The 53,832-nt window shown below is 68.6% G+C and carries 69 protein-coding genes (1 of these 69 only partly in view); 49 read left to right on the top strand and 20 right to left on the bottom strand.

Annotation, left to right across the window (positions count from 1 at the left end; all coding sequences use genetic code 11):
* Nucleotides 1–1,252: the 3' portion of a pilus assembly protein TadG-related protein gene (locus tag MFF64_RS19855; protein ID WP_099907711.1), read on the top strand. The gene continues 212 nt to the left of window position 1, outside the view; the window shows 1,252 of its 1,464 coding nt (coding positions 213–1,464); its start codon lies beyond the left edge, outside the window; its stop codon occupies nt 1,250–1,252.
* A gap of 188 nt (nt 1,253–1,440) precedes the next feature.
* Here the strand turns inward: MFF64_RS19855 and thrS are convergent, their stop codons facing one another.
* From thrS to MFF64_RS19840, 3 genes are all read right to left on the bottom strand, one after another.
* Nucleotides 1,441–3,453, bottom strand: coding sequence for a threonine--tRNA ligase (thrS, locus tag MFF64_RS19850; protein ID WP_238192155.1), 2,013 nt, complete (start codon nt 3,451–3,453; stop codon nt 1,441–1,443).
* Nucleotides 3,454–3,614: 161 nt separating this feature from the next.
* On the bottom strand, nt 3,615–3,932 hold the full coding sequence (yidD, locus tag MFF64_RS19845) for a membrane protein insertion efficiency factor YidD (protein WP_099907475.1): 318 nt from the start codon (nt 3,930–3,932) through the stop codon (nt 3,615–3,617).
* Nucleotides 3,929–4,387: an iron-sulfur cluster assembly scaffold protein gene (locus MFF64_RS19840; RefSeq protein WP_099907477.1), complete on the bottom strand. Its 459-nt coding sequence runs from the start codon at nt 4,385–4,387 to the stop codon at nt 3,929–3,931. The genes yidD and MFF64_RS19840 overlap by 4 nt, the downstream gene beginning before the upstream one ends.
* 266 nt (nt 4,388–4,653) lie before the next feature.
* Here MFF64_RS19840 and folE point away from each other — a divergent pair, with 266 nt between their 5' ends.
* From folE to MFF64_RS19825, 3 genes are all read left to right on the top strand, one after another.
* Nucleotides 4,654–5,313 carry a GTP cyclohydrolase I FolE gene (gene folE, locus MFF64_RS19835; protein ID WP_099907479.1) on the top strand — a complete coding sequence of 220 codons (660 nt, stop codon included), beginning with the start codon at nt 4,654–4,656 and terminating at the stop codon, nt 5,311–5,313.
* Nucleotides 5,310–5,732 carry a phosphoribosyl-AMP cyclohydrolase gene (gene hisI / locus MFF64_RS19830; RefSeq protein ID WP_099907481.1) on the top strand — a complete coding sequence of 141 codons (423 nt, stop codon included), beginning with the start codon at nt 5,310–5,312 and terminating at the stop codon, nt 5,730–5,732. The genes folE and hisI overlap by 4 nt, the downstream gene beginning before the upstream one ends.
* A 145-nt stretch (nt 5,733–5,877) precedes the next feature.
* Nucleotides 5,878–7,401, top strand: coding sequence for an acetate--CoA ligase (locus tag MFF64_RS19825; protein ID WP_099907483.1), 1,524 nt, complete (start codon nt 5,878–5,880; stop codon nt 7,399–7,401).
* A gap of 144 nt (nt 7,402–7,545) precedes the next feature.
* Here the strand turns inward: MFF64_RS19825 and glgX are convergent, their stop codons facing one another.
* Both glgX and dusA read right to left on the bottom strand, forming a co-directional pair.
* Entirely contained in the window at nt 7,546–9,654 is a 2,109-nt protein-coding gene (gene glgX, locus MFF64_RS19820; protein WP_099907489.1) for a glycogen debranching protein GlgX, read from the bottom strand.
* A 90-nt stretch (nt 9,655–9,744) separates the two neighbouring features.
* Nucleotides 9,745–10,779 (bottom strand): tRNA dihydrouridine(20/20a) synthase DusA, encoded by a 1,035-nt coding sequence (dusA, locus tag MFF64_RS19815; RefSeq protein ID WP_099907485.1) that lies wholly within the window; start codon nt 10,777–10,779, stop codon nt 9,745–9,747.
* Between the two features lie 130 nt (nt 10,780–10,909).
* On the opposite strand from dusA, the gene MFF64_RS19810 reads away from it, so the two are divergent.
* The gene (locus tag MFF64_RS19810) at nt 10,910–11,998 is read left to right on the top strand and encodes a tyrosine-type recombinase/integrase (protein ID WP_238192151.1); all 1,089 of its coding nucleotides are present in this window, start codon (nt 10,910–10,912) and stop codon (nt 11,996–11,998) included.
* On the opposite strand, the gene MFF64_RS19805 is transcribed toward MFF64_RS19810, so the two are convergent.
* The 12 genes from MFF64_RS19805 to MFF64_RS19750 form a co-directional block, all read right to left on the bottom strand.
* A complete protein-coding gene (locus tag MFF64_RS19805; RefSeq protein WP_238192150.1) occupies nt 11,983–12,243 on the bottom strand; it encodes a pyocin activator PrtN family protein in 261 nt (86 codons plus the stop codon). The genes MFF64_RS19810 and MFF64_RS19805 overlap by 16 nt on opposite strands.
* A gap of 56 nt (nt 12,244–12,299) precedes the next feature.
* Nucleotides 12,300–13,028: a DnaJ-like cysteine-rich domain-containing protein gene (locus MFF64_RS19800; protein ID WP_238192147.1), complete on the bottom strand. Its 729-nt coding sequence runs from the start codon at nt 13,026–13,028 to the stop codon at nt 12,300–12,302.
* An 8-nt stretch (nt 13,029–13,036) separates the two neighbouring features.
* On the bottom strand, nt 13,037–13,483 hold the full coding sequence (locus MFF64_RS19795) for a hypothetical protein (RefSeq protein ID WP_238192145.1): 447 nt from the start codon (nt 13,481–13,483) through the stop codon (nt 13,037–13,039).
* A gap of 236 nt (nt 13,484–13,719) precedes the next feature.
* On the bottom strand, nt 13,720–14,406 hold the full coding sequence (locus tag MFF64_RS19790) for a hypothetical protein (protein ID WP_238192143.1): 687 nt from the start codon (nt 14,404–14,406) through the stop codon (nt 13,720–13,722).
* 55 nt (nt 14,407–14,461) lie between these two features.
* Nucleotides 14,462–14,872 (bottom strand): HNH endonuclease signature motif containing protein, encoded by a 411-nt coding sequence (locus tag MFF64_RS19785; RefSeq protein ID WP_238192141.1) that lies wholly within the window; start codon nt 14,870–14,872, stop codon nt 14,462–14,464.
* Nucleotides 14,872–15,390 (bottom strand): hypothetical protein, encoded by a 519-nt coding sequence (locus tag MFF64_RS19780; RefSeq protein WP_238192139.1) that lies wholly within the window; start codon nt 15,388–15,390, stop codon nt 14,872–14,874. The genes MFF64_RS19785 and MFF64_RS19780 overlap by 1 nt, the downstream gene beginning before the upstream one ends.
* 2 nt (nt 15,391–15,392) lie before the next feature.
* The gene (locus MFF64_RS19775; RefSeq protein WP_238192137.1) at nt 15,393–16,103 is read right to left on the bottom strand and encodes a trna delta -isopentenylpyrophosphate transferase; all 711 of its coding nucleotides are present in this window, start codon (nt 16,101–16,103) and stop codon (nt 15,393–15,395) included.
* Nucleotides 16,103–16,858 carry a hypothetical protein gene (locus tag MFF64_RS19770; RefSeq protein WP_207767907.1) on the bottom strand — a complete coding sequence of 252 codons (756 nt, stop codon included), beginning with the start codon at nt 16,856–16,858 and terminating at the stop codon, nt 16,103–16,105. Before MFF64_RS19770 ends, MFF64_RS19775 begins: the two co-directional genes overlap by 1 nt.
* On the bottom strand, nt 16,855–17,157 hold the full coding sequence (locus MFF64_RS19765; protein WP_238192135.1) for a hypothetical protein: 303 nt from the start codon (nt 17,155–17,157) through the stop codon (nt 16,855–16,857). The genes MFF64_RS19770 and MFF64_RS19765 overlap by 4 nt, the downstream gene beginning before the upstream one ends.
* Entirely contained in the window at nt 17,157–17,360 is a 204-nt protein-coding gene (locus tag MFF64_RS19760; RefSeq protein WP_238192133.1) for a hypothetical protein, read from the bottom strand. Before MFF64_RS19760 ends, MFF64_RS19765 begins: the two co-directional genes overlap by 1 nt.
* The gene (locus MFF64_RS19755; RefSeq protein WP_238192130.1) at nt 17,360–17,668 is read right to left on the bottom strand and encodes a hypothetical protein; all 309 of its coding nucleotides are present in this window, start codon (nt 17,666–17,668) and stop codon (nt 17,360–17,362) included. The genes MFF64_RS19760 and MFF64_RS19755 overlap by 1 nt, the downstream gene beginning before the upstream one ends.
* A gap of 446 nt (nt 17,669–18,114) precedes the next feature.
* Nucleotides 18,115–18,882 (bottom strand): S24/S26 family peptidase, encoded by a 768-nt coding sequence (locus tag MFF64_RS19750; RefSeq protein WP_238192129.1) that lies wholly within the window; start codon nt 18,880–18,882, stop codon nt 18,115–18,117.
* 105 nt (nt 18,883–18,987) lie between these two features.
* On the opposite strand from MFF64_RS19750, the gene MFF64_RS19745 reads away from it, so the two are divergent.
* Nucleotides 18,988–19,263, top strand: coding sequence for a hypothetical protein (locus MFF64_RS19745; protein WP_238192127.1), 276 nt, complete (start codon nt 18,988–18,990; stop codon nt 19,261–19,263).
* A gap of 162 nt (nt 19,264–19,425) precedes the next feature.
* On the opposite strand, the gene MFF64_RS19740 is transcribed toward MFF64_RS19745, so the two are convergent.
* Both MFF64_RS19740 and MFF64_RS19735 read right to left on the bottom strand, forming a co-directional pair.
* A complete protein-coding gene (locus tag MFF64_RS19740; protein ID WP_238192125.1) occupies nt 19,426–19,920 on the bottom strand; it encodes a hypothetical protein in 495 nt (164 codons plus the stop codon).
* Between the two features lie 257 nt (nt 19,921–20,177).
* A complete protein-coding gene (locus MFF64_RS19735) occupies nt 20,178–20,549 on the bottom strand; it encodes a hypothetical protein (RefSeq protein WP_238192123.1) in 372 nt (123 codons plus the stop codon).
* Between the two features lie 170 nt (nt 20,550–20,719).
* Here MFF64_RS19735 and MFF64_RS19730 point away from each other — a divergent pair, with 170 nt between their 5' ends.
* The 29 genes from MFF64_RS19730 to MFF64_RS19595 all read left to right on the top strand — a co-directional run bounded on the left by MFF64_RS19730 (nt 20,720) and on the right by MFF64_RS19595 (nt 41,928).
* The gene (locus tag MFF64_RS19730; protein ID WP_238192121.1) at nt 20,720–21,088 is read left to right on the top strand and encodes a hypothetical protein; all 369 of its coding nucleotides are present in this window, start codon (nt 20,720–20,722) and stop codon (nt 21,086–21,088) included.
* Nucleotides 21,085–21,444 carry a LexA family protein gene (locus MFF64_RS19725; protein ID WP_238192119.1) on the top strand — a complete coding sequence of 120 codons (360 nt, stop codon included), beginning with the start codon at nt 21,085–21,087 and terminating at the stop codon, nt 21,442–21,444. The genes MFF64_RS19730 and MFF64_RS19725 overlap by 4 nt, the downstream gene beginning before the upstream one ends.
* Entirely contained in the window at nt 21,441–21,710 is a 270-nt protein-coding gene (locus MFF64_RS19720; RefSeq protein WP_238192117.1) for a hypothetical protein, read from the top strand. Before MFF64_RS19725 ends, MFF64_RS19720 begins: the two co-directional genes overlap by 4 nt.
* A 5-nt stretch (nt 21,711–21,715) precedes the next feature.
* Nucleotides 21,716–21,979, top strand: coding sequence for a hypothetical protein (locus MFF64_RS19715; RefSeq protein WP_238192116.1), 264 nt, complete (start codon nt 21,716–21,718; stop codon nt 21,977–21,979).
* The gene (locus tag MFF64_RS19710) at nt 21,976–22,818 is read left to right on the top strand and encodes a hypothetical protein (RefSeq protein ID WP_238192114.1); all 843 of its coding nucleotides are present in this window, start codon (nt 21,976–21,978) and stop codon (nt 22,816–22,818) included. Before MFF64_RS19715 ends, MFF64_RS19710 begins: the two co-directional genes overlap by 4 nt.
* Before the next feature lie 10 nt (nt 22,819–22,828).
* Complete coding sequence (locus MFF64_RS19705) at nt 22,829–23,353, top strand: hypothetical protein (RefSeq protein WP_238192112.1); 525 nt, start codon at nt 22,829–22,831, stop codon at nt 23,351–23,353.
* Between the two features lie 73 nt (nt 23,354–23,426).
* The gene (locus MFF64_RS19700; protein WP_099901165.1) at nt 23,427–23,870 is read left to right on the top strand and encodes a Ros/MucR family transcriptional regulator; all 444 of its coding nucleotides are present in this window, start codon (nt 23,427–23,429) and stop codon (nt 23,868–23,870) included.
* A gap of 53 nt (nt 23,871–23,923) precedes the next feature.
* Complete coding sequence (locus MFF64_RS19695) at nt 23,924–24,673, top strand: hypothetical protein (protein ID WP_238192110.1); 750 nt, start codon at nt 23,924–23,926, stop codon at nt 24,671–24,673.
* A 209-nt stretch (nt 24,674–24,882) separates the two neighbouring features.
* On the top strand, nt 24,883–25,146 hold the full coding sequence (locus MFF64_RS19690) for a hypothetical protein (RefSeq protein ID WP_238192109.1): 264 nt from the start codon (nt 24,883–24,885) through the stop codon (nt 25,144–25,146).
* A complete protein-coding gene (locus tag MFF64_RS19685; protein WP_238192105.1) occupies nt 25,143–26,384 on the top strand; it encodes a hypothetical protein in 1,242 nt (413 codons plus the stop codon). Before MFF64_RS19690 ends, MFF64_RS19685 begins: the two co-directional genes overlap by 4 nt.
* On the top strand, nt 26,381–27,940 hold the full coding sequence (locus MFF64_RS19680) for a DUF1073 domain-containing protein (RefSeq protein WP_238192103.1): 1,560 nt from the start codon (nt 26,381–26,383) through the stop codon (nt 27,938–27,940). The genes MFF64_RS19685 and MFF64_RS19680 overlap by 4 nt, the downstream gene beginning before the upstream one ends.
* Nucleotides 27,941–27,946: 6 nt before the next feature.
* On the top strand, nt 27,947–28,534 hold the full coding sequence (locus MFF64_RS19675; protein ID WP_238192101.1) for a hypothetical protein: 588 nt from the start codon (nt 27,947–27,949) through the stop codon (nt 28,532–28,534).
* A gap of 135 nt (nt 28,535–28,669) precedes the next feature.
* A complete protein-coding gene (locus MFF64_RS19670) occupies nt 28,670–28,945 on the top strand; it encodes a hypothetical protein (RefSeq protein WP_238192099.1) in 276 nt (91 codons plus the stop codon).
* A 254-nt stretch (nt 28,946–29,199) separates the two neighbouring features.
* A complete protein-coding gene (locus MFF64_RS19665; RefSeq protein ID WP_238192097.1) occupies nt 29,200–29,367 on the top strand; it encodes a hypothetical protein in 168 nt (55 codons plus the stop codon).
* A 70-nt stretch (nt 29,368–29,437) separates the two neighbouring features.
* Entirely contained in the window at nt 29,438–30,253 is an 816-nt protein-coding gene (locus tag MFF64_RS19660; protein ID WP_238192095.1) for a phage head morphogenesis protein, read from the top strand.
* A gap of 17 nt (nt 30,254–30,270) precedes the next feature.
* Entirely contained in the window at nt 30,271–31,683 is a 1,413-nt protein-coding gene (locus MFF64_RS19655) for a DUF2213 domain-containing protein (protein ID WP_238192093.1), read from the top strand.
* A 13-nt stretch (nt 31,684–31,696) separates the two neighbouring features.
* On the top strand, nt 31,697–32,215 hold the full coding sequence (locus MFF64_RS19650) for a structural cement protein Gp24 (RefSeq protein WP_099900629.1): 519 nt from the start codon (nt 31,697–31,699) through the stop codon (nt 32,213–32,215).
* A 12-nt stretch (nt 32,216–32,227) separates the two neighbouring features.
* Nucleotides 32,228–33,271: a major capsid family protein gene (locus tag MFF64_RS19645; protein WP_238192091.1), complete on the top strand. Its 1,044-nt coding sequence runs from the start codon at nt 32,228–32,230 to the stop codon at nt 33,269–33,271.
* A gap of 2 nt (nt 33,272–33,273) precedes the next feature.
* Nucleotides 33,274–33,732 carry a hypothetical protein gene (locus MFF64_RS19640; protein WP_238192089.1) on the top strand — a complete coding sequence of 153 codons (459 nt, stop codon included), beginning with the start codon at nt 33,274–33,276 and terminating at the stop codon, nt 33,730–33,732.
* 8 nt (nt 33,733–33,740) lie between these two features.
* Nucleotides 33,741–34,382, top strand: coding sequence for a hypothetical protein (locus tag MFF64_RS19635; protein ID WP_238192087.1), 642 nt, complete (start codon nt 33,741–33,743; stop codon nt 34,380–34,382).
* 2 nt (nt 34,383–34,384) lie between these two features.
* A complete protein-coding gene (locus tag MFF64_RS19630) occupies nt 34,385–34,822 on the top strand; it encodes a DUF4054 domain-containing protein (RefSeq protein ID WP_238192085.1) in 438 nt (145 codons plus the stop codon).
* A gap of 1 nt (nt 34,823) precedes the next feature.
* Entirely contained in the window at nt 34,824–35,267 is a 444-nt protein-coding gene (locus tag MFF64_RS19625) for a hypothetical protein (protein WP_238192083.1), read from the top strand.
* A 2-nt stretch (nt 35,268–35,269) separates the two neighbouring features.
* Nucleotides 35,270–35,674: a hypothetical protein gene (locus tag MFF64_RS19620; RefSeq protein ID WP_238192081.1), complete on the top strand. Its 405-nt coding sequence runs from the start codon at nt 35,270–35,272 to the stop codon at nt 35,672–35,674.
* Nucleotides 35,671–36,396 carry a phage neck terminator protein gene (locus tag MFF64_RS19615; RefSeq protein ID WP_238192079.1) on the top strand — a complete coding sequence of 242 codons (726 nt, stop codon included), beginning with the start codon at nt 35,671–35,673 and terminating at the stop codon, nt 36,394–36,396. The genes MFF64_RS19620 and MFF64_RS19615 overlap by 4 nt, the downstream gene beginning before the upstream one ends.
* Nucleotides 36,397–36,405: 9 nt before the next feature.
* A complete protein-coding gene (locus MFF64_RS19610; RefSeq protein ID WP_238192077.1) occupies nt 36,406–38,379 on the top strand; it encodes a DUF3383 family protein in 1,974 nt (657 codons plus the stop codon).
* A 26-nt stretch (nt 38,380–38,405) separates the two neighbouring features.
* Entirely contained in the window at nt 38,406–38,834 is a 429-nt protein-coding gene (locus MFF64_RS19605) for a phage tail fiber protein (RefSeq protein WP_099900573.1), read from the top strand.
* Nucleotides 38,835–38,844: 10 nt separating this feature from the next.
* A complete protein-coding gene (locus tag MFF64_RS19600; protein WP_238192073.1) occupies nt 38,845–39,327 on the top strand; it encodes a hypothetical protein in 483 nt (160 codons plus the stop codon).
* A gap of 8 nt (nt 39,328–39,335) precedes the next feature.
* The gene (locus MFF64_RS37860) at nt 39,336–39,461 is read left to right on the top strand and encodes a hypothetical protein (RefSeq protein ID WP_273557161.1); all 126 of its coding nucleotides are present in this window, start codon (nt 39,336–39,338) and stop codon (nt 39,459–39,461) included.
* Between the two features lie 7 nt (nt 39,462–39,468).
* Nucleotides 39,469–41,928, top strand: coding sequence for a phage tail tape measure protein (locus tag MFF64_RS19595; RefSeq protein ID WP_238192071.1), 2,460 nt, complete (start codon nt 39,469–39,471; stop codon nt 41,926–41,928).
* Nucleotides 41,929–41,937: 9 nt separating this feature from the next.
* On the opposite strand, the gene MFF64_RS19590 is transcribed toward MFF64_RS19595, so the two are convergent.
* Complete coding sequence (locus MFF64_RS19590; RefSeq protein ID WP_238192070.1) at nt 41,938–42,327, bottom strand: hypothetical protein; 390 nt, start codon at nt 42,325–42,327, stop codon at nt 41,938–41,940.
* A gap of 104 nt (nt 42,328–42,431) precedes the next feature.
* Between MFF64_RS19590 and MFF64_RS19585 the strand changes: the two genes are divergently transcribed.
* From MFF64_RS19585 to MFF64_RS19520, 14 genes are all read left to right on the top strand, one after another.
* The gene (locus MFF64_RS19585) at nt 42,432–43,235 is read left to right on the top strand and encodes a phosphoenolpyruvate carboxylase (RefSeq protein WP_238192067.1); all 804 of its coding nucleotides are present in this window, start codon (nt 42,432–42,434) and stop codon (nt 43,233–43,235) included.
* Entirely contained in the window at nt 43,236–43,541 is a 306-nt protein-coding gene (locus MFF64_RS19580; protein ID WP_238192065.1) for a phage baseplate plug family protein, read from the top strand.
* Nucleotides 43,538–44,404: a baseplate hub protein gene (locus MFF64_RS19575; RefSeq protein WP_238192063.1), complete on the top strand. Its 867-nt coding sequence runs from the start codon at nt 43,538–43,540 to the stop codon at nt 44,402–44,404. The genes MFF64_RS19580 and MFF64_RS19575 overlap by 4 nt, the downstream gene beginning before the upstream one ends.
* Nucleotides 44,405–44,430: 26 nt before the next feature.
* Nucleotides 44,431–45,078, top strand: a complete 648-nt coding sequence (locus tag MFF64_RS19570; RefSeq protein WP_238192061.1) for a hypothetical protein — start codon at nt 44,431–44,433, stop codon at nt 45,076–45,078.
* The gene (locus MFF64_RS19565) at nt 45,078–45,428 is read left to right on the top strand and encodes a contractile injection system sheath initiator (RefSeq protein ID WP_099900853.1); all 351 of its coding nucleotides are present in this window, start codon (nt 45,078–45,080) and stop codon (nt 45,426–45,428) included. The genes MFF64_RS19570 and MFF64_RS19565 overlap by 1 nt, the downstream gene beginning before the upstream one ends.
* A 9-nt stretch (nt 45,429–45,437) precedes the next feature.
* On the top strand, nt 45,438–46,874 hold the full coding sequence (locus tag MFF64_RS19560; protein WP_238192059.1) for a baseplate J/gp47 family protein: 1,437 nt from the start codon (nt 45,438–45,440) through the stop codon (nt 46,872–46,874).
* A complete protein-coding gene (locus MFF64_RS19555) occupies nt 46,871–47,881 on the top strand; it encodes a baseplate wedge 1 family protein (protein ID WP_238192057.1) in 1,011 nt (336 codons plus the stop codon). Before MFF64_RS19560 ends, MFF64_RS19555 begins: the two co-directional genes overlap by 4 nt.
* Nucleotides 47,882–47,885: 4 nt before the next feature.
* Nucleotides 47,886–49,079 (top strand): hypothetical protein, encoded by a 1,194-nt coding sequence (locus tag MFF64_RS19550; RefSeq protein ID WP_238192055.1) that lies wholly within the window; start codon nt 47,886–47,888, stop codon nt 49,077–49,079.
* 8 nt (nt 49,080–49,087) lie between these two features.
* Complete coding sequence (locus MFF64_RS19545) at nt 49,088–49,510, top strand: hypothetical protein (RefSeq protein WP_238192053.1); 423 nt, start codon at nt 49,088–49,090, stop codon at nt 49,508–49,510.
* Between the two features lie 3 nt (nt 49,511–49,513).
* Nucleotides 49,514–50,179 carry a hypothetical protein gene (locus tag MFF64_RS19540; protein WP_238192051.1) on the top strand — a complete coding sequence of 222 codons (666 nt, stop codon included), beginning with the start codon at nt 49,514–49,516 and terminating at the stop codon, nt 50,177–50,179.
* Between the two features lie 9 nt (nt 50,180–50,188).
* Nucleotides 50,189–51,205, top strand: a complete 1,017-nt coding sequence (locus MFF64_RS19535) for a hypothetical protein (protein ID WP_238192050.1) — start codon at nt 50,189–50,191, stop codon at nt 51,203–51,205.
* Between the two features lie 8 nt (nt 51,206–51,213).
* Nucleotides 51,214–52,623 (top strand): hypothetical protein, encoded by a 1,410-nt coding sequence (locus MFF64_RS19530; RefSeq protein ID WP_238192048.1) that lies wholly within the window; start codon nt 51,214–51,216, stop codon nt 52,621–52,623.
* Complete coding sequence (locus MFF64_RS19525) at nt 52,620–52,862, top strand: hypothetical protein (RefSeq protein WP_238192045.1); 243 nt, start codon at nt 52,620–52,622, stop codon at nt 52,860–52,862. Before MFF64_RS19530 ends, MFF64_RS19525 begins: the two co-directional genes overlap by 4 nt.
* 9 nt (nt 52,863–52,871) lie before the next feature.
* A partial coding sequence (locus MFF64_RS19520) for a hypothetical protein (RefSeq protein WP_238192043.1) occupies nt 52,872–53,832 on the top strand: 961 nt, incomplete at its 3' end.

Genomic DNA, 53,832 nt, shown 5'->3' with positions numbered 1-53,832 from the left:
GGCCTACGTCGCGGCCAACGCGTCCCGGAGCGACGTGCTGACGTCCGCCACCGCGGCGGGCGCGACGCGGGCCGTCAACACCTTCAACGTCAATGCCGGCAAGGTCCCGCTGACGACCGTGACGTTGCAGACGCCGGACGTGACAATCTCCGGTCCGACGATCACCGCCAAGATCACCTACACGGCGACGATCCAGAACAGCTTCGCGAAATTCTTCCGAGTGCCGACCACGGCGGTCGGCAACACCGTGAGCGCGTCGGTGGACTTGCCGAGCTATCTCGACTTCTATCTGATGGTCGATGTGTCGGGATCGATGGGCCTGCCCACCACCGCGGATCTCATGGCAAAGCTCGCCCGGGACAACACGGACAAGAAGGACGACTACAAGCAGGGCTGCCAGTTCGCCTGCCACTTCAAGCGGGACGGTTATACCTCGACCGATTACATCGGTTGGACCCTGTCGGCGGGCAAGATCCAGCTGCGGTCGGACGCGGTGAACAACGCCGTGTGCAAGCTTCTCGATCGGGCCTCGGCCGCGCTCGTGCCGGACCAGTACCGCGTCGGCATCTATCCGTTCATCAACCGTCTGGCGACGCTCACCGACCTCACCCCTAATATCGGCACGCTCCGGACGGCAGCCCAGTGCTCGGAGTCCTGGCCGCTCGCCTTCACCAACCTTCTCGATACCGGCACGACGCAGCTCTACACCAACAACGATCCGACCACCGGCACCGGCTCGGGCGGGACCCATTTCGAGAATGCTCTCCCGCAGATGAAAGCGATCGTCGCGCAGAAGGGGATCGGGGATGGATCGACCAGCACGTCCCGCAAGCCGTTCGTGTTCCTCATCACCGATGGAATGCAGAATTCGCAGAATTTCTACGACAGGTCCAAGACCGACAGGATCGCCTATTCGGGATGGCCGTCGAAGTTCGCCAACTACAACAACGCGAATTGGGACGGATCGCAGCCATCCGCTATCGATCCGAAGCAATGCGAAGCGCTGAAAGCCGCGGGCGCAACAATTTCAATTCTCTACATTCCGTATATCATCATCGATTTTGTTGATAACAAAGGATACATCGTCAGCGAGAACAAGAGGGTCAACAATATCAGCCCGACACTGGCGACGCCGCTCAAGGCCTGCGCTTCGCCCGGGTTGTTTCAGACTGCCAGCGACCCGGATGCCATCACCGCAGCCCTGAGCAAGATGTTCGAGCAGGCGCTGCATGTCGCCCGCCTCACCCAGTAGGAGAGGCGGGAGGCGCCACCGGACCCGGGACGCCGGTTGACCGGTGGAGCGTCATCCGCGCCGCCGGTCGGGCCGTGATCGCACCGAGAGGTCCGTCAGGTCGCACCAAAACCCTCCGCAGCAGGGGCGGGAGATTCCAGCGCGACCCGTCGAACCGTGCCCTCGGGACGACCGTTCGAACCGGTACGCTACGGCACCGGCGCTTCGCCGTGCTGCCCGTCGAGCGCCACGCCCTCGCTCGGCACGCTGTCCGCCACCGCCTGCGCGCGGCGCAGGTCCGGGAAGGTCGCCTCGGCGACCAGCTCGGCGAGCGCCTGATCGAGCGGCAGGGTGCGGCTCTGCGGGCTGCCGAGGCGGCGGATCGAGACGGTGCGCTCCTCGCCCTCCTTGCGGCCGACGACCAGCATCACCGGCACCTTGGCGTGGGAATGCTCGCGGACCTTGTAGTTGATCTTCTCGTTGCGAAGATCGGCCTCGGCCCGCAGGCCCGCCGCATCCGCCGCCTTCAGGACCTCGCGGGCGTAAGGGTCCGCCTCGCCGGTGATCGTCGCCACCACGACCTGCAACGGCGCCAGCCAGAGCGGGAAATGGCCGGCGAAGTGCTCGATCAGGATACCGGTGAAGCGCTCCATCGAGCCGCAGATCGCGCGATGGACCATCACCGGGGTCTTCTTCTGCCCGTCGGCATCGACGAAGAAGGCGCCGAACCGCTCCGGCAGGTTGAAGTCGACCTGCGTGGTGCCGCACTGCCAGTCGCGGCCGATCGCGTCGCGCAGCACGTACTCGAACTTGGGCCCGTAGAAGGCGCCCTCGCCGGGGTTGATCGCGGTCTTGATCCGCCCGCCCGACTGCTCCTCGATCTGGGCCAGCACCCGGGTCATCACCTCCTCGGCGTGATCCCACAGCGCGTCCGAGCCGACGCGCTTCTCCGGCCGCGTCGAGAGCTTCACCACGATCTCGTCGAAGCCGAAATCGGCGTAGGTGGAGAGAATCAGATCGTTGATCTTCAGGCACTCGGCCGCGAGCTGGTCCTCGGTGCAGAAGACGTGGGCGTCGTCCTGCGTGAAGGCGCGCACCCGCATCAGCCCGTGCAGCGCCCCCGAGGGCTCGTAGCGCGAGACCGAGCCGAACTCGGCGAGCCGCAGCGGCAGGTCGCGGTAGGATTTCAGCCCATGCTTGAAGATCTGCACGTGGCCGGGGCAGTTCATCGGCTTGATCGCGAAGACGCGCTCGTCCTCGGTCTTCGTGACGAACATGTTCTCCCGGTACCAGTCCCAGTGACCGGACGTCTCCCACAGGGCCTTGTCGAGGATCTGCGGCGCGTTGACCTCCTGGTAGTCGCCCTTCAGGCGCCGGCGCATGTAGGCGATGAGGGACTGGAACAGGGTCCAGCCCTTCGGATGCCAGAACACCACGCCCGGCCCCTCCTCCTGGAAGTGGAAGAGGTCCATCTCGCGGCCGAGCTTCCGGTGGTCGCGGCGCTCGGCCTCGGCGAGGCGGTTGAGGTAGGCGTCGAGATCGGCCTGATTGGCCCAGGCCGTGCCGTAGATCCGGCTCAGCATCGGCTTCGTCGAGTCGCCGCGCCAATAGGCCCCCGCCACCTTCATCAGCTTGAAGGCGGTGCCGACCTTGCCCGTCGAGGTCATGTGCGGCCCGCGGCAGAGGTCGAACCACTCGCCCTGGCGGTAGAGCCGCAGGTCCTCGCCCGGCGGGATCGCGTCGACGAGCTCGACCTTGAAGTTTTCGCGCTTCTCCGCGAACAGCGTGCGCACGTCGTCGCGGGCCCAGACCTCCTTGGTGAAGGGAGCGTCGCGGGCGATGATCTCGCGCATCCGCGCCTCGATCGCCGGAAAGTCGTCCGGCGAGAACGGCGTCTCGCGGTGGAAGTCGTAGTAGAAGCCGTTCTCGATCACTGGTCCGATCGTGACCTGGGTTTCCGGCCACAGCGACTGCACCGCCTCGGCGAGCACGTGGGCGCAATCGTGCCGGATCAGCTCCAGCGCCCGCGGATCGGTGCGGTCGAGGAACTCGATGCGGACGTCCTCGGCGATCGTGTCGTCGAGGTCGCGGACAGAGCCGTCGAGCGCCATCGCCACGGTGCGCTTGGCCAGCGACTTGGCGATGCCCTCGACGACGGCGCGGCCGGTCACGGCGCCGTCGTAGGACCGCGTGGCGCCATCGGGAAATGTCAGGATCGGCATGGGCTTCTAAGGACTCCTCGGGGCTCACTCCTGCGCACGGTGCAGGTAAGCCGGGTGGTGGACAGGTCCGGCGGGCTTTGCCGCGCACCGGACCGGCGCCGTATACCAGCGATGGCGGGAAATGACAGACACACCCCCGCGCCTTCGCATCGGCGAGGAGATCAGCCCTCGACGCTCTCGCAGAGCGGTGGCGGGGCGTTGACCCCGCGCCACCGGGCATAGGCCCAGGGGCGGTGCCAGGCGGCGCCGGCGGGCGGCAGCTCCGGCACGAGATCGATGCCGTTCGTGCCGAACGGGCCGCAGCGGCAGATGCGGGCGAACCCCATCCAGCCGCCGGCCCAGAGGCCGTGGCGCTGGATCGCCTCGTCGGTATAGGCCGAGCAGGACGGCCAGTGCCGGCACTGGCGTCCGACGAGGCCCGACAGGGTCAGCTGGTAGCCGCGGATGGCGAGATGCGCCGCGCGGCGGGTCGGGCTCACGCCGGCACCGCCTCGCTCCTCGCCTCGCGCCTAGCGCCGATCTGGTCGAGGGCGTCCACCACCGCGTCGAAGGTCAGAAGCGTCGAGGCGTGGCGCGCCTTGAAGTCCCGAACCGGCTCCAGCACCGCGAAATCGGCGAACTTCCCCTCGGGTGCCGGCCCGCCCTCCTTCAGCATCCGCCGCACCGTGTCGCGGAGAGACCGCAGCTCCTCGGCGCTGGCGCCGACCACGTGGCGGGCCATCAGCGAGGAGGCGGCCTGGCCGAGCGCGCAGGCCTTCACGTCGTGGGCGAAGTCGGAGACCGTGTCGCCCTCGGTGACGAGGTCCACCGTCACGGTCGAGCCGCACAGCTTCGAGTGCTTGGACGCGCTCGCCTCCGGCTGCGGCAGCCGGCCGAGGCGGGGGATGTCCGCCGCGAGGGCGAGGATGCGGGCGTTGTAGATGTCGTCGAGCATGGCATTCGTACTTTGGACGAGAGGGGCCGCGGGACGGACGAATCGGGCTTGACCGGACAGGTCGGACTTTGGCTTGACGAAGCGATGGGTTCGGACGCGGTGACCTGCTGCGCGCCCGGTGCATTGCGCGCACCGGGCGGATTCCCGATATAGGCACGGTTGCCCGGCGGCGCGAGGCGCGGCCGGATCGGGGCGCATCTCTGGTCCCGGCATGGCTCTCCCCCAGGGGTGGCCCTGATCTTGGCGGCCCGGATGTTGGAGGCGTGATGGATGCGGTGCTGAAGTCCTTGTCGGTCCGGGCCCCGGAGGCGGCCGACAAGCGCAGCGACGCCCCCCGGCCGGAGCGCGTCACCGAGCGCCCCACCCGCCAGGAGGCCGAGGCCGCCGTGCGCACCCTGCTGCGCTGGGCCGGCGACGACCCGGAGCGCGAGGGCCTGCTCGAGACGCCGCAGCGGGTAGTGAAGGCTTACGAGCAGATCTTCGGCGGCTACCGCCAGGACGCGGACGCCATCCTCGACCGGGTGTTCGAGGAGGTCGAGGGCTATTCCGATATCGTGCTGGTGCGCGACATCGCCTTCCACTCCCATTGCGAGCACCACATGGTGCCGTTCATGGGCAAGGCCCACATCGCCTACTACCCGCGCCGAGGCGTCGTCGGCCTGTCGAAGCTCGCCCGCGTCGTCGACGCCTTTGCTCGCCGCCTCCAGACCCAGGAGACGATGACGGCGCAGATCGCCGAGACGATCGATTCGGTGCTGCATCCCCGCGGCGTCGCCGTGATGGTGGAGGCCGAGCATCTGTGCATGGCGATGCGCGGCGTGCAGAAATCCGGCGTCTCGACCATCACCACCCAGTTCACCGGCGTGTTCAAGCAGGACCCGACCGAGCAGGTCCGCTTCCTCACCCTGGTCCGCGACCGGCGATGAACCCGCTTCCCTCCTTCGCCGCTCCCGGCACGAAGCGCGACCTCGAGGAGGGCGAGACCTTCACGCCGCGCTTCGGACCGGACGGGCTGATCACCGCGCTGGCGGTCGATGCCGACAGCGGCGCGGTGCTGATGCTCGCCCACATGAATGCCGAGTCGCTGGCCCGGACGCTCGCCACCGGCGAGGTCTGGTACTGGTCGCGCTCGCGGGCCGAGCTCTGGCACAAGGGCGCCACCAGCGGGCAGATCCAGACCCTCGTCGAGATGCGGGTCGATTGCGACCAGGACGCCCTGCTGCTGCGGGTGCGCGTCGGCGGCGATGGCGGCTGCTGCCATACCGGGCGGCGGGACTGCTTCTATCGTGGCGTCTCGTACGATGCCGGGAGCGGGGCGGTGACGCTGGTGTCCCGCCCCTCGTAGGCGGCGCGCGATCGTCCTGCCCTGCGGGGCACGGCTGCTGCCAAGCCCCTGGCCGCCATCAGCCCCTGGCCGCCACCAGCCCCTGGCCACCACCCCCGCCCCCGCGCTAGCACAGGTCCCGGACACCCCACCCGGAGCCCATGCCTTGCCCGACGACCGCCAGCCGCCGCCCCGCTTCAACGGCGCCCGCTACTGCCTGGAGGCCAATGCCCGGGAGCGCGGCGACAAGCCGGCGCTGGTCATGGTCGGCGACGAGGGGCGGACCGACGTCATGACCTTCGCCGAAGTCGACCGGGCGGTGCGGGGCGTCGCGGCGGGGTTGCGCGATCTCGGCCTGCCGGCGGGCGCCCGGGTGATGATCCGCATGGGCAACGACGCGGATTACGTCATCACCTACTTCGCGGCCCTCGCCGCCGGGCTGGTCGCTCAGCCCTCCTCGCCCCAGCTCACCGCCGGCGAGGCGGCGTTCCTGATGCACGATTCCGGCGCCGCGGTGATCGCGGCAGCCGACGACTGCCCTCTCGACGCGGAGGCCTGCCGCGGCCGGATCATTCTTCGCCGTGACGACATCGCCCGCCTGCGTACCGGGCCGCCCCTCGAGGCTTACGCCGACACCGCCGCCGACGATCCCGCAACGCTCGTCTACACCTCCGGCACCACCAGCCGGCCGAAAGGCGTGCTGCACGCCCACCGCACCATCTGGGGCCGGCGGCCGATGCACGATCACTGGCTCGGGCTGCGCGAGAACGACGTGGTGCTGCATGCCGGCACCATGAACTGGACCTACACCCTCGGGGTCGGCATCCAGGACCCCTGGGCGCGGGGCGCCACCACGGTGCTCTACAACGGCCGGCGCGATCCCTCCCTGTGGCCGGCCCTGATCGCCCGCCACCGCGCCACCCTGTTCGCGGCGGTGCCGAGCCTGTACCGGCAGATCCTCAAATACGCCGATCTTCGCGCCCACGACCTCTCGTCCCTGCGCCACGGCATCACGGCGGGCGAGGCGCTCTCGCCCCAGCTCCTCGCCGAGTGGCGGGAGACCACCGGCACGCCGCTCTACGAGGCGCTCGGGATGAGCGAGATCTCGACCTACATCTCCACCAGTCCGCTCGTGCCGATCAAGCCCGGCTCCCCGGGCAGGCCGCAGCCGGGGCGACGGGTCGCGATCCTCCCCGTCGAGGGCGCGCCGGAGCCGCTGCCGACGGGCGAGGTCGGGCTCTTGGCCATCCACCGCTCCGATCCAGCGCTGATGCTCGGCTACTGGAACCGCCCGGAGGAGGAGGAGGCGGTGATTCGGGGCGATTGGTTCGTGGGCGGCGACCTCGCCTCCCTCGATGCCGACGGCTACGTCTGGTTCGAGGGCCGCAACGACGACATCATGAACGCCTTCGGCTACCGGGTGTCGCCGAACGAGGTCGAGAGCGCGCTGATCGCGCACCCCGACGTGCAGGAGGTCGCGGTGACCGAGTTGGCCGTCCGCGACGACGTGCGGGTGATCGCCGCCTTCGTGGTCCCGAAGCCCGGCGCGGCACCGCAGCGGGACGCGCTCATCGCCTGGTGCGGCGAGCGGCTGGCCGCCTACAAGTGCCCGCGCGAGGTCGTGTTCCTGGAGACGCTGCCGCGGACCCCGAACGGCAAGGTGCAGCGCAAGCGGCTGGCGGTGGGGTGAGAGGCCGCTCCGGCCCATCGCGTGGTCATCCCACCCGCGACCTCGTCCTGAGGTGCGAGTGGGATGTATGATGACGAGGTGTCCGTCGTTCCAGACCGCGCGATACCATCCAGGACTCCGAGCAGGCCGCCCAAGAGCCGGCCCTTACGGCGAGGCCACCTTCACCCCCCGCGCCGTGTTCCGCGCCAGGACCAGGAGCGCGCGCTCGGGCAGCCGCACGACCCCGCCGGCCTTCACGCTCTCCCGCCCGCCCGGTCGTCCGTCCGACACCGTGGTGTCAAAGAACGGCGTCCATGGCCCGCCGATCACCGGGGCGAGGCGGAAGTCCAGAGCCGCCTCCCCCGCATTGGCGAGGATCAGGAGCCGGCGCCCGTCGGGGGCATCGTTGCCGATCTGCATGCCGAAGGCCCTGCGCTCGCCATCGCCCCAGGCGCCGTCATCCATCTCGGCGCCGCAGGGCGAGAGCCAGTGCACATCCCTCAATCCCCCGGACGCCACGGTCTCGCCGGTGAGGAACTTGCGGCGGCGCAGGGCCCGATGGTCGCGGCGGAGTGCCAGCAGGTTGCGCACGAAGGCGGTCAGGGCCGGGTCACCGCCGTCATTCTCCCAATCGACCCAGGAGGTGGCGTTGTCCTGGCAGTAGGCGTTGTTGTTGCCGCCCTGGCTGCGCGAGCGCTCGTCGCCCATCAGCAGCATCGGCACGCCTTGGGCGAGCAGGATCGTCGCCAGAAGATTGCGCTTCTGACGCGTCCGGACCGCCAGGATCTCGGGATCGTCGGTCGGCCCCTCAGCGCCGTAATTGCGCGAGACGTTGTGGCCGTGGCCGTCGCGGTTGCCCTCGCCGTTGGCCTCGTTGTGCTTCTCCTCGTAGGCGACGACGTCGGCGAGCGTGTAGCCGTCGTGAGAGGCGATGAAGTTGATGCTGGCCGAGGGCCCGCGGCCGGAGGCGGAAAAAATCTCCTTCGAGCCGGTCAGCCCCTGCGTCAGCTTCGGCAGCTGGCCGGCATCGCCGCGCCAGAAGCCGCGGGCCGCATCGCGGAACTGGTCGTTCCAGTCGCTCCAGCCGACGGGGAAGCCGCCGAGCTGGTAGCCGCCCATGCCGATGTCCCACGGCTCGGCGATGAGCTTCACCCGCGACAGGAGCGGGTCCTGCGCCATCGCCTGCAGCACCGCGGCGCGGGGCGTGAAGTCGTGAGGGGCGCGGGCGAGGCTCGAGGCGAGGTCGAAGCGGAACCCGTCGATCCGGTAGGCCTCGACCCAGTGGCGCAGGGAATCGAGCACCATCTGCATCACCCGCGGCACCGCCACGTCGAGGGTGTTGCCGCAGCCGGTGCAGTCGATGTCGCGGCGCGGATCGTCGGGATTCAGCTTGTAGTAGCTCGCATTGTCGATGCCGCGGAACGACAGGCTCGGCCCGGTATGGTCGGCTTCGCAGGTGTGGTTGTAGACCACGTCCATCAGCACCTCGATGCCGGCGGCGTGGAGCTGGCGGATCGCGGCCTTGAGGCCCGCGGTGCCGGCGGGCCCGAGATAGCGCGGTTCGGGGGAGAAATAGTTGAGCGGGGAGTAGCCCCAGAAGTTCGTCAGGTCCTTCTCGACCAGGAAGCGGTCGTCGACGAAGGCCTGGATCGGCAGCAGCTCGATCGCCGTGACGCCGAGGCGCACGAGGTGATCGACGATCGCCGGGTGGCCGAGCGCGGCGTACGATCCGCGCCAGGGCAGCGGCACGTCCGGGTGGGTCTGGGTCAGGGCCCGGACATGGGCCTCGTAGATCACGCTGTCGACGAGAGGGTGGCGCAGGGGCGGATCGTCGTGAACCGGCGCCTCGGGCGCGGTGACCACGCCCTTCGGCATCATCGGGGCGCTGTCGCGCCGATCGAGCACGTCCTCGCGGTGGCTGCCGCGGCGATAGGGGTAGAGCGCGTCGTGCCAGCGCACCCGGCCGTGCAGCTCGCGGGCGTAGGGGTCGATCAGGAGCTTGTGCGGGTTGAAACGGTGGCCGCGCGCCGGCTCCCAGGGGCCATGCACCCGATAGCCGTAGAGCTGCCCCGGCAGCACGCCGGAGAGATAGCCGTGCCAGACGTCGTCCGTGCGCCGCGGCAGCCGGACCACGTCGGTCTGGATCCGACCCGTCGGATCGAACAGGCACAGGTCCACCGCCGTGGCATGGGCGGAGAACAGCGCGAAATTGACCCCGCGCCCGTCGAAATGGGCGCCGAGCGGGCCCGCGGCGCCGTCATCGAGTGCGATCATCCGGTCCGTCATTCCCTCGGGCGCGAGCCTATTCGGTCCCGAGCATGCCCGCGGACCGGCCGGCTGCCAAGCTGACGGTGCGCCCCGTCCTCAGGCGGCCGCGCTCCCCGGCTCGCGGGAGGTATCGCGGGAGACGAGGGCGACCGCCTCCCGCAAGGTGTGCAGGCCCGCGTCGGACCGCGTGCCGGCGACCGAGAGGTGACGGCGATACGGCCGCGCGCCCGGGCGGCCGTTGAACAGGCCGAGCATGTGCCGGGTCATGGCGTGCAGGCGCACCCCCTCCCGGAGCCGGGCCGCGACATAGGGCTCGTAGGCCTCGACCGCCGCGAACGGATCGGCCACCGGCGCCGGCTCTCCGAACAGCTCGGGGTCGACGCCCAGCAGCAGGGAAGGCTCCGCATAGGCCGCGCGGCCGAGCATCACCCCGTCGAGACTGATACCGCCCCGCGGCTCCAGCTCGGGCTTGGCGGTCGCGAGGTCCTGCAATCCGCCGTTGAGGGCGATCGGCAGGTCCGGGTTCGCGCGCTTGAGCCGATGGACCCGGCCGTAATCGAGCGGCGGGATGTCCCGGTTCTCCTTCGGCGACAGGCCCTTGAGCCAGGCCTTGCGGGCATGGACGACGAGCGCGTCGACGCCGGCCGCGCGCACCGCGGCCGTCAGTGCGTCGAGGGCCGCCTCAGGGTCCTGGTCGTCGACGCCGATGCGGCACTTCACCGTCACCGGCACCGACACCGCGGCCTTCATGGCGGCGACGCACTCGCCGACGAGCGCCGGCTCGCGCATCAGGCAGGCGCCGAAGCGCCCGTCCTGCACCCGGTCGGAGGGGCAGCCGACATTGAGGTTCACCTCGCGATAGCCGAATCCTTCCGCGATGCGGGCCGCCGCCGCGAGGTCGCCCGGATCCGACCCGCCGAGCTGGATCGCCACCGGATGCTCCGCCGCGTCGAAGCCGATCAGCCGCTCCCGCGGCCCGTGCAGCACCGCGCCGGTCGTCACCATCTCGGTGTAGAGCAGGGCACGGGCCGAGAGGGTGCGGTGGAAGGCGCGACAGTGGCGGTCGGTCCAGTCCATCATGGGGGCTATGGAAAAGCGCCAAGGACTGAAATTGCTCGTTTTTTCAACCATGGCAACCACCTGACCCGACCCTCGTGCTGTACGATTTGAAGCCGTTTCCGGCGTTTTGAGCCGGTTTCTTGTCGAATGTACAGCAATGCTGTACGTCCGGGACCCATGCTGTACCGCGCATGGGGGCATCGTGGGAACCATCGTCGAGCGCAAGCGCAAGGACGGATCGACTGGATATCACGCCCAGGTGGTGATCCGGCAGGACGGCGCCACCCACCGCGAGACGAAGACGTTCGATCGCAAGGCGGCCGCCAACTCTTGGATCGCGAAGCGGGAGCGCGAACTGTCCGCGCCGGGGGCAGTGTCGGGCAAGAAGGCCGAGGACCCGACGCTCGGCGCGGCAATCGACCGGTACGTGGCCGAGAGCCGGCGCGCCCTGGGGCGCACCAAGGCGCAGGTGCTGAAGACGATCAAGACGTTCGACATCGCGGACAAGCCCTGCTCGACCATCACCAGCGCCGACGTGGTCGCGTTCGCCACCGAGCTATCAGCCGGCCGGCAGCCGCAGACCGTCGCGAACTACCTCGCCCACCTCGGCAGCGTGTTCTCCATCGCGCAGGCGGCCTGGGGCTATCAGCTCGACCCCTCGAGCATGCAGGACGCCCGGAAGGTCACGTCCAAGCTGGGTCTCGTCGCGAAGTCGGCGTCGCGCAGCCGTCGGCCGACCCTCGACGAGATGGACCGGTTGATGACGCATTTCGGTGGAGTCCGGCACCGGCGGCCCGGTAGCCTGCCTATGCAGGCGATCGTCGCGTTCGCGCTGTTCTCGACGCGGCGTCAGGAGGAGATCACCCGCATCGCTTGGGCCGACCTCGACGAGGAGGGGTCGCGGGTGCTGGTCCGGGATATGAAGAACCCGGGGCAGAAAATCGGGAACGACGTCTGGTGCGAGTTGCCGCCGGAGGCGCTGCGGATCGTCCAGGCGCAGCCTCGTGCCGGCGATCGGATCTTTCCCTACACCACCGACGCGATCTCGGCGGCGTTCACCCGGGCCTGCGCCTTCCTGGGGATCGACGATCTCACGTTCCACGATCTGCGCCACGAGGGTGTCTCGCGGCTGTTCGAGATGGGCCGGACCGTGCCGCTGGCGGCTTCGGTCTCCGGCCACAAAAGCTGGTCGTCGCTTCAGCGCTACACGCACATCCGGAAGGCGGGCGATCGGTACGCCGGCTGGCCCTGGCTTGCGGTGGTCACCGCGGCCGATCAGCCGCAGAGCTGACGGCACTCCTTGCGCGCGGCCTCGGCCCGATCGTCGACCCAGCGCGCTAGGTCGTTCAGGTGGACGCCCTTGGCCGATTTCTGGCTCGCCTCGATGCGGACCAGCGGCAAGGCGATCTCTCCGGCGGAGATCTTCCGCACCAGCTTCTCGGGCGTCAGGTGCGAGAAGTAGTCCCGGCATACCGCTTCGATCGGGATCACCGCGGCGCCGCCGTACTGCGCCAGCAGGAGGAACGCGGTGTTCATGGGCTCGGGCCTCGCGACGGGAATGACGGTGGTGGAAGCTCGGGCGCGCGGCATCGTCAGACCTCCTCTCCATCTGTGGGGACCGGTGCGGGGCGGGCCTGATCCGACATCCGGGGCCGACGCGCCTCCGCCTCGTCCGCCATGCGTGGGCTGTAGAATTCCACTGCACTGTCCGGCGTGACGCCGAGCGGCCGGCGGATGGCGTCGTGGATGGCGATGCGGAGGCGGGCGTTCTCGGCCTCAAGCTCGGCGACGCGAGCGGCTGGGTTCGGTCCGACGGCGTCGGTGGGCTCAAACCGTCCGTCGTTCATCTCAGCGGTCGAACGGGCCCATGCGAGGTTACCATTCAGGGCGCGGTAGACGACGGCATCGACTCCATCGGAGAGTGGCGCGCCGGCCTGGATCGCGGCCACGTAGAGAAGCGTATACTCGTCCGGCACAGTTCTGTGGGGTGACAGCATGACTTGGCCGGTTCTGGTGCATTGATGTACCCAGACAAGGTCGTAATCTTTCAGCGGCTCAAGGGTCCGCACCCTGGCACAGCGGAACAGCACCTCGTACAGGCCGCCGGTGCGCACGTGCCGGACGATCTCGGGTCCGGACACCCGCGCCTCCGGCACCGCGAACGGCCACGAGGTCTCCCGGGCCTCACCCGGGCGAGCCGGCACCTTCCCTTCCCCGCCGCAAACCCGGCAGACGTCCCGGTTCGTTTCAGTGTGCCGGTCCTCATGGGTGGCCCAGCCGGTGCCGGAGCAGGTGGCGCAGGTAACGGTGATGGTGGTCATGTCCGCTCCTACTGGATGAAAGAGACGCAACCCTCGGCACAGGCCGCCCGGACGTGGCCGTTGACGGGCGAGCGCTCCCAGCGCACCGGGCCGGCGCATTTCGGGCACGGCACCTCGCCGTGAGCGATCGACTTGTCGGCCGGCAGGGCGCGCATCACGGCCGAGACACGGCTGAAAGCCTCGCCGGCCTCGCGCTTGCTCTCCTCAATCTCCGCCGACGTGGGAGTCATCTTCAGGTCGCAGGTGAAGGCCGGAAACGCGGCGTCGCGGCATGGGACTCGGTCGACCCAACCCGGCAGCCTACGGGGGCCAGCCCGGGCGACAACATCGACGCCGGCGCCGCATGGCGGCTGGCCGAGCGGCCCGCGCCAGTGCTTGCAGGTCATCAGCTGCCGGGCCGCGATGCGGGCCTCTACGGCGTCAATCTCCGCGCGGGCGTCGTCGAAGATCGTCATGGCGCGACTCCGCGGCGAAGAGGGGAGGACGTCGGCGGGCTCGGCACTGAGGAGCGCGGTCAGCCGTTCGGGGTGCGTCGTGTTCGCTGTTCGGTCCCGCTCCATTGCGCGTCCGTTCCTTCAACTTGATCGAATAGCACAGCCACAGCGCCGATCTGATCTAACTGTTAAGTTCAGCGCCAAGCTGTAGATGAGCCAGTCGGCACCGGCCGCGAAGAGGACCAGAGCAGCGGCCTTCACGCCTGCCCTCCCGCCTGCTCCGGCAGGGTGTCGATGTTGGCGGGGGTGACGCGGAAGCTGATGGCGGCGACCCAGGGGTTAGCCGCCCAGGAGTCTGGGCCGTGCAAGGTCTCCCAGAGGTGCTGGAACGCTTTTAGCGACGACCCGTAGATCTGGCGCACGAGGGCCGTGCGATCGGCGCTCGACAGCCCATCCCATGAGGCTGAACCGCTATGCTGCTCTACGAAGTGACAGACGCCCTCGGCGCTGGCGGCCTGTTCCGTGATGTCATGAAGCCGCTCGACACGTACCTCACACACAGCGAGTGTGAGGCGGGACGCCCAACGGGGCATGTGGATGCTGGGCCGCCAGCGTCCGCGATCCGTGATGGGGTGGTCCGGCGAGAGGCCATCCGCCGCGTACCAGAGACCATTCCGGTTCGCGGGTGATCCCTGCTCGCGCCGCCAGAACGATGGCGCCCACTGAGCCGGCGGCAGATCACAGCAGGCGCCTGCCGCAACGACTTCGCGAACCCAGAGGCGATCGCCAGGCAGGCACGGCACGCCTTCCGTCTGATGCGGGTAGAGCCTGACCACGCCCTCGGGCCAGTCCTGCTTCTTGAGCACCCGCCGCGTTTGCGTCTTGCTGTCGGCGAGCAGGGCGCGGACCATCGGCCCGCTGAAGATGATCGGACGATCCGTCACCGGCTCCTCTCCTCTGTGCGAGGGAGGGCGGGGGACGGCCACAGCCCGGCGAGGATCATCGGCGTGGCTCCGACACATAGAGGGATCGGCGGGGTGGAAGCTGCTTGCTCAGCGGGGCAGTCGCGCGCCGCGCCGGCCGGCCCGAAGGCAGTGGCTGGCCGCCGGCGATCGGGCGCGCGTGCGGATCCTTGATGCCGAGGTGCGCATCCGCTTGGCGCTTGGCCTTGTCGATCCGCTTGCGGTCGCCCTGCGTCTTGCGGTCGTGGCAGTCGGTGCAGAGGACCTGGGCGTTCGAGAGGATCGACGGACCGCCGATCGCGTCCGGCACGACGTGGTCGACCTCGAACCGACCAATCTGCAGGCGGCACGGGCAACGCTCGCCGGTTGGCAGCAGGCCTTCGCACTGGCCGGCGGCGCGCTCGATCGCCTGGCGCTGGACCTTCTTCGTGAAGTTCGTCCGGGCCATCAGGCAGCCTTCCCTGCCTCGCGGGACAGCGTGCCGGGCGCGGTGCCGATCAGCTCGTCGATGACGGCGAGCACCGCATCCTTGGACCGCTGAAAATCCTCCTTGCCCATGGCGCGCATGGACTGGCTTTTGGCCGTCCAGCGGACCACGACACCGTCCTTCACCCGGACCACGGAGCTGTCGTCTACCGGGCGCAGAAAAGCAGCGATCCGCGCCGCCTCGGCCTTCGAGGACGCGACGAAGGTCACCTCGTCCCGGAAGCCGGCCTTGATGAGCGCCCACTTGCGCAGGTGGTCCGGCGAGGGGAAACGATCCGCCAGATGCTCCGGCAGGCTCGACCACCCGTCTCGAACGCAGGCGAAGTAGTGGGCATGGGATTTGCTGCTGCGCTCCTCCTGCTCGACGAAGATGTAGCGCTCGCCGATCACGAACTGCCGATCGCAGAGGCCGCTGAACCGGCCCGCCGGCTGCATCGCATCGCCCGTCCACGTGAACTCGACCGGCAGCAGAGCACTCATGGCTAGGCTCCCTTCCGGTTCGAGCGGGCCGGCCAGCCGAGGGCGACGAGGCGGGTCTTGGCGTGCTCGCGCAGCTCGTCACGCAAGCCAGGCGCGAGATAGGCGAGATCCGCCTGCGTCTCCGGCGCGAGCATCAGGTCGGTGACAGCATTGATGCTGCCGGCCGCGTCGATCTTGGCGCGCAGCCGAGCCTCGACGGCCTGAGGGCTGTCGTCGTTCGCTGGATCACGCTGCGAGGCCGAATCATCAGCCAATGGCGGCTCCCCGGCGTCACGGCGGGTCTGCTGCTGGGGGTCGCGCGTCGGCTTGAACTCGTCGGCCTCGTCCTCGGAGTAGAGCAGGCCGTGCAAGCCGATGAGCTTCAGGATCACCCGGTCCTTGGCCCGCTTCTCCGCCATGGCGAAGACGTAGGCCGCCTGCTTGCCCGAGACGCGGTAGTTCACGCCGATCAGCGCCTCGCCGATCGACCATTCCCGGCGCGTCCCAACGTCGTTCGCCAGCTGCATCTCCCCAGTTACGAGGATCACAGCCTCATCGCGCTCAGCGCGCAGGACCTCGGGCGGGCCAAAGGCGATGCGCGCCTGCGCCGCGATCCGCTCGAGGGTCTTGTGGTAGATGACCGCCGTGCCCTGCACGCGCCACACGTTGCCGGCCAGCGGCTCGCCGTAGGTCTGCAAGATGTCCGCGATCTGCTTGTCGGACTCGGCGCTCATCAGACAGCCTTCCGCTCTTCGTGGATGGTGACACCGGGGATGCCGCGGGTGCCGGCGGCAACCTGGCGGCTGGCGATACCGGCCAGGGCGGCCGAGATGTCGGCCCGGCAGTTCGCCCAGGCCCAGCGCGCGAACGCGGTCTCGTCCGTGATCTCCGCTCGGTAGGTCGTGCGGAGGGTGACGGCGCGAGTGCCGCCGCGGGCGCTGGCGCGATCCTTCTCCGCCCGCCCGGCAGTGATCTCCGCGCGGCGCGCCTCCTGCGCCAGGTCCTCGGCGTGCTCGCGCTCCTCGAGGTCGGACGGCTTGCTCAGCTGCAGCGCCAGCGCCGCCTGCCGAGCCCGCTCGTCAGCCTCGCGCCGCGCTGCCTCGGCGGCGGCCCGCTTCTCGGCCTCCTGCCGCTCGAGCCAGGGCGTCAGGGCTGCCTTGCAGACCTCGACGGCGAGCACCGCCCGACCCTTCCCGGATTTGTTGTCCTGGATCAGCGCGCCGTAGCGCGCCTGGATCTCGGCCTTGGCGTCGTCGAGCGGCTTCGCCTCGGCGGCGCGGCGCTCGTCCGCTCGCTTGATCGCCTTGCGGAGCAGGTCGAGCAGCTTTGACACGCTGTCGGCGTCGACCTGCGTCTTGATCCCGCCAGCGTCGAGCCAGTGCCGCGCCTCGGCGCAGAGGGCATCAATCTCGTCGCACGAGACCTCGAACGGCGTCAGGGCGGGGCCGCCGTTGTGGCCCATTGCAGCCAGGGCGGGCGCGGCACTCACTGGCGCCTCCGCTTGGCCGCGGCGTTCCAGCGCTCGATGTCAGCCCGCTCGCCGCCGGCGCATGCCTCGTCGACCGCCCGGCTGACCGTGGTCCGGATTGCCTCGCAGGCCGCGTCGACCGAAGCTGCCGAGATCGGACCGCGGGCGGCGCGAGCCTCCTCCAGCCGCGCGGCGCGTTCGGCGGCCCGGCGCTTCAGCCGACCGGCGAACCACTCTACCGGCGGCGTCGAGGTCGAGGCGCCAGCAGCACGGGCCGCCTCGAAGCGCCCGAAGGCGCGGATGCTGTCAGGATGCGCCATCACACGCCCCGCAGGATCATGAAGGCGGCGACGCCGAGCATGATGCAGGCGGCGGTCAGCAGCCCGAGAATGATGATGCCGGCGATCACGCTGGCGGTGGCCGCGTCAGCCGCGCTGTCCAGGCCGCCGTTGGCCGGTGGCGGGGGCGCCTCGCGCGTCAGGAAGGATGGCAGGGGATCGTCGAAGTGAATGTCGGGGCGCATCAGAGGACGCCTCCGACGAAGAGCGCAACGACCTGCGCTGAGGCGCAGAGCCCGACGAGGGCAGCGACCGCCCCGGCCGCTAGGGCGGCGTTCGCGATGAGGTGGTCCAGGCCGGCCGCCAACTCGTTGCGCGCCGCGCGGAGCCGAGCGTCAGCGTCGATGTGCGGGATGCGATGAGTGTCCCGACGGTCACGCTGGGCGCGGTAGTGCTGCGCGGCGAGGTGCGGGAGCAACTCGGTCGGCGGAGCAGCGTTCAGCGCCCGATGGCGGACAAGCTCGGCATCGAGGATGTTGAGGGAGCGGTGCATCGGCAGGGTCCATCGCGGGGTGGCGATGGAGGGAGATTGCTCCGGTAATTATACCGGGTCAAGCTCTTTCCGGTAAAAAAACCGGCGATAGCGATCCACTTTCCACCCTAGGGCGGGCGGGAAAGTTGCGCACCCTGCCTTGACACCCAAGGTCAAAGCGGAACGTAATAGGAACATCCAGCGTTGAGGCGTGGGCAATGAGGGGCGAACCGCGCGATGATGCCTGTTTATCCGAAGTACGCCTTAAACTCCGCGTTCGATGCGTCGGCTGTATGGCCGAAGAGCGTCCTATAATTTCACTTGGCTGCATCCGTAGAAATCGGGCAGAAATCGATCGTAAAGTGCAGAAAATGGCGGCGCATATACATTTCGATTGCAAGCTCTGCTCGGGGAAAGTCTCTCGCCTGCTTTCCTACTTTGACGCGCCGATAGTCCCTGAAGTTGAACTAGAGATAGTTCAGTACATTCCTGGCCCATGCTAGGATCCGAACCTCTCGCCCATCGTCCGCTTCCATGTCATGCCTAACGATGATTGGCTTGTGACGCTTCAATGTTGAGCGAGGATGGAACTCGTAGCGGTCCTCGTAGACCTCGAGCTGCTTGATTGAGCGCTCAACCAAATGCCCGCCCTCAAGGGATTGCTGAACGACCACGACCATCCCAGTGTGCAGCGCGACGCGACCGCCTAGCCCTTCGTAATCGAGAGTGATGACCCGATCGCCTGGCAGGATGGGGCGAGGCTTGAGGTCATTCATGGACTCGCCCTTTACATCGAAGGCAATTTGCCGAACGCGCGGGTGGTCCTTGTCAGGCGGGAGGTAGATCTTCTCGGGGTCCACATCGGTAAACTCCGATATTTCTCGAAACGATCCGGCCTCTACAAAGCCGCCGTACAACACCTGAACGCTTCTCTGGCTTACAGGCACAAGCTCTTCGACTTGGTCTTCAGATACGTCGGGTCGCTTGCTTTCGGTCGCGCCATCAATGTCTTCTCTGCCCACACCAGCGAAGAGCCATACCGGGGTGGTCCGAAGAACGGGCGCGAGTGCGTTCAGCGTGGCGGTGCTCACGCCCTGGCGCCCATCCTTCTCAAGCGCGCGTCGCAGGTTGCGGATCGCGTCGGGCTTGCCGGCCGCGGTGCCGGCAGCGTGTTCGGACATGCCAACTGCCTGAAGGCGGCGCTCGATACGGGAGAGGATGTCGGCGAGTTCCATGGCGGTAATCTGACCGCTCGGCTTGCCGGGGAGAACCGGTAAGAAGGCCGTTGACATCGCCGGTATTTTTACCGATCCTGCAGGGGTGAGATCGGACCCCTTCGCATGAGCGGCAGAGAGAACATCCTCAAGCTGGCGAGCCTGTACGGCGAGGCGCTTCGTTTGAAGCGCACCACCGTCAGCTGGCGCCTGTTCCAGGATACCAACAAGCTCGACGTCATCGAAGGCGGACGGGACCTCCTCCTCGGTCGCTACGAGCGCGCCATGCAGTTCTTCTCGGATCACTGGCCCGACTCCGTGGCTTGGCCCGAAGGAATCTTGCGTCCGCCGCGCTCGCCCGCGCCCGCCTCCCTCCCCGAGCAGAGTGGAGCGGCCGCATGATCCGGCTCCTCCTCTCCTGGCTGGATCGGCGGATCGGTGGGCGGATCGACGCTCTCCGTAATGCTGAGGCGCGGCAGGTCTCCGCTACGCTGTCAAAGGAGGTGCGCTCCACAGACCGCACCCCGCTCCCCTCCCGCTTCCTCGGCTTCGGGGTGCCCCGCCTCAATGGCGAGAAGACGTCGGAGGTGTCTCGCTGTGCGCATCTCGAAAACGCCCACTGTCAATTTCGTGAAGGACACCCTCAGCAAATCCTCGCGCGTGCTCCCCTCTCCAGCGATGAACAGCAATCTCTTTGCCCTCCAATTGGAGAGCAATAATGAGTGCGTCGCTGAATGAGAACAGCCTGCATCCAGTCACGACTTTCATGTTCTGCGAGTCGTCCCAATCGGCGTCGATCGGCTGTATGTCTTCAGTAGGGTACGCGATCGTCCAGCCACGCAAGTGGGCTGTTTGCTCGATGTCCTCACACAACGCGCTTACGATTGGAGTTGCAAAGAAACACGGTCGCCGTTCGCGTCCGTTGATGAGCAACAACAGAAGCAACCCCCTATTGTCGACCGAAAACCCGACAAAGAAGCTGGTAATCTCCGAGTGCCTTGCTGCATTCACAGCTTCGGGCGGAGACATCGCTTCTAGCATGCTCATCACGATCTCCATGGTGTCTCGACAGCCCCATGGTAGCGGCGCCGGGCGGCGCGCGCGACCTGTCCGCCGCCCGGTGACTGCACATCGTCTTCCGATCGGAGCCCGCGCGTAGGCGCGGCCCCCACCCCTCACGTCGGGCCCTCCGACGTGCGCGCCCGAACCCGTTTCGCCCCCGTCCGGGGGCCGGGCGCACCTTTTCCACCGCTGGAGACGCCGATGAGGGAGCAGAGCCGCAAGATCCGCTATCGCCTCCGGGACGACGGCCGCTGTCAGGTCTGCCTGTCCGACGGCTGGGTGACGCTGTTTCGGGTGTCCCGATGAAGGGGCAGCCGTTCAATTTCACGCAATGCGCTTACGCGCTCGAAATCGTGCGGCCCGTGCTCGAAGAGCGTGATGCGGCCGCGCAGAACCTCGTCGCCATGATGGGCCCGGCGGCAGCGTGGACGCTGCACGATGCTCGGCAGTTCCACGTCGCTCTCGGCAACCTCGTTGCTCTGCAGGAGGCGTGCGAACGCCTCGCGCTCCATGAAGATACGATCCTGCTGGTGCTCGCCGCGCTGGAACGCGGCGAGACCGTGCAGATCATCCCACCCGTCAAAGTGCCCGGCAAGGCGCTCGCGACGGTTCACGTTGTCGATCAACCGAACACATCCCCACCGCGCAGCGAGCTCTTGAAGCGAGCCCTTGCGCTGATCACCCCGGGCCCCCGCAAGTCCTCCAATCCTGCTCATGGTGTGTCTCCCGGCTCCTCAGTGATCTCAGATGATCACAGGAGCGTTGGGAGATGTCCCAAAAGTCTTGGGAGGGTCGCATGACGACCTTCGCCATGGAGGCTTCCGCCGGCCTGCGGGAACTGGCGGAGCCGGTCGCGGCTGGGGACCGGGTGAAGCGGCAGATCGAGCGCGCCGCTCGTGCCGCCGGGCTCTCCTACTGGCGCGCATTCGACATTTGGTACGGCAAGGCTCGTCGCGTTGATGCGCGGGAGCTTGAGGCCATTCGCGCTGCCAAGGCGCAGCGCACGGAGGATCGGGCCCATGAGCTTTCTGCCATCGCGGCGGACTTTGATGCGCTGGCGGAACGCCTTGCCCGCATGGCTGCGCGGGGTGGTGGGCCGAGCAATCTTGAGGTGGGGGCACTCGCTGGCCGTGTTCGGCGTCTGGCTGATGGAGTCGGGCGATGACGAAGGGCCCTTGTGAGCGCGTCGGCCTGACGCCCAAGCAGCGTCAGCTACTGACCTTCATCGAGCGGTATGCCGCCGCGAGGGACGGCGTGCCGCCGAGCTACGACGAGATGCGAGTGGGCGTCGGGCTGCGCAGCAAGTCCGGCATCGGCCGGATGCTCGACGCTCTCGTGGAGCGCGGCCACATCCGTCGGCTCTCCAGCCGATCTCGCGGCATCGAGCTTCTCGCAGCTCCGGCCGGGCTCGCTCTGTCCGCGCTGACGCAGGCCCGTATCCGCAACCTCTCCGATCGGGCCGGCACCTCTCCCAATGCCTTCCTGAGCGCAGTGCTCGATGCCCATGGAGATCGCCCGTGACCAAGGAGAAGAGGCCCAAGCCGCCACCCAAGCGCGTCCTGCGCGTTGCCGAGATCTGCCGGGGCGGTCAGCGCCTACATTGCCAATTCCGGCCGCGGGCGATCGGGGAAACCGACGACGTTCGGCTCTGGTGGTTCGAGCCATCAGGCGAGAGCTGCGGCCCGGTGAGCGCCCGGGAGGCTATCGCCCTCGGCCTGGTCGTGCCTGCTGGCGACGGCCTGTTCGGATCCAGCGACGCCCAGACCTACGTCGCGGCGCAGAGCTGACGTTGATGTCGGTCGCCTTCCGCCGCCCCAAGCTCACGCACATGCCGCATCAGGTCTTCGCGCGGCAGGAGCGCGAGAGCACGCGGCTTGAGGAGATTAGTCGGCACGAAGAGCATACCTGCGCGATCTGCGGCGTGTTCGGGGCGAGCTTCGGGTTCAAGCCGCCTGGCTGGGCGCACAACCGCGCCGAGGCCGTCTGGGCGTGCAGCGATGCGGATTGCAGGACCGCGGCTCAGGCCAGGGTCGCGCGTGGGCAGGGGCCGGTATGAGCATCGCCGCCGTGATTCGTGAGCTGATTGCCGCCGGGCTGAGTGGTGATGCCCTCGTCGCTGCGGTTGAACGGATCGAGCTCGCCCAAGGTGTCGCTCCCGCCACGGGCAAGGCCGCGCGCAACCAGCGCTACTATGAGAAGAACAAGGAGCGGCTGAAGGCGCAGCGGGATCAGGAGGCGACTGAAAGGCGCCTTGAAGCGACTGAAACGACTGAAAAGCGTCTTAAAGCGACTGAAACGACTGAAATTCAGACGGTCGACGTCGCCCCCCCCAAGGTCCCCCCACACCCCCCTAAACTACCCCCCCAGGATTCCCCCTCGGGAGCTAACGCTCCCTCTGCCCCCAAGGGGGCCCGGTCGAGAGGCTGCCGCCTGCCGGACGACTTCGCCGAGAGCCCCAAGGCCCGGCAGGTCGTCGCCGAGTGGGGCTACGAGGGCCATGCTGCCGATGAGGTCCTGGCCGAGTTCTGCGACTTCTGGCGAGCCGTTCCCGGTGTCCGGGGCACGAAAACCGACTGGCCCGCCACGCTGCGGAATCGGCTTCGCGAGATCGGTCGCCGACAGCCTGATAGGCCGCCGCCCGGCCCGGGGCGCCGGCGCCAGCCCCCTGCCACCACCCGTGATTTCTGGGCGCAGACCGCGCGCCAGGCTCACGAAACCCTGACGAGGAAGAGCGATGAGCAGCACCAGGGCGGTTTCGAGTTCGAGGACGGTTCTCCCGACGCCGGCGAGCCCGGGGCTGGAGGCCATGGTGGGCCGGTTCGGGAACGCCCTCGAGGCGAACTCGTCCAACTTCCGGCGCATGGCGATCTCGGCCGCCGCCGCGCCGTCGGCTGAGGCCCGGTCGATGATGCAGGATCGTCTCGCCCTGGTCGAGGGCTGGCTGGCGCCGGCCGGCCCCGCCGAGGTCGACCGGATGATCGGCAGTCTCATGCAGGTCATGGCCGCTCCCGCCACTGGCGAGGACAGCCAGAGGATCGCTCTCGGCCTCTACCGCTCCGTGCTGGCGCCGTTGCCGGCCTGGGCCGTTGCCGTGACCTGCCGGCGCTTCCTCGACGGGTCGGCGGGCGGAGGCACCTTTGCGCCGACGCCGGCCGAGTTGGCGAGCGAGGTCCGCGCCCTCATCGCCAAACAGGTCGACGAGCGAGCCCGCCTGCTGCGGGTCCTCAACGCTGAGATCCTGCCGGAGCCGACCGAGACAGATCGCGCCAAGGTCGCGCAGCTGGCGGCCGATCTTGCTCGCAGCATGCGCTTCCCGCGCAGCGCGGTCTCGGAACAGGAACTCGCCCGGGTCACCGAAGGCGGCAGGGGCGGTCTGAAGCTGGACCGCCGCATCCTGTCGAAGGCCGGCGTGCCGAACGAGGCCGCCTGACCCCCCGAATCCCGCCACCGCGGGCTACCCTCCCTCGCCGAGGTGGGAGGGTCCAACCAATCAGGAGAAACCCATGTCCGACCACGACGCCAACCCCCTCGATTTCGTCGCCCTCGCCGGTTCGATCGTCTCGGCCTACGTCGCTCACAACTCGGTGCCGGCCGCCGACCTGCCCGGCCTGATCGCCTCGGTGCACGGCGCCCTGGCGGGCCTCGGCGCGCCGGCCGCACCGGAGCCGGTGAAGCTCGAGCCCCCGGTCCCGATCCGCAAGACCGTCACCCCCGACCACATCATCAGCCTCGAGGACGGCAAGCCGTACCGGACCCTGAAGCGGCACCTGGCGGGGCGCGGACTCACCCCGGAGCAGTACCGCGAGAAGTGGGGCCTGCCGCGGGACTACCCGATGGTCGCGGCGAATTACGCGGCGCAGCGGAGCGAGCTCGCCAAGAACTCGGGGTTGGGCCGGAAGGGCATCGAGGCGCGCGCCAAGCCGAAGCTGGTCGGCCAAGCGGCGTGACACCTGACCCGGCGCTTCGGCGCCGGTCTCACCCTGCAGCGTGGAGGCGTACCGTGACGAAGAAGCAGCGCAACCGCCGCAAGGCCCGTCGGCAACAGTCGGTGAAGCATGCCCAGACTGCGGCGCGTCATGATCGCGAGAAGGCGATCAAGCGCCGCCTGCGGGCCCGTGAGCGGGTGATCCTGCCCTCGGGCCGGGAATGGCTCGCCGTCGAAGCCTACCCGCTCAGCGGCTCGCGTTGCGCCCGGGCGCTCACTGCCGCCGGCCTGCCGGTGTTCGAGGCCCGGGAGAAGGTGCGCGAGCAACGCGAGGGCGGCCCGCCTCGCGTCGCGATGGTACCGGTGATGCGCCGGGTCCTCTTCGTCGGCTTACGCGGGTGGTCCGATATGCGGCTGATCGAAGAGTGCCGGCACGTCTGGCAGGTGTTCGGCGCCACCGGTGGCGGCCTCGACTGGGTCCACCGCGAGCAGTTCCGCCAGGCGCTGCTCGACGCGGACATCTGGGGTGATCGGGCGGTGCCGTTTATCGCCTCCGGGCCGATGCAGGAGTTCGCCGACCACGTCTGCGACTACAAGCGGTGGGATCCGCTGACCGAGACCTCGCACGTCGTCACCGGCGACGAGCTGCTGGCGCTGCTCTATGGGGTGGGCGACCGGGTGCGGGTCATCAGCGGGCCGTTCGCGTCGTTCCCGGGCATCGTCGAGTCGCATGATGCCAAGAGCGATATTTACACGGTCGGCGTCAGCATCTTCGGGCGCATTACACAGGTTCCGTGCGAGGAGCGCCAACTCGAAGCGGCGTGATACTTGCCGGCAGGCCTGGCTCGCTATACGTTGCGCCTCAGGCAATCCAGCTCCAGCGAATGGGGTCTTCCCTTCGCGCAAGACGTGCCCCGGTTGGGGCCCGCCGGATTTCAGATCCGCAGCTTGGACCCGGCCCACGCAGGTGCACAGCACCGTGGCGAGGCGGCCGGTTTACCTTTGCCGATTTACTAAAGTAGCGAGAAGTAGCAATGCGCGGCGCCAAGCCCGGCGAGCGTCGAGGCGGTCGCAAGAAGGGCACCCCCAATAAGACGACGGCTGATGTGAAGGCCTCGATCCTGAGTGCCTTTGAGAAGGCTGGCGGCGTCGACTATCTCGCGAAGATCGCCGACGAAGACCCCAAGACGTTCTGCGCCCTTCTCGGCAAGGTCATACCCCTTCAAGTCACTGGCGACGCAGACAACCCGGTCGCTGTGGCCTTCACCTTCAAGCTGGATCGGCCGAAACAGTCGTGAACTTCGAGTACGAGCGTCCCTGGCTTGCCGAATACCAGCGCGCGGCCCTGTTCGGGCCGGAACGCTACGGCGTCGTCGAGGGCTCCACGAAGTGCGGCAAGACAGCTCCGTGCCTGATCTGGCTCGCCGAGCAGACGATGTTCGGCGGCGAAGGCCGCAGCCATTGGTGGGTGGCGCCGGTCTACACCCAGGCCGAGATCGCCTATCGCCGGATGAAGGAAGGCCTGCCGCGCGACATGATCCGGACACACGATTCCGAGCGCTGGATCGAGCTGCCGGGCGCGCGGCGGATGTGGTTCAAGTCGGCCGAAAAATCGGACAACCTCTACGGCGACGACGTCTACAGCGCTGTGCTCGACGAGGCGAGCCGCATCCGCGAGGAGAGCTGGCACGCAGTCCGCTCGACGCTCACCGCGACCCGCGGGCCGGCCCGCATCATCGGCAACGTGAAGGGCCGGAAGAACTGGGCCTTCGCCCTGGCACGCAAGGCCGAGGCCGGCGCCCCGGACATGTCCTATCGGCGCATTACTGCCTACGACGCGATCCAGGCCGGCATCCTCTCGCAGGCTGAAATCGATCAGGCCCGGGCCGACCTGCCTGAGGCGGTCTTCCGCGAGCTCTACCTGGCCGAGCCGTCAGACGATGGCGGCAACCCGTTCGGCCTCAAGGCCATCGGCGACTGCGTCGGCCCGCTGTCCGGCGGCGCGCCGGTTGCATGGGGGTGGGACCTCGCCAAGTCCGTCGACTGGACCGTGGGCATCGCGCTCGACATCGATGGCCGCGTCTGCCGGTTCGAGCGGTTCCAGAAGCCATGGGATGCCACCATGGAGCGCATCGGCGAAGTGACCGGCTCCGTCCCCGCCCTGGTCGATTCCACCGGCGTCGGCGACCCTATCCTCGAACTGCTGCAGAAGCGCCCCGGGTCGAGCTTCGAGGGCTTCAAGTTCACGAGCGAGTCGAAGCAGCGCGTCATGGAGGGCTTGGCGGTCGCGATCCAGAAGCAGGAGATCGTGATCCCGGCCGGCCCGATACGCAGCGAGCTCGAGAACTTCGAGTACGAGTACACCCGCACCGGGGTGCGCTACACCGCGCCGGACGGGTTCCACGACGACTGCGTGTGCGCGCTGGCGCTCGCCGTGAGCCACAAGGCGCATGCCCGGCACCCGCTCAAGATTACCCCCGCCGCCCTGGCCGCCGCGCGTCAGCGTCAGCCGATGCGCTTCGGGTTCCGTCTATGAGGCGTTCCGCCCGCCGCCAGCGCGCCAAGGCCCGGCGCCAAGCCGCGCCGCAGGTCTCGATCACCGAGGCCATGCTGAAGGTCGGCTACGAGATCGTCGCCCGGGAACGCGCCAAGAAGGCGGCACCGGTCAACCCGTTCAAGCCAGCCGAACACCCGGCTGCGTTCATGCCCGACGGCGGGCTGGCGATGGACGATGCCCTGACCGATGTCGGATCCTGGGCCGCATCGGTCTCGACCGACTTCGCCGGCTCGGATTGCCAGCACTTCCTCGGATTCGGCCCGCTCTCGCTCCTGGCGCAGCGACCGGAGTACCGGCGGATCACCGAGGTGATCGCCACCGAGGCGACGCGGAAGGGGATCCGGATTCAGGCCAAGGGCCGCGACAGGGCCGAGAAGGTCAAGCAGCTCGAGGCCGAGTTCAAGCGCCTGCGCGTCATGGACCTGATGCGGAAGGCGGCGGAGCTCGATGGGTTCTTCGGCCGTGGCCACATCTACGTGGACCTGAAGGATGCCGCAGGCGACGAGCTCGCCACGCCGATCGGAAACGGCTCGGATGCGGCGAGCAAGGCCAAGGTCCAGCAGGGCAGCCTCAACGGCTTTCGCACCATCGAACCGATCTGGGTCGTCCCGACCGGCTACAACTCCAGCGACCCGCTCTCCCCGAACTGGTATCGGCCCACTTCCTGGTACGTACAGGGGCGAAGCATCCACACCTCTCGACTACTGACCTTCGTCAGTCGCGAGGTGCCAGATCTGCTTAAGCCAGCGTATTCGTTCTGCGGCCTCAGTCTAACGCAGATGGCGCGCCCGTATGTCGACAACTGGCTGCGCACCCGCCAAAGCGTCAGCGACCTCGTCAGCGCCTTCTCGGTGATGGTGCTGGCGACGCAGATGGGCAATGCGCAGGGCGCCGTCGGCGAAGACTTCTTTAACCGGGTCGAGCTGTTCAACCTGACGCGCGACAACCGCGGCGTCTGGGCCATTAACAAAGAAACCGAGGACATGAAGAACGTCTCGGCGCCGCTCGGCACCCTCGACGTTCTGCAGGCTCAGAGCCAGGAGCACATGGCCTCGGTGAGTGGCATCCCGCTCATCAAGCTCCTCGGGATCCAACCCGCCGGGCTGAACGCCTCATCGGAGGGTGAGATCCGGGTCTTCTACGACGGCATCGGTTCCTACCAAGAAGCGTCCCTGACCCCGAACCTGACCACCATGTCGGGGATCATCCAGCTCAATCTCTGGGGTGAGGTCGACCCGAACATCACGACGGTCTGGGAACCGCTGTGGTCCCTCTCGGACAAGGAGAGGGCCGAGGTCCGGAAGCTCGAGGCGGACACCGACGAGGTGCTGATCGACTCCGGCGTGATCGCCCCGACCGAGTCCCGCAAGCGCCTCGCCGACGACCAGGACAGCCTCTACCACGGCCTCGACCCGGACGACCTGCCGGAGGGCGAGGAAGACGACGAGGACGTGACCGGCGAGAGCGATGACGGCACCTCGCCGACCGTCCGCCGCCTTTTCAACGCCGCCCGGGCCAGGGTGGCCGCGGAGTAGCTGCCCATGCGGCGCATCTACGGATACGGGCTCGGAGCGTTCGCGCTGGCCGCGACCGCCGTCGGGGCGCAGCAGTACCAGAATTGGGTCGGGCCCAACGGCGAGCAGATGCCCGGGTTCGTGCTCGGGTGTCCGACCGGGGTGGCGCGGCAGGTCGTGCCGTGCGGGGGTGTCGGCTCGCCGATCGGCGTCATAGCGCAGCCGTTCGTCCGGATGGGGAAGGCCGCCGCGTTGCCGGTGAGCACCACGCCCCGCACCTACGCGATCACGCAGCCGGTCGGCGCTCTGACCTACCGTGGCATCAATCCGTGCACGGTCGACATCGTCGTCACGAGCGTCGCAGCCTCCCTCCCGGTCGTGACGCAGCCCGTGACGATTGATGGCGAAACTATCCCGAACGTCCAGCTCGTGACCTCCCCCACAGGCACGGTCAACCGGTTCGAGGACACCCTGTTCATGGCGCGGTCCGGGCGGACTCTGAGCAGCGCCCCGAACCCGATGCCCGGCACCACGCGCTACGTCTCGATCATGGCCCTGAGCGACCCGGGCAGCACCCCCTGCCTCTATCGACTCGGCTACGGGATGGGCAACTGATGCGCCGCGCCCTCTTCGCTGCTGGGCTCATCCTGGCGTCCACCTGCGCCCTCGCCGACGACGAGGCGTCGATCGGCATGGGGCCGCCCGGCCCAGCCGGGGCGCAGGGTCAGCCCGGGTCGAAAGGGGACGCGGGTGCGCAAGGTGCAATGGGGCCCGCCGGACCGGCAGGTCCGCCTGGAGATCCGGGAGCAGCTGGCCCGGCAGGCCGAGATGGAGCGGCTGGTGTTCAAGGGCCCCCGGGGCCGCCGGGCGCGTCAGGCGCTACCGGGGCTGCTGGGATGGCTGGACCGACAGGCCCAGCCGGGCCCAAGGGCGATGCCGGCCCCGCCGGTGCTACCGGGGCGGCCGGCCCTCGAGGCGATACTGGACCAGCAGGCGCAACGGGCGCGACTGGTCCGGCGGGAGTAGCGGGCGCCTCTGGCGCGCCAGGAGCGAAGGGGGACACGGGGCCCGCCGGATCGCCCGGGCCGACAGGCGCACAGGGTCCGGCGGGAAGTCAGGGTCCGAAAGGCGAGACAGGCTCGCAAGGGCCCCAGGGTGCCACCGGGCCCGCAGGGGCGCAAGGCTCGCCCCGCCGCGTCGAGCGCTACACGGCGACATCCAACGCCAGCGGAATCGCGTCATTCACCTGGCCTGCCTGCACGACAGCTCCGGACGTAGACGTGATCCTCGGCTGGTCCGGCACGCAGATGATTGCCGGGGGCGTGACAGCGCAGACGAGCTCAAGCGCCACCGTCGCCGTGATGCGGTCCCGGGGCACGCTCCTGCTCACGGCCGGTCCGTTCGAGGTGGCGCCGAGCACAGCCATCACCATTCGCGTGATCTGCTGACCGCGAGATGCCATCCTGCCTCGTCACAGCGAGGCGCCCATGATCGACCTGCCCTGGAACGAGCTATTCGGTGGCGAGCCTGTCCCGGACCCGACCGCGCCGCGCCGAGACGATCCTGCGCCCGGTGCACCCGAACGCGGGGCTCGAGGCGGAGTACCGCCGGAGGCTGACGGCGCTGATCGACGAGATGGGCCGCTCGCTGACCTACTGGCTGAGCGCGGCCTATCGCGGCAACAGCCCGGAGATCGCCGAGGATGAGCTGCCGGCCGAGACGATGCGCCGGGCCATGCGCCGCCTCGCACGGCGCTGGCAGGCCAATTTCAACGACCTCGCCGACGACCTCGCGGCCCACTTCGCGCAGTCCGTCGGCGAGCGCAGCAACGCGAGCCTGAAGGCGGCCCTGAAGAAGGGCGGGTTCACGGTCGAGTTCAAGATGACCCGGGCGCAGCGCGACGTGCTCAACGCCGCGGTGCACGAGAACGTCAGCCTGATCCGGTCCATCCCGCAGCAGCACCTCGCCCAGGTCGAGGGCATGGTGATGCGGTCCGTGTCCACCGGGCGGGACCTCGGGCAGCTGGCGGACGACCTTCAGCAGCAGCTGGGGGTGACGAAGAAGCGGGCGGCGCTGATCGCCCGCGACCAGAACAACAAGGTGACTGCGGCGCTCACTCGGGCCCGCCAGGTTGAGATGGGCCTGACCGAGGCGGTGTGGCGCCACAGCGGCGGCGGGAAGCACCCGCGCTCGAAACACGTCAAGGCCAACGGCCAGCGCTACGACATCCGCGTCGGCCTGCCGATCGGCGACAAGGGGCAGAACGTCCTGCCCGGCGAAGAGATCAACTGTCGGTGCATCGGCCGGGCCGTGATCCCCGGCTTCGCTGCCTGACCCTCACCGGATCCAGCATGTCCCTCCAGACCATGCGCCAGGACCTGCTGGCGCTCGACCGCGCCTCGACGCGCGTCCGGGATGCGGATGGCCACCTCCACGTGCGCCGCACCCCGATCAGCAAGGCCTGCGTGAACGACTACCTGGGGCGCGAGATTCCAGGGTGGCAGGCGCTCGGCCTTGAGGCGGGCCGCCGGTACGCGCTCCTTCGCGATCCGGAAGAGCTCGCCCGCGCGGCTGACACGTTCAACAACAAGCCGCTACTGTTCGACCACAATCCGGTCAGTGCGGACGAGCATGACCACGACCGGACGGTCGGATCGGTCAGCAACCCGAGCTTCGAACATCCCTACCTGTACGCTGACCTCGCGTGCTGGTCTGGACCTGCGATCCGCCTCATCGAAGACGGGTCGCAGAAGGAACTGTCGAGCGCGTACCGTTACACGCCCGACATGACGCCAGGCACGTTCCAAGGCGTCCGCTTCGATGGGGTCATGCGGGACATCTCCGCCAACCACGTCGCCCTCGTGAAGAAAGGCCGCGCAGGCCCGGATGTCGTCGTCGGCGACTCCGCGATTGGAAGTATCATCATGGCAAAGACCGCCCTGACGCGGGCTGCTGCGCACACGCAGGGCGCGCTGTCCATGTATCTGCGCCCCAAGTTGGCGCAGGACGCCAAGGTCGACATCGGCCCGCTGGTGGCCGACCTGACGAAGAAGAACTTCAAGCAGCGCCGGCCGGTGCTCGCCCTCGGCCTGATCGGCGCCACCCACGGCAAGCTGGCCAAGGACTCCGACCTCGGCGACGTCGAGGAGATGCTGGACCGTGTCGAGGAGGCGGTCGAGGACCTGGCTGATACCGTCGAGGACGTGCCCGAGGCGCCCGCCGCCGCCCCCGAGCCGGATGCCGAGGACGCCAGTGGCGGCGAGGTGGTGGCCTTCCTGGAAGGCAAACTCAGCCCCGAGGATCTGGAGCAGGTCAAGGCGATGCTCTCCGGTTCCTCGTCGATGCCAGCCGCCGACAGGGTCCCGCCGCCGGCGCAGGACCACGCCCTGCCGAAGGCCCCCGACATGTCGAAGTTCGTGACCCGGCAGGCGATGGACTCGGCGATCCAGCGCGCTGCCGAGGCGGCCACCGCCGCCGCGACCGAGCACCAGTCTCGCCTGCGTGCCGCCGAGCGCTTCGTCCGTCCGTGGGTCGGCGACCTGCCGGCGATGGACAGCGAGGAGCAGATCCACCGCGCCGCCTGCGATGTCCTCGGCATCAAGCACACCGGCGTCCACGCCTCGGCGTTGCCGGTGTTGATCGAACGCACCCCGAAGCCCGGTGAGCAGGCCCCGCGGCCCGCGCGCCGCACCGTCACGCAGGACTCTGCCGCGGCCGCCGAGGTGGCGCAGGCGTTCCCGCACATGCACCGCCTCAGCGCGTAAGGAGGCCTGAGCTATGCCCACGACCTTCCAGACCTCCGTCAACGTGGTGCAGGCGCCGGGCGTCCCCGGCGACTTCGCGTCCGCGGATCCGCACTTCTCCTGGGTGACCTCCGGCGGCATCCTCGTCGCCGATACGGGCGGTGTGACCATCGGCTGCTTCGCCTGGGTCAACGCTGCCCAGAACAAGGTCGCCTCGACCGGCAGCGGCGCGCCCGACGCCTTCGTGCATCGCGAGATGCAGGCGACCATCACCACCTTCCCCGCCGAGTTCGGGATGACCATCCCGGCCGGCCAGCGCGTCGGCTCGTTGATGACCGGCGGCTGCTTCTACGCGAAGAACGCCGGCGCCGGCACCGCCGCGCGCGGCATGAAGGCCTTCGCGAACACCACCAACGGCGCCGTCTCGTTCGCGGCTGCCGGCGCCACCGTCGCAGGCTCGGTCGAGACCAAGTGGTTCTGCGTCGGCTTCGGCGAGGGCGGCACCGGCGCGTCCGGTGAGCTCGTCAAGATCTCTCATCTCCCGATCGGCTAAGGAGGGCGAAACATGAAGCTCGCATCCATTCGCCCCACCCTCGAAGACGAGTGGGGCATCCACCTGGCGCAGGACGCGGAGCTATTGCCCCGCGAGTTCCGGCGCAATTACAACCTCGCCCTCGACGCCCAGCCGACGCTGCTCACCGCGGCGAATGCCGGCATTCCGGGCTGGCTCACCGCCTATGTCGATCCCGAGGTGATCCGGATCCTCCAGACCCCGAACAAGGGCGCGGAGATCTTCGGCGAGGTCAAGCAGGGCGACTGGACCACCGACACCGCCACCTTCATGGTCGTCGAGAACACCGGCGAGGTCGCGCCCTACGGCGACTGGAACAACAACGGTCGTTCCGACGCCAACGTGAACTGGATCAATCGCCAGTCCTACCTGTTCCAGACCACCATCTCCTACGGTGATCTCCAGGTGGATCGGGCCGGCGCTGCCCGCCTGAACTGGGTCGGCGAGCTCCAGACCTCGGCGGCGCTGACCCTCGACAAATTTTCGGACTACACCTACCACTTCGGCGTCGCGGGCATGGCCCTCTATGGCGCGCTGAATGACCCGAACCTGCCCGCAGCGTTGCCCCCGTCGACCAAGGCTGCCGGCGGCACGAAGTGGGTCAACAACGGCGTCATCGTCGCCACCGCTAACGAGATCTTCAACGACATCACGACGATCGTGATGGATCTCGTGACCAGGACCTCGGGCATCATCCAGAAGACGGATGCCCTGAAGCTCGTCCTGCCGCCGCAGAGCGACGTCGGCCTGATGGCGACCAACCAGTTCGGCATCAGTGTCATGGACCTGCTGCAGAAGAACTTCCCGAACCTGAAGATCGTCACCGATCCGCGCTACGCGACCGCATCGGGCAACGTGCTGCAGCTCTGGGCCGAGCGCTGGAACGGCGGCAGCGTCGCCAACGTCGCCTTCAACGAGAAGCTGCGCGATCACCAGCCGGTGCGTCAGCTCTCGGCCTACGCCCAGAAGAAGACCTCGGGCACCTGGGGCGCGGTGGTCAAGGCGCCGATCGCCGTCTCGCAGATGATCGGGGTCTGATCATGCCGGGCACCGTCACGGTCGCGTGCGCCCTGCCGCACGGCTTCATCCTGCAGGTCCAGCACAAGAGGCGGATCCCCGCCCCCTCTCGCGAGGACCCCAGCCGCACCGAAGAGATCAGCCAGCCCGGCGGGAAGCGGATCGTCATCGCCGGCCCGGCCCGCAACCGCGATCCGGAGCGGATGATGAACGGCACCGGGGTGCTCGTCGCCGGCGGCTACGCGCTCACCCTGGGTGTCGACAAGGATCTCTGGGACGAATTCCGCGCCCAGATGGCCGAGTGGCCCCCGATCGCTACCGGGCAGGTCTTCGCGCACGAGCGCGATGACCACACCCGCGGCCGGGCCCGCGACGGGCAGCACGGCCCCAGCGGCTTCGAGCCGTTCGACCCGAAGAACACGCCTGACGAGTTCAAGGGCCGCAACGGCAAGAGCCTGATCGAAGCCTACGAGAAGCAGTGAGGCTGGCCATGAGCAAGACCATCCGCATACTCAGCCGCGCCCACACCGGCATGGTCCTCCGCGAGCCGATGCCCGAGACCGACAAGCCCGGCGAGGCGACCCCGCTGCGCCAGATCGTGCTCGACGGCAACGGCGCGGTGTCCACCGTCGACGCCGAGGTGTTCGAAGCCTGGAAGAAAGCCAACCCGAACGATCCGCTGCTCGTCGGCGGCGTCATTGAGGAGATCGGCGACGACCACGAAGCGCCCGAGGAGGTGTTTGGCCACGAGCCGGCCCTGAAGGCGCACGCCGGGGATCCGGAGGCGGTCAAGGCGTCGGAGGCCGGTGTGCAGGTCGAGGCCGGCCCGGGTCAGCTGACGTCCGAGGACATGACCCCGACCAACGGCACGCCGCCGGGCGACGACCCGGGCGAGCCGCGCCACGCCAGCCAGCCGGGCGAGCCCGAGCCGGGCCGAACCACCGGCGCGGCGGTGCAGGGCACCACCGAGGCGGTCGAGACCGACGAGGAGCCCCTGCCCGACGCCGAGTTCGACGGCATGAGCGAGGACGAACTGCGCACTCACCTGCGCGATCGCGGCGTGGTCGTCGATCGGCGCTGGGGTCGCAAGACGCTGATCGTCGAGGCCGAGAAGCTGAAGGCCCGGGGCTGATCGTGGGCGCCGTCGCCACCTTCGACTTCGCAGCGTGGCAGCGGCGCTACCCAGAGTTCTCGGCCGTCACGCAGCCGCAGGCCGAGGACTTCTTCACCGAGGCCACCTTGTACCTGCGCAACGACGGCACCGGCCCGGTGCGCGATCAGGCCCAGCAGCTGATGCTGCTCAACATGCTGGTCGCGCACATCGCCTCCTTGCGCACGACGAGCGCGGACGGACAGGCTCAGGGCGGCATCGTCGGGCGGATCGCCTCTGCCACCGAGGGCTCGGTCAGCGTCACCGCGGCTGAGATGCCGAACGAGGGCAGTCTGGCCGCGTGGTTCCAGATGACGCCCTACGGCCTCGCCTACTGGGCAGCGACCGCGTCGCTGCGCATGGCCCGCTACATCCCGGGCCCGCGGCGCGGCTGCGCACACTACGGCCGGGGCGGCTGGTAACATGGTCACCGTCAAGGGCGGCCTCGCGCTCGAGCGGCGCCTGGGCGAGCTCGCCGCGAAGCTGGGTGACGGGCCCACCCTCTCTGTCGGCTTCCTGGAAGGCGCGACCTATCCGGACGGCACGTCGGTGCCGATGGTGGCGGCCACGCAGGAATTCGGCGCGCCGGCGCGCAACATCCCACCGCGCCCGTTCTTCCGGAACATGATCGCCGACAAGAGCCCGACCTGGGCCGGCTCGCTCGCCGCGACGCTCAAGGCGACGAACTACGACCCCACGGCGGCCCTCAACCTGATGGGCGAGGGCATCAAGGGCCAGCTCCAGCAGAGCATCCTGGACCTGACCTCGCCGCCGCTGAGCCCGAAGACGATCGCGCGGAAGGGCTTCGACAAGCCGCTGGTGGACACCTCGGTGATGCTGAACAGCGTCGATTACGTGGTCGAGTGACGATGAACCTCCGCGCCATCGCCAACCGCGCCACGCAGCGGATCAACCCGAACGTCTCGGCCACCATCATGCGGTCGGGCGGCTACACGACCAACGACAGCGGCAAACGCGTGCCGAAGTTCACCCCGCTGCCGCTCAAGGTGCAGGTCCAGCCCGCCTCGACCGGCGACATCCAGAAGCTCGAGGCCCTGAACATCCAGGGCGTGCACCGGGTCATCTACATCTCGGCCGAGGTCGAGGCGATGATCCGCGTCGACAAGAAGGGCGGAGACCAGATCGTGTTCGAGGCCGGTGTGATGCCGGAGGACGATCAGGGCACGCGCTGGATCATCTCGGCGGTGCTGGAGGTCTGGGGCCACGAGTGGCGCAAGTGCGCCATCACCTTGCAGAATTCGTACACGTCATGATCCCCGTCGCGGTCACGCCCAGTCAGGACGACATTTTCACGGCGCTCCGGGCGGTCCTGCTCCAGCTTGCCCCGGCCGGCGCCGAAGTCGTGCAGGGCCAGGACAACAACGTCACCGCCCCGCAAGCTGCGGATTACGTCGTGATGACGATCCTGCGCCGCGACCGCATCTCGACCAACGTCGTGACCTGGCGCGACTGCACCCTGGTCGGCTCGGCGAACGGCACGGTCCTCACCGTCGAGCGGGTCACCCTCGGCACCCTGGAGGCCGGCCGGCCGCTCTACGGCACCGGCATCGCCCCGGATCCGGTCATCACCACGGTCAACGACGATGGCACGGCCACCCTGTCGGCGCCCGCCGTGTTCGCCTCCCGCCCCCTCGCCGCCGGCGCCCGGGCGCTGCGCCAGGCCACCCGGGTCGTGATGCAGCTCGACGTGCACAGCGACGACCTGTCCCGCGCCTCGGACACCGCGCAGGCCATCGCGACGGTGCTGCGCGACCTCTCCGGGGTGGAGATGCTGCGCGCGAGCGGCCATCCGATCGCGCCGCTGCACGCCGACGACCCGAAGCAGGTGCCCTTCGTCAACGCCGAGGGCCAGTACGAGTCCCGCTACGTGGTCGAGACCCACCTGCAGGCCGACCAGACCCTGCTGCTCCCGCAGCAATACGCCGATCGCCTCGAGGTCGATCGGATCCCGGCCGACATCTTCTACGCTGCCTGAGGACGAATCATGAGCTCCATTCCTGCGGACCAGATCGTCCGCGTCCTGCCGCAGGTCCTCAACGCCGGCGGCAACCCCCTCGCGTTCAACGGCCTGTTCCTGACCCTCAACCCGCGGGTGCCGGTCGGGACGGTGCTCGACTTCCCGAACGACGGGAACTCGGTGGACGACTATTTCGGGGCGGCCTCGCAGGAGGCGGCCTGGGCGGACACCTACTTCCTCGGCTTCGACACCTCGACCCAGAAGCCGGACAGCCTGCTGTTCGCGCGATTCACGGCCGCGGCCGCGGCGGCCTACCTGATCGGCGGCCCGGTCAACACCCTGACCATCGCCCAGATCCAGGCGATGCAAGGCGACCTGTCGGTAGTGGTCGACGGCTACCCGCACACCGCGAGCGGGCTCAACCTTTCGTCCGCCACCAGCTACTCGGCCGCCGCCGCGCTGATCGCGCAGGGCCTGAACGCCTCGCAGCCGGTCGCCGCCTCCGTCACCGGCGCCATCGCACCCGCCACCGCCGCCATCACCGCGTCGATCGCCGCCAACGTGATGACGGTCAACGCGGTCGCATCCGGCACGCTGGTGCCCGGCGCGGCGATCTCGGGCTCGGACGTCGCGGCCGGCACCACGGTCACCTCGCAGCTCTCGGGCGTCCCGGGCGGCGTCGGCACCTACGCCATCTCGGTGGCGCAGCTGGTCCCGAACGCCAGCCTGTCGGCCACCTACGGTGTCCTGACGGTCTCGGCCGTGTCCTCAGGCAGCCTGTCCGTGGGCCAGACCCTGACGGGCAGCGGCGTCACCGCCGGCACGCGCATCACTGGGCTCGGCACCGGCGCGGGCCTCGCCGGCACCTACTTCGTCTCGCCGTCGCAGACGGTCTCCAGTGGCACGCTGACGGCGGCCGCCACCCCGATCACGGTCACCTACGACGCGGTCTCGGGCGGCCTGCAGATCACCTCCGGCATCGCCGGGGCGGCCTCGTCGATTGGCTACGCCACCGGCTCGCTCGCGGCGCCCCTGATGCTGACCCAGGGCGCGGGCGCCGTGGTCTCGCTCGGCGCCGATGCGACCACGCCCGGCGCGTTCATGGAGGGGATCACCGACCTGACCCAGAACTGGGTGTCGTTCACGACGCTGTTCGATCCCGACGGCGGCTCCGGCGCGACCACGCAGCGGATGCTGTTCGCGACCTGGACCAACTCCAAGAACAACCGCTACGCCTACGTCTGCTGGGACCGCGACGCGAGCCCGACCGTGGTCCAGCCGGCCACGACCTGCCTCGGCTACCTGCTCCAGCAGTCCGGCTTGTCGGGCACGATCCCGATCTACGAGCCCTCGGACCTCAGGCACGCGCCGTTCCTGTGCGGCGCCATCGCCAGCCTCGACTTCCAGGCGCGCAACGGGCGCACCACCCTGGCGTTCCGGCAGCAATCCGGCCTCGTCGCCGGTGTCAGCAATGCGCGGATCGCCTCGAACCTCGCCGGTGATCCGCAGGTCGCGGGCAGCTACGGCAACGGGTACAATTTCTATGGCACGTACGCGACGGCAAACCAGGGGTTCGTCTTCTTCAACCGGGGCACGATCTCTGGAAAGTTCCAGTGGATTGACAGCTACGTCAATCAGATCCGGCTGAACAACCAGCTCCAGCTGGCGATGATGAACCTGCTCGTCCAGACCAACAGCATTCCGTACAACGTCGAAGGGTATGCCATGGTCGAGGCCGCGTGGCTCGACCCGATCCAAGAGGCGATCAACTTCGGATCGATCCGCGCTGGCATTCCGCTGTCGAACCTCCAGAAGGCGCAGATCAAGAGCCAGGCCGGCCTCGACATCGCCGACACGCTGTTCCAGCGCGGCTGGTACGCGCAGATCCTCGACGCCGCGCCGCAGGTCCGCCAGGGCCGCGCCAGCCCGCCGTGCCGGCTCTGGTACACCGACGGTCAGTCCATCCAGGCGCTGACCCTCGCCAGCATCCTCATCCAGTGATCGCCAGATCGTAAGGAGCACGAGACATGTCGATCACGTCCGCGAACGCCGTCCTGATGCTCGGCGTCAACAACGTCTTCTCCTCGCCGCAGCAGATCCAGGGCTTCGCGACCGACGATGCGTTCGATACCGAAGTCCAGGAGATCGGCGAAACGATGATGGGTGTCGACGGTTTCCTGTCCGGCGGCTTCGTCTACACCCCGGTTTCGATGGGCATCACGCTGATGGCCGACTCGCCGAGCACGAATTTCTTCGACGCTTGGGCGAACGCCGAGCGGGTGATCCGTGACAAGTACACGGCGTTCGGCACCATCTTCCTGCAGGGCACCGGCCGGAAGTACGCCATGACGAAGGGGTTCCTGATCTCGGCGCCCGTCTTGCCGGACGCCAAGAAGGTGCTCCAGCCCCGCAAGTTCACCATCCGCTGGGAGCGCGTGCTCCCGGCGCCGGTCTGAGGGCGCGGCGATGGCGCGGCGTGAGACGCGGGTCACCATCTCGTCTACCGACCCGAACAACCGCGACGGCGGCAAGGTCTTCCTGATCCGGGAGATGCCGGCGACGCAGGCCGAGGACTGGGCGATGCGGGCCCTCCTGGCGCTGACCGCGGCCGGCGCCGAGATCCCAGACGACCTCGAGGGGGCCGGCATGGCCGGTCTCGCCGTGATGGGGGTTCAGGCCCTGACCGGCCTGAAGCACGCCGACGTGAAGCCCCTCATGGACGAGATGTTCACCTGCGTGCAGGCCTGCCCGGACCGGCAGAACCCGAACGTGGTCCGGCCGCTGGTCGAGGACGACATCGAGGAGGTCCAGACGCGCCTCTTCCTGCGCAGGGAGATCTTGCAGCTCCACGTGGGTTTTTCGCTGCCCGGCGCCCCGTCGATGTCGACGTCGGAGACGCCGGGCCCGTCCGGGGCTGGAAGAATTACCCGAACCTCTCCCGCACGATAGCGGTCATCGTGTCGTCCGGGCGCGCGACGCTGCACGAGTTGCAGACCGTGTACGGCATCAAGGACGCTCACGATCTGCTCGAAGTGATCCAGATCGACGCGCACAATGAGCGCGCGGCGCAGAAGCAGCAGTAGGTGATCCGTGGCCACCGTTGTCGATCGCCTCGTCGTTGAACTTGGTCTGGACCCGAAGGCGTTCGCCAAGGGCCAGAAAGAGGCCGCGGCCGCCCTCGTCAGGACCCGGCAACAGGCCGAGAAAGAGGGCAAGGGCATCGAGAAGGCCATGGACGACGCCGGTGCGGCGTTCGACCGGCTCGCCCGCAACGCTCTCAAGCTCTTCGCCCTGTTCACTGCCGGTCGCGGCATCGGCCAGTTCGTCCGGGACATCACGGGCGCAGACGCCGCGCTCGGCCGGCTCTCTACCAGCATCGGCCGGGCCCCCGAACTCATCTCCGCCATGTCGAAGGCGGTGGAGCGCTCCGGCGGCGATGCGCAGGCCGCGGCCCGCAGCTTCCAGACCTGGTCCGAGCAGGTCGAGCAGATCAGGACCACGGGCGACTCGTCGATCCTGCCGTTCCTGGCCCGGCTCCAGGCGGCCGGCGGCAAGACGATCGACCTCAACAAGAAGAACGTGGACGGCCTCGCCGACCTCGCCGACAACCTGAAGGCGGTGGCCGAGCAGCAGGGCATCGCGTCCGCGACCTATTACGGGAAGAACCTCGGATTCGACGAGGGCACGATCGCCCTCATGGTCAAGGGCGGTGCGGCCCTGCGGGCGGCGATCGCCGAGTCCGAGAAGCTGGGCATCGCGACCCGGAAGGACACCGAGGCGGCGCAGGCCCTATCCACGGCCTATGTGACCCTGACCCAGGAGGTGGAGAGCTTCGGCCGGACGATCCTAACTGCGGTGTCGCCGGTTCTGGTGCAGCTGCTCAAGGACATCCAGGCGATCGTCAGGGCGGTCAAGGAGTGGGTGCAGGCCAACGTCGTGCCCTTTCTCCGCGAGTTCGCTGACGCCATGGGTGTCGCCGGCTCCGAGACGAAGACCCTGGTGCGGATCACCGAGGCGCTGTTTGCGCTTTGGCTGGGCAGCAAGGCGCTCGCGTTCCTGCGCGTCCTCGGCACGATGCGGCTATTGCTGACCGGCGGGCGAGTGGCAGCGGGCGGCGCTCTGGCAGGCAGCAGCGGCCTGCTCGGGGCCATAATCGGGGGGCTCGCCGTCGGCGGCACGATCGGCGCCGACAGGAGCACGCCCAACGCCGAAAAGCCCGGACTTCAGAAGAACTGGGACGACGAGGCGTCGGGCGCTGCCCCCGGCGGGATGTGGGGCGCTCTCAAGCGCGGCTGGAACTGGGGGAAGGGGAAGCTGTTCGGTGGCGGGAGTGCCAGCGCAGCGCCGGGAGCGGCAGGAACAGCGGCGGCCGGTGTCGGCGGCGAGCCAGGCGTGCGCGGTCGTCCCGATCTGCTCAACTCAGGCGGCGCCAGTCCGGAGGTGGTCGACTACATCCGCCAGCGCGCATCCGCGCTGGGGATCGACCCCGACACCGCCGTAGCGGTGGCGAACACCGAGGGGCTTCGCGGATACAAGCTGGACGGCAAGAAAGACGGCGGCGGCGACAATGGAATGTCGTTCGGGCCTTACCAGCTGTACTACGGCGGCGGCCTCGGGAACGAGTTCAGTAAGAAACATCCCGGCCTGCATGCAAGTGACAAGAGCACCTATAAGCAACAGGTCGATTTTGCCCTTGAGCACGCAGCGAAGAATGGCTGGGGCTCTTGGTACGGTGCCAGGAACAACGGCATTGGCAACTGGGCTGGCATCGGCGGAAGGGCCGGGGTAAAGGCCTCCACCGGTCCGCAGACGGCCGGTGACGTGCCAGGAGCCAACGGCGTTGGTGCGGTCGAGCAGCGCCAGCATGGGGCGACGCGCTCGCAACCCATCACCACCGAGCTACGGCGGCAGCTGGCGGCGGCGGCCGTCGCGTCTGGCGTGAATGCCGAGATCTTCAGCGGAGGACAGGACAGCTCAGGCCCCAACCGAGTCGGCAGCCATCGTCACGACAACGGACGCTCCGCCGATCTCAAGCTCTACCAGGTCGGCCCAGACGGGAAGCGTCGCTATCTACGACACGACAACGATGCCGACCGTGCGGTCATGGAGAGATTCCTGCGTGAAAGCGTGAAAGAGGGGGCGAACGGCATCGGCGCGGGGCCAGGCTACATGGGGCCTGACCGAATGCATGTCGGCGGCGGCTCGGAGGCCGCATGGGGCGCTGGCGGCTCGACGGCAAACGCCCCCGACTGGGTCTCCCGCGCGCTTCGCGAGGGCCTGGCCGCCCGCAAGAAGAAGACCGCGGAATGGTGGCGCGGCTCCCCGAATGCCATGGCCTCCGTCACGCAGTCCCGGGATGCCCAGGCGGCGCAGGCGGCGCGGATCTCGAACGACAACCGGTCGAGCTCCAGCGTCCGCAACAACTCCACCATCAACGGCGGCGTCCACGTGCACACGGCCGCCACCGACGCGAACGGTATCACGCGGGATATGGAGGATGCGCTGAAGCGGCGCTCGCTCGCGGCAGCTGCGAACTACGGGCAGGCCTGACGGGGCGCGTCACCGACACCTGACATAGGTGCTCGGCCTGCTCTTCTCCGAGTTTGACATCAACAAAACGTCGCCGTTCTTGGTGTAGTCGACGTCCCAATATTCTCGACGCTTCCAAGTCTCCCCTTCTCCGGTGCACGAGAGGGATATCGCAGACCTTGTGGTGGCGGGTTTCACGGCATCAACACTGCACTCGCTCTCCCATTCGGTGACGCGCTTCGACTCCACTCGGATCATCCCGTCGAGGCTCTGATCGAAACGGCGGTCCCAGTCTCCGATCCGGCAGGTTTGCTTGCCCGGCTCGCCCTGGAGCCACACCCCATAGAAGCGAGCAGGTATCTCGGCCGAGGCGGCGGGGCCTGAGACAAGGACGGCAAGAGCGAGGCCGAACAGTCGCATCTGAAGCGTCATCCTCAACTGCGCGCACCGAATGAATTGGTGCGCGAGCCGAGACAAATATGCCCTTCCCCGTTTCCGTTCCAGATGTCGATGGCGTCCCGCCGGTGACTTTCGCTCCCAGCGCGGGCGGCGACATCATCCTGGCGGCCGCCGATGCAGTTGGCATCGGCCCGCTCTTCGGTGGCGGCGCGGGTGGTGCCCCGCCGTGGGGCCTCTATCGCCAGGGCCGGTCTGTCGTGGCTTGCGAGAGCGTGCTGGGTTTTGACCACAAGGTCGATTTCGCGGTCTCGGATCATCCTCTGGAGCGGGGATCGTTCGAGTCGTTCAACAAGGTCGCCATCCCCTTCGACGTCCGCCTGATCTTCACGGCCGGCGGCACCGAGGCGCGGCGCGCGGCGCTGCTCAACTCGCTTCGCCGCATCGCTGGCGACCTGCTCCTCTACGACGCCGTCACGCCGGAGACCGTCTATCGGGACGTCAACATCGTCCACCTCGACTATCGCCGGACCGGGCAGGCCGGGGCCGGCCTGCTCATCGTCGCCGTGTGGTGCCAGGAGATCCGCCAGACCTCGCCGAGCACGGGCGGGTCGGGCTCCTCGACCGCAGCGCCGAGCGGCGCCGGACAGGAGAACGGTGGAACGGTTCAGCCTGTCGACCCGAGCGCGACCGGAAGTACGGGCGGGGCCGGGGGCGTCAACGATCAGAGCTTCGCGAACGGCGGCTTTTCGCCAGGCGGCGCGGGCGGCTTCGACCCCAACAACCCCGGCAGCACGGTAGGCGTGCCGGCCGGCTCGTTCATCAACGCCCCGATCCCCGACACGGCGATCCCAAGCGGCCCGGGCGGCGGCGGCAACGTCGCTCAGGGCGAGATCGCCCTGGAGCCGATCGACGTGCCGGCGGGCCAGTAGATGCAGATCATCCCCCTGCGGCCCGTGCCGTCGCAGACGTTGATGGCGACTCTCGCCGACCAGTTGGCGCAGATCGACGTCTACCAGAAGGCCTACGGGCTGCACCTCGACCTCTACGTGTCCAACGTCCTGCTGCTCGCAGGCGCCCTGTGCCAGGACCGGAACCTCATCGTGCGCAGCCGCTACATCGGGTTCGTCGGCGATCTCTGCTTCATCGACACCATGGGTGCCGACGACCCAACCTACGAGGGCCTGGGGATCCGGTACGGGCTCGCCTACATCGAGGCCGGCGAGCTCGCCCGATGACCTTCAGCCGCAAGTTCATCGACGTGTCGATTTCGCTCGCCTCCGGCTCCTACGCTGCGGGCGGCAACAAGGCCGACATCAAAGGCCACCGCGTCGTCGCCCTGATCCGCAAGCCCGGCGGCGCCGACATGGCGCAGCTCGAGTGCGCGATCTACGGCCTGCCGCTCTCGGTCATGAACCAGCTGACCACGCTGGGCACGCAGATGAACCTCTACTCGAAAAACACGATCACCCTGAAGGCCTACGAGGAAGGCCAGCAGCCGGCGATGGTGTTCGAGGGCAACATCCATGTCGCGTTCGCCGACATGCGGGCCATGCCCGAGACCTGCCTGCGCATTTCGGCGCTCGCCGGGCTCTTCGCTGCGGTGAAGCCTGTCGACGTGACCAGCCAGAAGGGCTCGACCGACGTCGCGCAGACGATGGAGCAGATCGCCAAGAAGGCCGAGCTGAAGTTCGAGAACAATGGGGTGAACACGAAGATCGTGAACCCCTACCTGCCCGGCTCGGCTCGCCAGCAGGCGCACCTGCTCGCCAAGCACGCCGGCATCGAGTGGATCATCGACAACGGCACGCTGGCGATTTGGCCGGCAGGCAAGTCGCGAAACGGCGGGCTGGTCAAGATCTCGCCGACCGACGGCATGATCGGCTACCCGGCCTACAACCAGGCCGGCATCGAGGTCACCGCGCGGTTCAACCCGGCAATCCAGTATGGCCGGCAGGTCGAGGTCGAGAGCGACCTGAAACCGGCCTGCGGCACCTGGACGATCGTGAACCTCGATTACGCGCTGGAAGCCGAAGTGCCGAAGGGCAAGTGGCAGACGACCCTCACCCTGGGTCGCACCGGTGGGGTGGCGCCGCAATGAGTAGCGGAGCGGGCGACGACAAAGACGTGGCCGGGCAGCTCAGCCGCGTCGGGGCGAGCAGCGACGGCAACCTGCACCGGTTCCTCATGGACCAGGGCCTGGGCGAGCACCGCACCCATTTCGCCGCCAAGATCGTGGCGGTGCATGGCGGTGGCCGCGACTCGCCTCCAATTGTCGACATCCAACCCATCGTCAAGCAGATGAACGGGGCCGGAAAAAGCCGCTCGCACGGCACGGTCTTCAGCATCCCGGTCACCCGCAACATCGGCGGCGACAGCGTCATCATCAACGACCCCAGGGTCGGCGATGTAGGCATCTTCTCGGTGCTCGACCGCGACCACTCCTCGGCGCAGGCCAACGACTGGGCCGAGGCGAACCCGGGCTCGAAGCGCCGCGGCTCGATGTCGGACGCGGTCTACCACGGCCCGCTGCCGCGCAAGGGCGACAAGCCGAAGCAGTGGATCTGGTTCAAGGACGACGGCGTCGAGATCCAGGACCGCAACGAGAACACTCTGGTCGGCGGTAAGGGCGGCTGGAAACTCAACGGCGTCGAGATTGACCGAGACGGCAACATCAAAGCGCCGGGCGAGGTCACCGCGAAGTCCAAGGGCACCTCCGTATCGGTGTCCGGCCACAAGCACCCCTCGACCGATAAGCCGACCCCGGGCACCTGATGCGTAGCCTGCTCCTCGACACGGTGGCGTGGGACCTCGCCCTCGACACCGCCGGCAACATCGCGGTGGCGAGCAACCCCTACGCGATGGCGCAGGATGCCGCGACCGCGATCCGCACCTACCAGGGCGAGGTTTACTACAACACCGCCGACGGCGTGCCCTACCGTGACCAGATCCTGGGCCAGCAGGTCCCGCTGTCTCTCGTGCGGGCCTACCTCGAGGCGGCCGCGCTGACCGTGCCGGGCGTGGTGCAGGCGCAGGCCTTCTTCACCCGGCTCGAAGGGCGCCGCCTGTCCGGGCAGGTCCAGATCACCGGCCGCACCGGCGCCCTCTCCGCCGCCAGCTTCTGACGAGCATCCATGTCGAGCACCGCCATCCCGCGCCCGGTTCTCGGGCCGACCGGCTATGTCGCGCCGGCCGAGAGCGCCCTGTACGCGGGCGCCATGGCCGATCTGCAGGCGGCATTCGGCGGCGGGCTCAACCCGGGCCCGAAAACGCCGCAGGGCCAGCTCGCGACGAGCCTCGCGGCGCTGATCGGCAACATCAACGACCTGTTCCTGTTCTACGTGTCGCAGACCGATCCGGCCTACGCGCGGGGCCGGATGCAGGATGCGATCGGGCGCATCTACTTCCTCGAGAGGAGGCCCGCGCAGCCGACCGTCGTGCAGGCGGTGTGCATCGGCCTCGACGGCGTCACGATCCCGGCCGGCGCCCTGGCGCGAGCCGATGACGACAACCTGTACGTCTGCCAGCAGACCGGCACAATCGGCCCGTCGGGCACCATCACGCTGCCGTTCGCCTGCACGACACCCGGACCGATCGCCTGTCCGGCCGGCGCGCTCTCCACGATCTACCAGGCCATCGCTGGCTGGGACACGATCACGAACCCGCAGGACGGGGTGCTCGGCGCCGCGGTCGAGGGGCGGGCTGATTTCGAGATCCGGCGCCGGCAGTCGGTGGCGCATAACGCCACCGGCCACCTGCCGGCGGTGCGCGGCGCGGTGTTGAGCGTGGACGGCGTGATCGACGCGTTCACGGTGCAGAACGACACCAACGCGCCGCAGACCGTCGGCGGCTACACCCTGGCCGGCAACAGCATCTACGTGTCGGTCGCGGGCGGAGAGGCCGACGCCATCGCCCGGGCGATCTGGACCCGCAAGAGCCCGGGCTGCGGCACCAACGGCAGCACCACGGTGACGGTACTCGATACCGCCTCCGGCTACAGCCCGCCGTATCCGGCCTACGAGGTGCGCTTCGACTACGCCCGGCCGCTGCCGGTCCTGTTCGCCGTCGAGATCAAGAACTCGGCGCTCGTGCCCTCAGATGCGACGCAGCAGGTGCAGGCCGCGCTCATCGCGGCGTTCGCCGGCGAGGACGGTGGCCCGCGCGCGCGGATCGGCGCCGAGATCCTGGCGAGCCGCTACTACGACCCGGTCCAGGCCCTCGGGCCCTGGGCGCGAATCGTGTCGCTCCGCATCGGCGCCTCGACTGTGCCGGCCGCGACCTTCCGGGGTGCGCTCGACGGGACGCAGTTGCAGGTCATCGCCGCGGGCTCGGGCGCGCTCGCGGTCGGTCAGACGATCCTCGACGACGTCGGCTTGGTGCTGCCTGGAACCCGAGTCGCCGCGCTGGCGACCGGCACCGGCGGTGCCGGCACCTACGCGCTCTCTGCGTCCAACCCGGCCATCACGAGCCGCCGTCTCTACGCCGCACGCCCCGACCAGTTTCGGGTGCCGGTCGGGATCGACCAGGTTCCCTCGCTCTCGGCCGCGAACATCGTCGTCACCCTGGTATGACCGGGCCCGCCTATCCGCCGCAGCACGACCGGAGCAGCGCCCCTGGCGGTCAACTGCCGGTCACCGAACAGATCGACGTCTGGACGACGGTCCTCTCGCAATTCGCGAACAGCCCGATCCTGACGGCGATCCTTGAGCGCGAGGCGGTCGCTCTCGACCAGCGACCCAACCTCGACGCGTTCTACCGGCAGGTCTGGGACCTTGACACCGCCGAGGGCTACGGCCTCGACGTCTGGGGACGGATCGTCGGCGTCAATCGCGTCCTCAAGGTCGTCACGAGCCGCTTCTTCGGCTTCGCCGAATCGGCGGTGCAGGGCGACGGCACGATCACCGGGTTCAACGACGCGCTGCTGTCCTTCGGCGACTGCCTCGGGTTCGCCGAGGCGCTGCCCGGATCCGAGCCCTACGGCTACGGCACGTTCCAGCCCCTGGCGCCAAATCAGCAAGCCAACCCGGAGACAGGAGCGCAGTACGGGCCGTTCTACGATGGGCGCGTCCTCTATGAAAACTTCCGGCTCAACGACGAGTCCTATCGTCGGCTGATATACGCCAAGGCGCAGGCCAACATCTGCGACGGCGGCATCCCGGCGATCAACGCGATCCTGATGCGGATCTTCCCGGATCGCGGCAACGCCTATGTCACCGAGCGGGTGCCCGACAGCTATTTCGGGTTCGCTGAGGCCACCGCAGTCCATCCGAGCTACGCGCTCGGATTCAACACGCTGGAACCCTACCCGGGCCCCTATGTCGGTTTCGCCGAGGCCCTGCCGGGAGACGAGGCGTTTGGCGTCTCCCCACTCTACGGCATCCCGGGCCTGGGCCTGACGTCGCCGGCACTCAGCGCTCAGCGCGCGCCCTTCTATTCCGGCCAGGCGAACCCCTACGCGGCCATCACCTACACGTTCGAGTTCGCCCTGAGCCAGGTCGAACTCGCGATCGTCCAGCAGAGCGGCGTCCTGCCGACGCCGACCGGCGTGGCGGCCGCCGTGGTCATCCGACCGAGGTAGCGAGATGCAGCAGTCCCAGGCCCCCGCGAAATTCCCTGTTCCGTTCGGCAACTCGGCCGGCCCGAGCTACATCCGTGACGTCCCCCAGGAGTCGCAGGTCGGCATCAACGACGGCGCGGCGAGCCTCGAGACCGGGTTCCCGCCGAAAAACTTCCAGCCGGTCGGCAGCGGGGGAGTCCCGCCGTTCGGCCAGGACATGAACGGCATCCTGAAGCGAATCACGCAGTGGTCGCGCTGGCAGGCTGCCGGCGCCACCAACCTGTGGGACAGCGCCTTCGCGACCGCCATCGGCGGCTACCCCCGCGGCGCCGTGCTCGGCTCGACCACGCCCGGGCTCCTCTGGGTCAGTGTCGCCGACAACAATCTGACGAACCCGGACGGCATCAATGCCGACGGCTGGCGCGCCGTACTGACCGACGCTGCAGTGCCGTCGACCGCCCTGGTGAGAGCCGGTGCGGACACCAGCGGCACCGCCAACCAGATCGTTATCCCGGCGGTCGCGCCAGCGCTGAACGGGCTGCAGAACTATCAGGTTTTCGAGATCATCCCGAACGTCTCGGTCACCGGCTCAACCACGGTCCGGCTGGCCTCCTACGAGCCGATCCCGCTCAAGCGCCGCGATGGCGGCGATCTCCAGAATGGAGATGCGCCGGTCGGGCAACCGTTCCTTGCCGTCTTTCTCAACGGCGTCTTGCGCAGCCTAGGCATGCGCCCGTCCGAGATCGTCGCTCTCATCAACAGCAGCATCGCCAGCAACACGACGATCTACAACACGCTTTCCCAGGTCATCGGCACAAGTTTCTTTTATTCCAATCTTGGCGCTGTCCCTGATGTCGTTCGTGATATCGGCGCTAGCGCCGACACGAACACGATCATCGGAGAGGTGAACATCCCGGCTGGCTACATTAATTTGTTCGCGACCGTCACCGTCGCGGTCGGGCAGATCGCCCCGACCACGGCCGCCGGGTACCAGGTGAATGTGTGGCTGTCCGAGGCCGGCGGCGCCTGGCAGCGTCTCGAATGGTCCGATGCGACCAAGCCGGACGGCCTGATCACGATCCAGCTCAGTCGTTCGGCCTTCCGCGGCATCGACAAGACCAAGGCCTACCGGGTGCGATCAACCATCTGGAAGAACGCCGACAGCGGTGCCGCCACGCCTCCGCAGTCGTCGCTGCAAGTCCAGGCTCTGAAGATCTGAGGCTCGTCATGGCACATTACGTCAAGATCGCGGGCGGCATCGTCGTGGCCGAACAGGGCGGCCCGGATGATCTGTCGAAAGAGCAGATCTGCGGATCCGGAGAGGATGCCGAGCAATTCGTCGAGGCGCCTCCCTCGGTGCGGGTCGGCTACGTGCAGCAGGAAGACGGGTCGTTCGTCGCGCCGCCCCCGGCGCCCGCCATTACGGGTCCGACGATCACGAGCAAGGCCGACCTGTTCCGGCGCTGTACCGACGCCGAGGCGGAGGCCATCGAAACGGCGCTCGCGGCGCAATCGGTCCGCAAGCGGCGCATTTTCGAGACCGCGCAGTACATCTCGTCCGAGGATCCAGACTTCGCCGACCTCCGCGCCGCGGCCGTCGAGATGTTCGGTGCCGAGCGAGCCGCCGAGCTGCTGGCGGCCTCGGTCTGAGCGATGCCCACCCAGATCCTCTCAATCCTCCCGCGCCGGCAGGATCTGCGCACCTCGGCGAGCGAGGACTGGACGGACGCATTCCCGCTGGTCCGGGCCGGCCCCGCCGCGATCGTGGCAGGGGTCGACAATCGCGGCAACGGCACCCTCGTTGTCTCGGGCGTCGCGGCCTATGCCGAACTGGGGCCGCACCTCGTCACGGTGACGAGCGCCACCGGTGGCGTGTTCTTGTTCAGCGTCACTGCCCCGGGCGGAGCGCCGATCGGCCGAGGAATGGCGGGGGTGCCCGTGACGGTCGGCGGCCTGACCCTCACGCTGACTCCGGGCGACGTTCCATTCGTCGCCGGCGACGCCTGGGGCGTCCAGCCCACCGCACAGCCGATCGACGACACCGGGATCGAGTACGTCTTGCAGATCCGGCAGAGCCAGGCGTCGCCGGTGGTCACGCTGGAAGCCGCCTCCCAGGCGCCCAGCAACGCTCTGCAGACCCTGATCCCGGGCCGGGGCACTGGTGTGCCGACTCTCCTCGTTCTTGCCGCCGCGATGGCGCCGGCGCGCTTTCCGCCCGGATCCTACGTCTACGAATTGCTCGCTCTCGCCGACGGTCGCCGCAAGAGCGCCTACTTCGGCAACCTCGAGCACGTGGACGGCGTGGCCTACCTGCCCTGAGGCGACAACATGCCGTTTCTGACCCAGAACGCGGCCGGCGAGCCGATCGTCATCCCTATTGGCGGTCAGCCCGGACTGACCGGAGGCCGGGGCGAGGAAGGGCGGTCCGCCTATGAGATCGCCGTGGAGGTTGGCGGCTATGCGGGCAGCGAGGCCGATTTCGCGGCCATGCTCGCGAACGCTGGCTCGGCCGAAACGACGGTAACCCTCGTCGCCGCTACCGACATGCCGGGAGGGATTTTCGCGGCCGCCGTCGGCTCTGGACAGGCCCGCGCCACCGCGCCGGCCGACCCGGCATCCGCCGCGGGCGTGGCGATCGGGTACCTCGATGGCGCAGCGGCCGCGGGTTCGGTGGTGACGCTGCGCAAGTCGGGGCGCGTCCGCGTTTCGGGTGCGGCCTGGACCGCGGGCGATTCTATCTTCCTCACCGACTACGGTGCGCCCACCAGCACGCCGCGCACCTCGGGCTGGGCGCAGCAGGTCGGCGTGGGCACCGGGCCCGACACGTTCGACCTGGCGATCGACATCGCAGAGGTCATCACGCCCCTCATCACGCTCGACGCCATCGGCAGCGTGCTGCTGCAGGCGCTGACCGACGTGGTGGCGTCCTACGCCATCGAGCCGCCGGATCAGCCGGGCGTCCTCTGGCGCAACCAAACCCTCGTAGCGCTATCGCCGAATTCCGACGGTTCACCGTACACCGCACCCTACGACACCGGCGCGGCCGATCCGATCGCGGCCCTTCTGCCGGTCATCGTCCCTCGCGTTCTGCGCAGCTTGCCGCGCGATCCGCCGACCCTCGCGGGCGTGCTCTGGCTCAACAACGGGCGACCGGCTCTCGCGCCCAACGCCGACGGCACGCCCTACCCGGCGAGGCCGCTGCCCACGTCGGGGTCGCCTCTCCTCCGCGCGACCCGATCGGCTCTGGCCCTCTGGCTCGCCGCGACCGTGCCGGGGCTGCCGGTGCTCCTTCCCGTCTCGTCGGGCGCCCTGTGGCGCTCGACCAACCTGCTTGCCGTCTCGTGAGGACACCCATGTTTCGCTCGCTACTCGCGGCAGCCGCGGTGCTCGGCTTCCTGATCGCGCCCGCCGCCGCCTGGGATCCCGCCAAGGCGGGCCGCTATGGTGGGTTGGACCTCGACAGCCTCGACGTTGGCGGCCGTACCCTCAATCGCGGCAGCCTCATGGTCGGCCCGGGCTGCGCCTCGACCACCGGCGCCTACGCGACTGACGGCACCAAAAGCTGGGAGCCCACCTGCTTCGGTGTCTTCGTGGCCCCCGGCCAAGACATCAGAACGAACCTGACTCGCGGGACCAACCAGAACCCGGACGGCACCCCGAACAGCAAGTTGTTCGCACCGCTCATGGTCCAGGCGCAGTCGAGCGGGGCGCTCGACCGAGAACAGAATGGGATGATCATCAACCTCGACGTCCTGGGCGGCGCCCAGAGCGCCGCGGGACTCGACAACACCAACACGACCGGCCAGCTGATCTCGGTACGGCAACGCCCCGGCCCGAACGGCGAGAAGCCGCCCTCGACCTGGGGCCACAACGTCGACATCCACATCGCCCCGGGTTCCGGCCCGGTGCAGACCTGGGGCGTCGAGTATGATCTGAACAATTTCAATCAGAACTGCTACCCGGGCATGGGGTGCATTTCCTCGGGAATGTACTTCAATGGTATTGGCGGATACGCGAATACGGCGTGGCTGTACTCGGGCGGCGGCACGACGCAGACCCGCAACCTTTCCGTGACAGTGGCGAACGGCGTCGTCATGCGGATGGCCGGCGAGGCGTTCACTCGCGCCACCTATCGGCTCAAGATCGGCGACATCTTCTACCGCGTCACCTACGTGAACCCTGACCGGGTCGACGCCGCCGTAGCCATTCCGAACTACGCCTCGCCCGTCGCGGCGACCTGGCAGAACGCCATGGTCGCCAACGGCGTCCTGTTCCAGGGCGAGAACATGGCGAGTGACAACGACCTCGCCCTGAACACCTCGGCCTACAACGCGATCACCGTCGCCGGAAAGCACCACGTCGGCCTGAATACCGCCAGCGACGACGCACGGTTCGCCGTCGTCGCCAGCGAAGAGCAGAAAGCCTGCTTCAAGGTGTTCGACGCTTGCTGGTCGTTCGCGGGCGGGGCGATGCAGTACACGAGCCAGGGTCAGAGCGTCCTGCAGCTCGTCTCCGTCACGGACGGCGCGAACGGGGCGCGGGTGACGGCGGCCGGGGTCGGGTTCGGCCCGAGCCTGGAGCCGGTCGGCCCGGACGCGAACATTCCTCTCAACCTCAAGGGCAAGGGTGCCGGGGCCGTGCAGGTGGGCGGCCCGCTTGCGGCGCCCGGGCTGCCGACTGCGGCTGGAGCGGCGAAGGGGACGCTGTGCGTCGACACAGCAGGCACCGTCTACGTCAAGACCAGCGCGGGGGCCTGCCTGTGACGCGCCTCGCTCTCCTAGCGGTCGGGCTCCTGGTCTCCGCCGCCGCACGCGCCGAGGAGCCCTCACCGGAATTTCTCGGCGCCGCCCTGCAGGCGATGCAGGTGCAGCGAGATCAGGCACTCAATCAGGCGGTGATGGCGAACGCGCAGCTCGCGCTTGCGAAGGCGGAGGCTGCCCGGCTGCGGCGCGAGCTCGACTTGGCAAAAGCGGGCCCGACCCCCTCGCCCGAGACGAAGTGAGAGACCGACATGGCCGACTTCCTGCTGCGCGGCATCAACGAGGCTGGGCGCCCCGCCAGGGAGTCGGCAGCGCAGCTCCTCGCTCGAATCCCCATTCCGGTCGGCGATGGGGCTGTTCCGCTACCCCAGGCGCTGCTTGATCGCCCCACGCAGGCCGACATCGCGGCGCGCCTGGCCGAAATCGCCGAGGAGGCGGTGTCGGCCGACGAGCTTGCCGCGGCAGTTGAGCCGATCGCTGATCGCGTGGCAGCCGTCGAGGCCGGCCAGGCCTCCGGCTCGCTGTCCTACGCCACGCTCGCCGAACTGACCGCCAACCTCACTCCGCCCGACGGCGCGACGGCTCAGGTACTGACCGGGGATGAGGCTGGTAGCTACCGCAAGTCGGGCCCGAGCGGATCAGGGTCGTGGGCTCGGTACTCGACCGCCACCCTGCCGTCCGTCGATGCGCGGCTCAGCGTTGAGGTCGCCGCGCGTCAGGCCACCGATGCCCGCACCGCCGAGGTACAGCTCCGCCCCGACGGCACGCTTCCGTGGTGGGCGGTAGCCGGCCGCACCAGCGCAGGCGCCCTCGTCTCTCTCCTGCGCCTGTCGACACAGGGCGATTGGCTGGTGCGGCGCCTGCGACTCGAACGAGTACCGCGCCGGTATGGCGAGGTCGTCGGCGGGCTCTTTGGTCCGAAGGGCGAGCGGTTTCTGTGGGTCAATAGCCGTCTGGAGGTCTGCGCCCGGGTTCTTCGGGTGGCCACCGCGCACGCCCATACGCCCGGCGGCTTGTTTGGTCCTCGCGGCGAGCGGCTGGCCTACCTCAATGCGATGCAGGACTGGTGCGCGCGGCGCCTGCGCCTGCCGCGCGGGCACAATGCGGCGCTCGGCGGGTTCTTCGGTCCGCGGGGCGAGCGCCTTCTGTGGGTCTCTGAGCGCGGCGAGGCGCGGGCGCGCGCGCTGCGCACGGACCGCATCGGCCGGCGGT

Origin of the sequence: Methylobacterium frigidaeris (assembly GCF_022179185.1) — a bacterium.
GTDB lineage: Bacteria > Pseudomonadota > Alphaproteobacteria > Rhizobiales > Beijerinckiaceae > Methylobacterium > Methylobacterium frigidaeris.
This window is presented reverse-complemented; position numbering and strand designations above follow the sequence as displayed.

What these genes read in the sequence shown, in the direction of transcription:
- thrS (WP_238192155.1), bottom strand. Translation starts at nt 3,453, where the DNA reads ATGCCGATCCTGACATTTCCCGATGGCGCCACGCGGTCCTACGACGGC.
- MFF64_RS19840 (WP_099907477.1), bottom strand. Translation starts at nt 4,387, where the DNA reads ATGCTCGACGACATCTACAACGCCCGCATCCTCGCCCTCGCGGCGGAC.
- folE (WP_099907479.1), top strand. Translation starts at nt 4,654, where the DNA reads ATGGATGCGGTGCTGAAGTCCTTGTCGGTCCGGGCCCCGGAGGCGGCC.
- hisI (WP_099907481.1), top strand. Translation starts at nt 5,310, where the DNA reads ATGAACCCGCTTCCCTCCTTCGCCGCTCCCGGCACGAAGCGCGACCTC.
- glgX (WP_099907489.1), bottom strand. Translation starts at nt 9,654, where the DNA reads ATGATCGCACTCGATGACGGCGCCGCGGGCCCGCTCGGCGCCCATTTC.
- dusA (WP_099907485.1), bottom strand. Translation starts at nt 10,779, where the DNA reads ATGGTTGAAAAAACGAGCAATTTCAGTCCTTGGCGCTTTTCCATAGCC.
- MFF64_RS19805 (WP_238192150.1), bottom strand. Translation starts at nt 12,243, where the DNA reads ATGAACACCGCGTTCCTCCTGCTGGCGCAGTACGGCGGCGCCGCGGTG.
- MFF64_RS19800 (WP_238192147.1), bottom strand. Translation starts at nt 13,028, where the DNA reads ATGACCACCATCACCGTTACCTGCGCCACCTGCTCCGGCACCGGCTGG.
- MFF64_RS19795 (WP_238192145.1), bottom strand. Translation starts at nt 13,483, where the DNA reads ATGACGATCTTCGACGACGCCCGCGCGGAGATTGACGCCGTAGAGGCC.
- MFF64_RS19785 (WP_238192141.1), bottom strand. Translation starts at nt 14,872, where the DNA reads ATGGCCCGGACGAACTTCACGAAGAAGGTCCAGCGCCAGGCGATCGAG.
- MFF64_RS19780 (WP_238192139.1), bottom strand. Translation starts at nt 15,390, where the DNA reads ATGAGTGCTCTGCTGCCGGTCGAGTTCACGTGGACGGGCGATGCGATG.
- MFF64_RS19775 (WP_238192137.1), bottom strand. Translation starts at nt 16,103, where the DNA reads ATGAGCGCCGAGTCCGACAAGCAGATCGCGGACATCTTGCAGACCTAC.
- MFF64_RS19765 (WP_238192135.1), bottom strand. Translation starts at nt 17,157, where the DNA reads ATGGCGCATCCTGACAGCATCCGCGCCTTCGGGCGCTTCGAGGCGGCC.
- MFF64_RS19760 (WP_238192133.1), bottom strand. Translation starts at nt 17,360, where the DNA reads ATGCGCCCCGACATTCACTTCGACGATCCCCTGCCATCCTTCCTGACG.
- MFF64_RS19755 (WP_238192130.1), bottom strand. Translation starts at nt 17,668, where the DNA reads ATGCACCGCTCCCTCAACATCCTCGATGCCGAGCTTGTCCGCCATCGG.
- MFF64_RS19750 (WP_238192129.1), bottom strand. Translation starts at nt 18,882, where the DNA reads ATGGAACTCGCCGACATCCTCTCCCGTATCGAGCGCCGCCTTCAGGCA.
- MFF64_RS19745 (WP_238192127.1), top strand. Translation starts at nt 18,988, where the DNA reads ATGAGCGGCAGAGAGAACATCCTCAAGCTGGCGAGCCTGTACGGCGAG.
- MFF64_RS19740 (WP_238192125.1), bottom strand. Translation starts at nt 19,920, where the DNA reads ATGGAGATCGTGATGAGCATGCTAGAAGCGATGTCTCCGCCCGAAGCT.
- MFF64_RS19730 (WP_238192121.1), top strand. Translation starts at nt 20,720, where the DNA reads ATGACGACCTTCGCCATGGAGGCTTCCGCCGGCCTGCGGGAACTGGCG.
- MFF64_RS19725 (WP_238192119.1), top strand. Translation starts at nt 21,085, where the DNA reads ATGACGAAGGGCCCTTGTGAGCGCGTCGGCCTGACGCCCAAGCAGCGT.
- MFF64_RS19715 (WP_238192116.1), top strand. Translation starts at nt 21,716, where the DNA reads ATGTCGGTCGCCTTCCGCCGCCCCAAGCTCACGCACATGCCGCATCAG.
- MFF64_RS19710 (WP_238192114.1), top strand. Translation starts at nt 21,976, where the DNA reads ATGAGCATCGCCGCCGTGATTCGTGAGCTGATTGCCGCCGGGCTGAGT.
- MFF64_RS19705 (WP_238192112.1), top strand. Translation starts at nt 22,829, where the DNA reads ATGATGCAGGATCGTCTCGCCCTGGTCGAGGGCTGGCTGGCGCCGGCC.
- MFF64_RS19700 (WP_099901165.1), top strand. Translation starts at nt 23,427, where the DNA reads ATGTCCGACCACGACGCCAACCCCCTCGATTTCGTCGCCCTCGCCGGT.
- MFF64_RS19690 (WP_238192109.1), top strand. Translation starts at nt 24,883, where the DNA reads ATGCGCGGCGCCAAGCCCGGCGAGCGTCGAGGCGGTCGCAAGAAGGGC.
- MFF64_RS19680 (WP_238192103.1), top strand. Translation starts at nt 26,381, where the DNA reads ATGAGGCGTTCCGCCCGCCGCCAGCGCGCCAAGGCCCGGCGCCAAGCC.
- MFF64_RS19675 (WP_238192101.1), top strand. Translation starts at nt 27,947, where the DNA reads ATGCGGCGCATCTACGGATACGGGCTCGGAGCGTTCGCGCTGGCCGCG.
- MFF64_RS19655 (WP_238192093.1), top strand. Translation starts at nt 30,271, where the DNA reads ATGTCCCTCCAGACCATGCGCCAGGACCTGCTGGCGCTCGACCGCGCC.
- MFF64_RS19650 (WP_099900629.1), top strand. Translation starts at nt 31,697, where the DNA reads ATGCCCACGACCTTCCAGACCTCCGTCAACGTGGTGCAGGCGCCGGGC.
- MFF64_RS19645 (WP_238192091.1), top strand. Translation starts at nt 32,228, where the DNA reads ATGAAGCTCGCATCCATTCGCCCCACCCTCGAAGACGAGTGGGGCATC.
- MFF64_RS19640 (WP_238192089.1), top strand. Translation starts at nt 33,274, where the DNA reads ATGCCGGGCACCGTCACGGTCGCGTGCGCCCTGCCGCACGGCTTCATC.
- MFF64_RS19635 (WP_238192087.1), top strand. Translation starts at nt 33,741, where the DNA reads ATGAGCAAGACCATCCGCATACTCAGCCGCGCCCACACCGGCATGGTC.
- MFF64_RS19625 (WP_238192083.1), top strand. Translation starts at nt 34,824, where the DNA reads ATGGTCACCGTCAAGGGCGGCCTCGCGCTCGAGCGGCGCCTGGGCGAG.
- MFF64_RS19620 (WP_238192081.1), top strand. Translation starts at nt 35,270, where the DNA reads ATGAACCTCCGCGCCATCGCCAACCGCGCCACGCAGCGGATCAACCCG.
- MFF64_RS19615 (WP_238192079.1), top strand. Translation starts at nt 35,671, where the DNA reads ATGATCCCCGTCGCGGTCACGCCCAGTCAGGACGACATTTTCACGGCG.
- MFF64_RS19610 (WP_238192077.1), top strand. Translation starts at nt 36,406, where the DNA reads ATGAGCTCCATTCCTGCGGACCAGATCGTCCGCGTCCTGCCGCAGGTC.
- MFF64_RS19605 (WP_099900573.1), top strand. Translation starts at nt 38,406, where the DNA reads ATGTCGATCACGTCCGCGAACGCCGTCCTGATGCTCGGCGTCAACAAC.
- MFF64_RS19600 (WP_238192073.1), top strand. Translation starts at nt 38,845, where the DNA reads ATGGCGCGGCGTGAGACGCGGGTCACCATCTCGTCTACCGACCCGAAC.
- MFF64_RS19590 (WP_238192070.1), bottom strand. Translation starts at nt 42,327, where the DNA reads ATGCGACTGTTCGGCCTCGCTCTTGCCGTCCTTGTCTCAGGCCCCGCC.
- MFF64_RS19580 (WP_238192065.1), top strand. Translation starts at nt 43,236, where the DNA reads ATGCAGATCATCCCCCTGCGGCCCGTGCCGTCGCAGACGTTGATGGCG.
- MFF64_RS19575 (WP_238192063.1), top strand. Translation starts at nt 43,538, where the DNA reads ATGACCTTCAGCCGCAAGTTCATCGACGTGTCGATTTCGCTCGCCTCC.
- MFF64_RS19565 (WP_099900853.1), top strand. Translation starts at nt 45,078, where the DNA reads ATGCGTAGCCTGCTCCTCGACACGGTGGCGTGGGACCTCGCCCTCGAC.
- MFF64_RS19560 (WP_238192059.1), top strand. Translation starts at nt 45,438, where the DNA reads ATGTCGAGCACCGCCATCCCGCGCCCGGTTCTCGGGCCGACCGGCTAT.
- MFF64_RS19555 (WP_238192057.1), top strand. Translation starts at nt 46,871, where the DNA reads ATGACCGGGCCCGCCTATCCGCCGCAGCACGACCGGAGCAGCGCCCCT.
- MFF64_RS19550 (WP_238192055.1), top strand. Translation starts at nt 47,886, where the DNA reads ATGCAGCAGTCCCAGGCCCCCGCGAAATTCCCTGTTCCGTTCGGCAAC.
- MFF64_RS19545 (WP_238192053.1), top strand. Translation starts at nt 49,088, where the DNA reads ATGGCACATTACGTCAAGATCGCGGGCGGCATCGTCGTGGCCGAACAG.
- MFF64_RS19540 (WP_238192051.1), top strand. Translation starts at nt 49,514, where the DNA reads ATGCCCACCCAGATCCTCTCAATCCTCCCGCGCCGGCAGGATCTGCGC.
- MFF64_RS19535 (WP_238192050.1), top strand. Translation starts at nt 50,189, where the DNA reads ATGCCGTTTCTGACCCAGAACGCGGCCGGCGAGCCGATCGTCATCCCT.
- MFF64_RS19530 (WP_238192048.1), top strand. Translation starts at nt 51,214, where the DNA reads ATGTTTCGCTCGCTACTCGCGGCAGCCGCGGTGCTCGGCTTCCTGATC.